This window comes from Lutimonas saemankumensis (genome assembly GCF_020171465.1).
Taxonomy (GTDB): domain Bacteria; phylum Bacteroidota; class Bacteroidia; order Flavobacteriales; family Flavobacteriaceae; genus Lutimonas; species Lutimonas saemankumensis.
Map to the genome: position 1 here is coordinate 115,344 of NZ_JAIUZR010000001.1, position 57,671 is coordinate 173,014.

Annotated in this window: 54 protein-coding genes and 1 tRNA gene (2 of these 55 cut by a window edge); 17 read left to right on the forward strand and 38 right to left on the reverse strand. The window is 37.3% G+C overall.

The genetic code is table 11. The features are described from left to right. A protein-coding gene (locus tag LCM02_RS00465; RefSeq protein ID WP_224926483.1) for an ABC transporter permease crosses the window boundary here: on the reverse strand, positions 1 to 2,289 show its 5' portion. 210 nt of this gene lie to the left of the window's left edge; only the first 2,289 of its 2,499 coding nucleotides appear in the window; the start codon lies at positions 2,287 to 2,289; the stop codon falls past the left edge of the window. A gap of 44 nt (positions 2,290 to 2,333) precedes the next feature. After that, complete coding sequence (locus LCM02_RS00470; RefSeq protein WP_224926343.1) at positions 2,334 to 3,017, reverse strand: ABC transporter ATP-binding protein; 684 nt, start codon at positions 3,015 to 3,017, stop codon at positions 2,334 to 2,336. A gap of 66 nt (positions 3,018 to 3,083) precedes the next feature. Between LCM02_RS00470 and LCM02_RS00475 the strand changes: the two genes are divergently transcribed. Further along, positions 3,084 to 3,764 carry an arylesterase gene (locus LCM02_RS00475; RefSeq protein ID WP_394369924.1) on the forward strand — a complete coding sequence of 227 codons (681 nt, stop codon included), beginning with the start codon at positions 3,084 to 3,086 and terminating at the stop codon, positions 3,762 to 3,764. Positions 3,765 to 3,811: 47 nt separating this feature from the next. On the opposite strand, the gene LCM02_RS00480 is transcribed toward LCM02_RS00475, so the two are convergent. Together LCM02_RS00480 and LCM02_RS00485 are read right to left on the reverse strand one after the other, a co-directional pair. After that, positions 3,812 to 4,111: a hypothetical protein gene (locus tag LCM02_RS00480; RefSeq protein ID WP_224926345.1), complete on the reverse strand. Its 300-nt coding sequence runs from the start codon at positions 4,109 to 4,111 to the stop codon at positions 3,812 to 3,814. Beyond that, a complete protein-coding gene (locus LCM02_RS00485) occupies positions 4,057 to 4,569 on the reverse strand; it encodes a hypothetical protein (RefSeq protein WP_224926346.1) in 513 nt (170 codons plus the stop codon). Before LCM02_RS00485 ends, LCM02_RS00480 begins: the two co-directional genes overlap by 55 nt. 212 nt (positions 4,570 to 4,781) lie before the next feature. On the opposite strand from LCM02_RS00485, the gene LCM02_RS00490 reads away from it, so the two are divergent. Both LCM02_RS00490 and LCM02_RS00495 read left to right on the forward strand, forming a co-directional pair. Further along, positions 4,782 to 5,543: a hypothetical protein gene (locus LCM02_RS00490; RefSeq protein WP_224926347.1), complete on the forward strand. Its 762-nt coding sequence runs from the start codon at positions 4,782 to 4,784 to the stop codon at positions 5,541 to 5,543. 97 nt (positions 5,544 to 5,640) lie between these two features. Continuing rightward, positions 5,641 to 7,962 (forward strand): patatin-like phospholipase family protein, encoded by a 2,322-nt coding sequence (locus LCM02_RS00495; RefSeq protein WP_224926348.1) that lies wholly within the window; start codon positions 5,641 to 5,643, stop codon positions 7,960 to 7,962. 94 nt (positions 7,963 to 8,056) lie between these two features. On the opposite strand, the gene LCM02_RS00500 is transcribed toward LCM02_RS00495, so the two are convergent. Continuing rightward, positions 8,057 to 8,575: a YSC84-related protein gene (locus LCM02_RS00500; protein WP_224926349.1), complete on the reverse strand. Its 519-nt coding sequence runs from the start codon at positions 8,573 to 8,575 to the stop codon at positions 8,057 to 8,059. 243 nt (positions 8,576 to 8,818) lie between these two features. On the opposite strand from LCM02_RS00500, the gene LCM02_RS00505 reads away from it, so the two are divergent. Both LCM02_RS00505 and LCM02_RS00510 read left to right on the forward strand, forming a co-directional pair. Continuing rightward, positions 8,819 to 10,210, forward strand: a complete 1,392-nt coding sequence (locus tag LCM02_RS00505; protein WP_224926350.1) for a porin family protein — start codon at positions 8,819 to 8,821, stop codon at positions 10,208 to 10,210. A 91-nt stretch (positions 10,211 to 10,301) separates the two neighbouring features. Next, entirely contained in the window at positions 10,302 to 10,655 is a 354-nt protein-coding gene (locus tag LCM02_RS00510) for a hypothetical protein (protein ID WP_224926351.1), read from the forward strand. 98 nt (positions 10,656 to 10,753) lie between these two features. On the opposite strand, the gene LCM02_RS00515 is transcribed toward LCM02_RS00510, so the two are convergent. The 5 genes from LCM02_RS00515 to LCM02_RS00530 form a co-directional block, all read right to left on the reverse strand. Further along, positions 10,754 to 11,059 carry a hypothetical protein gene (locus LCM02_RS00515; RefSeq protein WP_224926352.1) on the reverse strand — a complete coding sequence of 102 codons (306 nt, stop codon included), beginning with the start codon at positions 11,057 to 11,059 and terminating at the stop codon, positions 10,754 to 10,756. Between the two features lie 11 nt (positions 11,060 to 11,070). Beyond that, positions 11,071 to 11,490 (reverse strand): hypothetical protein, encoded by a 420-nt coding sequence (locus LCM02_RS00520; RefSeq protein WP_224926353.1) that lies wholly within the window; start codon positions 11,488 to 11,490, stop codon positions 11,071 to 11,073. A 231-nt stretch (positions 11,491 to 11,721) separates the two neighbouring features. Then, on the reverse strand, positions 11,722 to 11,850 hold the full coding sequence (locus tag LCM02_RS15910) for a hypothetical protein (protein WP_262902470.1): 129 nt from the start codon (positions 11,848 to 11,850) through the stop codon (positions 11,722 to 11,724). A gap of 157 nt (positions 11,851 to 12,007) precedes the next feature. Further along, on the reverse strand, positions 12,008 to 12,349 hold the full coding sequence (locus LCM02_RS00525) for a hypothetical protein (RefSeq protein ID WP_224926354.1): 342 nt from the start codon (positions 12,347 to 12,349) through the stop codon (positions 12,008 to 12,010). Between the two features lie 174 nt (positions 12,350 to 12,523). Further along, positions 12,524 to 13,255 (reverse strand): energy transducer TonB, encoded by a 732-nt coding sequence (locus LCM02_RS00530; protein WP_224926355.1) that lies wholly within the window; start codon positions 13,253 to 13,255, stop codon positions 12,524 to 12,526. Positions 13,256 to 13,663: 408 nt separating this feature from the next. Here LCM02_RS00530 and LCM02_RS00535 point away from each other — a divergent pair, with 408 nt between their 5' ends. Genes LCM02_RS00535 through LCM02_RS00545 form a run of 3 tightly spaced genes read left to right on the forward strand, consistent with a single transcriptional unit; the run spans position 13,664 to position 17,304 of the window. Beyond that, positions 13,664 to 14,914 carry an ABC transporter permease gene (locus tag LCM02_RS00535; protein WP_224926356.1) on the forward strand — a complete coding sequence of 417 codons (1,251 nt, stop codon included), beginning with the start codon at positions 13,664 to 13,666 and terminating at the stop codon, positions 14,912 to 14,914. Positions 14,915 to 14,924: 10 nt separating this feature from the next. After that, positions 14,925 to 16,184: an ABC transporter permease gene (locus tag LCM02_RS00540; protein WP_224926357.1), complete on the forward strand. Its 1,260-nt coding sequence runs from the start codon at positions 14,925 to 14,927 to the stop codon at positions 16,182 to 16,184. A 19-nt stretch (positions 16,185 to 16,203) separates the two neighbouring features. Then, on the forward strand, positions 16,204 to 17,304 hold the full coding sequence (locus LCM02_RS00545; protein ID WP_224926358.1) for an efflux RND transporter periplasmic adaptor subunit: 1,101 nt from the start codon (positions 16,204 to 16,206) through the stop codon (positions 17,302 to 17,304). 60 nt (positions 17,305 to 17,364) lie between these two features. On the opposite strand, the gene LCM02_RS00550 is transcribed toward LCM02_RS00545, so the two are convergent. Further along, positions 17,365 to 18,138, reverse strand: a complete 774-nt coding sequence (locus LCM02_RS00550) for a hypothetical protein (RefSeq protein ID WP_224926359.1) — start codon at positions 18,136 to 18,138, stop codon at positions 17,365 to 17,367. 752 nt (positions 18,139 to 18,890) lie between these two features. On the opposite strand from LCM02_RS00550, the gene LCM02_RS00555 reads away from it, so the two are divergent. Together LCM02_RS00555 and odhB are read left to right on the forward strand one after the other, a co-directional pair. Next, complete coding sequence (locus LCM02_RS00555) at positions 18,891 to 21,623, forward strand: 2-oxoglutarate dehydrogenase E1 component (protein ID WP_224926360.1); 2,733 nt, start codon at positions 18,891 to 18,893, stop codon at positions 21,621 to 21,623. A 33-nt stretch (positions 21,624 to 21,656) separates the two neighbouring features. Continuing rightward, positions 21,657 to 22,871, forward strand: coding sequence for a 2-oxoglutarate dehydrogenase complex dihydrolipoyllysine-residue succinyltransferase (gene odhB, locus LCM02_RS00560; RefSeq protein WP_224926361.1), 1,215 nt, complete (start codon positions 21,657 to 21,659; stop codon positions 22,869 to 22,871). A gap of 11 nt (positions 22,872 to 22,882) precedes the next feature. On the opposite strand, the gene LCM02_RS00565 is transcribed toward odhB, so the two are convergent. The 16 genes from LCM02_RS00565 to LCM02_RS00640 all read right to left on the reverse strand — a co-directional run bounded on the left by LCM02_RS00565 (position 22,883) and on the right by LCM02_RS00640 (position 41,646). Further along, positions 22,883 to 24,055: an ABC transporter permease gene (locus tag LCM02_RS00565; RefSeq protein ID WP_224926362.1), complete on the reverse strand. Its 1,173-nt coding sequence runs from the start codon at positions 24,053 to 24,055 to the stop codon at positions 22,883 to 22,885. Next, positions 24,052 to 25,212 carry an ABC transporter permease gene (locus tag LCM02_RS00570; RefSeq protein WP_224926363.1) on the reverse strand — a complete coding sequence of 387 codons (1,161 nt, stop codon included), beginning with the start codon at positions 25,210 to 25,212 and terminating at the stop codon, positions 24,052 to 24,054. The genes LCM02_RS00565 and LCM02_RS00570 overlap by 4 nt, the downstream gene beginning before the upstream one ends. Then, the gene (locus LCM02_RS00575) at positions 25,209 to 26,192 is read right to left on the reverse strand and encodes an HlyD family secretion protein (protein WP_224926364.1); all 984 of its coding nucleotides are present in this window, start codon (positions 26,190 to 26,192) and stop codon (positions 25,209 to 25,211) included. The genes LCM02_RS00570 and LCM02_RS00575 overlap by 4 nt, the downstream gene beginning before the upstream one ends. A 6-nt stretch (positions 26,193 to 26,198) precedes the next feature. Further along, positions 26,199 to 27,584 carry a TolC family protein gene (locus LCM02_RS00580; protein ID WP_224926365.1) on the reverse strand — a complete coding sequence of 462 codons (1,386 nt, stop codon included), beginning with the start codon at positions 27,582 to 27,584 and terminating at the stop codon, positions 26,199 to 26,201. Between the two features lie 86 nt (positions 27,585 to 27,670). Further along, the gene (locus LCM02_RS00585; RefSeq protein ID WP_224926366.1) at positions 27,671 to 28,330 is read right to left on the reverse strand and encodes a hypothetical protein; all 660 of its coding nucleotides are present in this window, start codon (positions 28,328 to 28,330) and stop codon (positions 27,671 to 27,673) included. 235 nt (positions 28,331 to 28,565) lie between these two features. Then, a complete protein-coding gene (locus tag LCM02_RS00590; protein ID WP_224926367.1) occupies positions 28,566 to 29,222 on the reverse strand; it encodes a uracil-DNA glycosylase family protein in 657 nt (218 codons plus the stop codon). 18 nt (positions 29,223 to 29,240) lie between these two features. After that, entirely contained in the window at positions 29,241 to 30,671 is a 1,431-nt protein-coding gene (locus LCM02_RS00595) for a sugar transferase (RefSeq protein WP_224926368.1), read from the reverse strand. A 43-nt stretch (positions 30,672 to 30,714) separates the two neighbouring features. Further along, positions 30,715 to 31,527, reverse strand: coding sequence for a glycosyltransferase (locus LCM02_RS00600; protein WP_224926369.1), 813 nt, complete (start codon positions 31,525 to 31,527; stop codon positions 30,715 to 30,717). Further along, complete coding sequence (locus tag LCM02_RS00605; protein ID WP_224926370.1) at positions 31,524 to 32,774, reverse strand: hypothetical protein; 1,251 nt, start codon at positions 32,772 to 32,774, stop codon at positions 31,524 to 31,526. The genes LCM02_RS00600 and LCM02_RS00605 overlap by 4 nt, the downstream gene beginning before the upstream one ends. Further along, complete coding sequence (locus LCM02_RS00610; protein ID WP_224926371.1) at positions 32,753 to 33,868, reverse strand: glycosyltransferase family 4 protein; 1,116 nt, start codon at positions 33,866 to 33,868, stop codon at positions 32,753 to 32,755. Before LCM02_RS00610 ends, LCM02_RS00605 begins: the two co-directional genes overlap by 22 nt. 74 nt (positions 33,869 to 33,942) lie before the next feature. Next, positions 33,943 to 35,178, reverse strand: coding sequence for an O-antigen ligase family protein (locus LCM02_RS00615; RefSeq protein WP_224926372.1), 1,236 nt, complete (start codon positions 35,176 to 35,178; stop codon positions 33,943 to 33,945). Further along, entirely contained in the window at positions 35,175 to 36,401 is a 1,227-nt protein-coding gene (locus tag LCM02_RS00620; protein WP_224926373.1) for an EpsG family protein, read from the reverse strand. Before LCM02_RS00620 ends, LCM02_RS00615 begins: the two co-directional genes overlap by 4 nt. After that, the gene (locus LCM02_RS00625) at positions 36,398 to 37,663 is read right to left on the reverse strand and encodes an oligosaccharide flippase family protein (RefSeq protein WP_224926374.1); all 1,266 of its coding nucleotides are present in this window, start codon (positions 37,661 to 37,663) and stop codon (positions 36,398 to 36,400) included. The genes LCM02_RS00620 and LCM02_RS00625 overlap by 4 nt, the downstream gene beginning before the upstream one ends. Positions 37,664 to 37,725: 62 nt before the next feature. Further along, the gene (locus tag LCM02_RS00630; protein ID WP_224926375.1) at positions 37,726 to 38,796 is read right to left on the reverse strand and encodes a hypothetical protein; all 1,071 of its coding nucleotides are present in this window, start codon (positions 38,794 to 38,796) and stop codon (positions 37,726 to 37,728) included. A gap of 150 nt (positions 38,797 to 38,946) precedes the next feature. Continuing rightward, entirely contained in the window at positions 38,947 to 40,308 is a 1,362-nt protein-coding gene (locus LCM02_RS00635; protein WP_224926376.1) for an OmpP1/FadL family transporter, read from the reverse strand. Positions 40,309 to 40,329: 21 nt separating this feature from the next. Next, on the reverse strand, positions 40,330 to 41,646 hold the full coding sequence (locus LCM02_RS00640; RefSeq protein ID WP_224926377.1) for a hypothetical protein: 1,317 nt from the start codon (positions 41,644 to 41,646) through the stop codon (positions 40,330 to 40,332). A gap of 104 nt (positions 41,647 to 41,750) precedes the next feature. Here LCM02_RS00640 and proS point away from each other — a divergent pair, with 104 nt between their 5' ends. The 3 genes from proS to rpsT all read left to right on the forward strand — a co-directional run bounded on the left by proS (position 41,751) and on the right by rpsT (position 43,671). Further along, positions 41,751 to 43,226 carry a proline--tRNA ligase gene (proS, locus tag LCM02_RS00645; RefSeq protein WP_224926378.1) on the forward strand — a complete coding sequence of 492 codons (1,476 nt, stop codon included), beginning with the start codon at positions 41,751 to 41,753 and terminating at the stop codon, positions 43,224 to 43,226. 87 nt (positions 43,227 to 43,313) lie between these two features. Next, positions 43,314 to 43,385 (forward strand) — tRNA-Glu (locus LCM02_RS00650). A 34-nt stretch (positions 43,386 to 43,419) separates the two neighbouring features. Continuing rightward, entirely contained in the window at positions 43,420 to 43,671 is a 252-nt protein-coding gene (gene rpsT / locus LCM02_RS00655; protein WP_224926379.1) for a 30S ribosomal protein S20, read from the forward strand. Positions 43,672 to 43,800: 129 nt separating this feature from the next. Here the strand turns inward: rpsT and rodA are convergent, their stop codons facing one another. The 6 genes from rodA to purH all read right to left on the reverse strand — a co-directional run bounded on the left by rodA (position 43,801) and on the right by purH (position 51,023). Beyond that, positions 43,801 to 45,078, reverse strand: a complete 1,278-nt coding sequence (rodA, locus tag LCM02_RS00660; protein WP_224926380.1) for a rod shape-determining protein RodA — start codon at positions 45,076 to 45,078, stop codon at positions 43,801 to 43,803. After that, positions 45,059 to 46,939, reverse strand: coding sequence for a penicillin-binding protein 2 (gene mrdA, locus LCM02_RS00665; protein WP_224926381.1), 1,881 nt, complete (start codon positions 46,937 to 46,939; stop codon positions 45,059 to 45,061). Before mrdA ends, rodA begins: the two co-directional genes overlap by 20 nt. 3 nt (positions 46,940 to 46,942) lie before the next feature. Beyond that, positions 46,943 to 47,449, reverse strand: a complete 507-nt coding sequence (gene mreD / locus LCM02_RS00670) for a rod shape-determining protein MreD (protein WP_224926382.1) — start codon at positions 47,447 to 47,449, stop codon at positions 46,943 to 46,945. After that, a complete protein-coding gene (mreC, locus tag LCM02_RS00675) occupies positions 47,442 to 48,272 on the reverse strand; it encodes a rod shape-determining protein MreC (protein WP_224926383.1) in 831 nt (276 codons plus the stop codon). Before mreC ends, mreD begins: the two co-directional genes overlap by 8 nt. 18 nt (positions 48,273 to 48,290) lie before the next feature. Then, the gene (locus LCM02_RS00680; RefSeq protein WP_224926384.1) at positions 48,291 to 49,319 is read right to left on the reverse strand and encodes a rod shape-determining protein; all 1,029 of its coding nucleotides are present in this window, start codon (positions 49,317 to 49,319) and stop codon (positions 48,291 to 48,293) included. A 171-nt stretch (positions 49,320 to 49,490) separates the two neighbouring features. Beyond that, a complete protein-coding gene (purH, locus tag LCM02_RS00685) occupies positions 49,491 to 51,023 on the reverse strand; it encodes a bifunctional phosphoribosylaminoimidazolecarboxamide formyltransferase/IMP cyclohydrolase (protein WP_224926385.1) in 1,533 nt (510 codons plus the stop codon). A gap of 193 nt (positions 51,024 to 51,216) precedes the next feature. Between purH and LCM02_RS00690 the strand changes: the two genes are divergently transcribed. After that, entirely contained in the window at positions 51,217 to 52,422 is a 1,206-nt protein-coding gene (locus tag LCM02_RS00690) for an MFS transporter (protein WP_224926386.1), read from the forward strand. On the opposite strand, the gene LCM02_RS00695 is transcribed toward LCM02_RS00690, so the two are convergent. Then, positions 52,403 to 52,876 (reverse strand): GAF domain-containing protein, encoded by a 474-nt coding sequence (locus LCM02_RS00695; RefSeq protein WP_224926387.1) that lies wholly within the window; start codon positions 52,874 to 52,876, stop codon positions 52,403 to 52,405. The genes LCM02_RS00690 and LCM02_RS00695 overlap by 20 nt on opposite strands. A 46-nt stretch (positions 52,877 to 52,922) precedes the next feature. Between LCM02_RS00695 and xrtF the strand changes: the two genes are divergently transcribed. The 3 genes from xrtF (at position 52,923) to LCM02_RS00710 (ending at position 54,478) form a co-directional block, all read left to right on the forward strand. Continuing rightward, positions 52,923 to 53,468: an exosortase family protein XrtF gene (xrtF, locus tag LCM02_RS00700; protein ID WP_224926388.1), complete on the forward strand. Its 546-nt coding sequence runs from the start codon at positions 52,923 to 52,925 to the stop codon at positions 53,466 to 53,468. After that, positions 53,465 to 53,905 carry an exosortase F system-associated membrane protein gene (locus tag LCM02_RS00705; protein ID WP_224926389.1) on the forward strand — a complete coding sequence of 147 codons (441 nt, stop codon included), beginning with the start codon at positions 53,465 to 53,467 and terminating at the stop codon, positions 53,903 to 53,905. Before xrtF ends, LCM02_RS00705 begins: the two co-directional genes overlap by 4 nt. A gap of 246 nt (positions 53,906 to 54,151) precedes the next feature. Further along, positions 54,152 to 54,478, forward strand: coding sequence for a heavy metal-binding domain-containing protein (locus LCM02_RS00710; protein WP_224926390.1), 327 nt, complete (start codon positions 54,152 to 54,154; stop codon positions 54,476 to 54,478). Between the two features lie 35 nt (positions 54,479 to 54,513). Here LCM02_RS00710 and LCM02_RS00715 read toward each other — a convergent pair whose 3' ends face one another. From LCM02_RS00715 to LCM02_RS00730, 4 genes are all read right to left on the reverse strand, one after another. Further along, positions 54,514 to 56,118: a CTP synthase gene (locus LCM02_RS00715; RefSeq protein WP_224926391.1), complete on the reverse strand. Its 1,605-nt coding sequence runs from the start codon at positions 56,116 to 56,118 to the stop codon at positions 54,514 to 54,516. 126 nt (positions 56,119 to 56,244) lie between these two features. Then, a complete protein-coding gene (locus LCM02_RS00720) occupies positions 56,245 to 56,424 on the reverse strand; it encodes a hypothetical protein (RefSeq protein ID WP_224926392.1) in 180 nt (59 codons plus the stop codon). Positions 56,425 to 56,513: 89 nt separating this feature from the next. Then, complete coding sequence (locus LCM02_RS00725; protein ID WP_224926393.1) at positions 56,514 to 57,386, reverse strand: nucleoside phosphorylase; 873 nt, start codon at positions 57,384 to 57,386, stop codon at positions 56,514 to 56,516. Between the two features lie 42 nt (positions 57,387 to 57,428). Next, positions 57,429 to 57,671 carry the 3' portion of a translation initiation factor gene (locus LCM02_RS00730; protein ID WP_224926394.1) on the reverse strand. Its footprint extends 114 nt past the window's final position, so only the last 243 of its 357 coding nucleotides appear in the window; its start codon lies beyond the right edge, outside the window — the gene reads right to left on this strand; its stop codon occupies positions 57,429 to 57,431.

Consider the following 57,671-nt stretch of genomic DNA (forward strand, 5'->3'; position numbering starts at 1 on the left):
TAGAACCCCTAGATAGAGGTATTCCAATGCCGTTATTTTTAAAATTTGTTTTCCGGTTCCACCCAGGGTCCTGAGCAAAACATTTTCTTTAATTCTTTGAAATTTACTCGTCCTTACCGCACCGATAAGAACTATTATACCTGTGAAAATACTGAAAATAGCCATAAAATTGATAACCCAGGAAATCTTGTCAAGCACATTTTGAATCAATATCAAAACTTGTCTGAAATCTATAATGGAGATATTTGGAAACTTCTGAATCAGGGTGCTTTGCAGTTTTGCAGACTCAGCTTCATTGGGTGCATGCGTGCTAAGTACATTGAACTGCGGGGCATTCTCAAGAATTCCTTTTGGAAATACAATGGAAAAATTCAATTGCATTCTTCCCCAGTCAACCTTTCTTATGCTTGCTACTTTTGTTTCCATAACCACACCCTGAACGTTAAAAGACATGGTATCTCCCACACTGATAAATGCGTCTCTTGAAATACTTTCGGCAATAGATATAGGAACAGGTTTTGAAGGATCATAAGTTTCTTCTTCGATCCATTCTCCCTCGGAAACTGACTCGGAGTCGATCAGTGAATCTCTGTAGGTTACCCTGAATTCATGATTAAGGATCCATGGATTTATCCTGCTGTTGGTATCTTTTTTTATGTCATTTACTGTTCTCCCTTTTATGCTGTTCACTCTCATGGTCACAATAGGTATGTTGTCAATGACCTTGTCCAAAGTTGCAGCTACTTCTTCGCGTTGGTCATTTTGAACATCCATAAGGATGATATTAGGGGTGTTTCCACTGCTATCGAAAGTGAGTTTAGCCAGCAGCATATCCTTTGTAAAATATAAAGTACTGATCAAAAAAGTTCCTACTCCAATAGCCAATATCAGGGTCATGGTCTGATTTTGTGGTCGGAACAAATTTAACAGGCTCTGCCTTGAAATAAAGCCCCAGGAAGAAGGAAAGAATTTTTTAATTAGGGTCATAAACAATCGGGTGACGCCAATAAGTATTAAAAAAGTGATGATGATACCGAGAATAAAATACAAGGCATACTTCCAGCTCTGCATCAGCCAGAAAGAGAACAAATACAGGAACAATAAAATAATGAGGCTTACAACGATATTGGCTCTTCTTGATTTCAGGTTTTCTGTATCTTCGATCCTCAATACTCTCAACGGTGAGACATACCAGGTTGTCAAAAGGGGTGATAAGGCAAACAATAAGGACATGAAGAAACCTAATACCACACCCAGTACCATGGAAAGCGGACTAACCGTTGTGACAATGTCAAAAGGCAGCATGTCCCGAAAAATATAAGGGAAAAGTTCCTGAAGCCCTATTCCAAGAATCGACCCTGTAAAACCTCCGAGGAAACCCATTGCAGAGATCTGAATAAGAAAGATCAGAAAGGTTTGCCTTCGCGTGGCTCCCAGGCACTTTAAAACGGCGACATCCTTTAATTTCTCCTTTATATAAATGTTTACCGAACTTGCAATTCCCACGCACCCGAGCAAGAGAGCAATAAATGCCACAAGATTCAGGAAGACACTGAAATTTTCATAGCGTCGACCTAATTGCCGGCTCGAACTCAGATGTGTGTCAATATCGGCATCCTCCCGGTCCAAGATAGGATCAAGCTTTTTGTTGAGCATAACCAGGTCTGTTTCCGGATCAGAAATGAAATAGAATTGGTATTCAAGCCGAGACCCCGTTTGAATCAAACCGGTTGCTTCAATAAATCTGTAAGGTACATAAACTGTTGGGGCAATTCCGCTTGAGAATCCTCCACTTCCCGGTGAAGTCGCCATAGACCCTGTTATTGGCAGGGTGACTTTTCCAATTTTTATACTGTCTCCCGGGTTAATATCGTATTGAAGCATTAATGTGGCATCAACAAGAGCTCCACCCTTTTTTTGATATTCTTTTGCCGCACTCGAAGGAGAAGTTTCCAAACTTCCATAGAAAGGAAAATCACCTTCAATTCCTTTTACCTGAATAAGTTTAGTCCCCCCATTTTTTGGAAACAGACCCATTGAAGAAAAATTGATCTCGCGAGCGTCTGCTCCTCCCAGGGAATCTATAATCTGCTGTACTTTTTCATTAGGTGGATAACGACTGTCGATTAGGAAATCCGCTCCCATCAAAGACTTGGACTGGAGGTCAATATTTGTTTTCAGCGTTTCGCTGAAGGATTGAATGGATACCACTGCGGCAATTCCAAGAACAATAGACCCCATGAACAAGGACAGTTTTTTAAAGCTTGCCTTGGCATCTCTCCATGCCATTTTAAAAAGCCAGGAACTCTTTGTTTTAACTTTTCCTTTCACTTTTATAATACACTTTGTTCGTCCATAATTTTTCCACTCTGAAGCCGAAGGATTCTTTGGTTCATTTTGGCGAGATCCATATCGTGCGTTACAATGACCAGGGTGGTACCGGCTTCTTTGTTCAATCTAAACAGCAGATCTACTACTTTTTCACTTGTCTCAGCATCCAGATTGCCTGTGGGCTCGTCTGCAAACAGAATACTGGGTTTATTTGAAAATGCTCTCGCCAGGGCAACTCTTTGCTGCTCTCCTCCGGAAAGCTGAGAAGGGTAATGATCGAGCCTGTCTGATAGCCCAACTTTTTCAAGTAGCTCCTTTGCAATGCCTTCAGGCTTTTTAATGCCTTGTAATTCTAATGGAACAGTAACATTTTCAAGGGCAGTCAAGGTGGGAAGTAACTGAAAATTTTGAAATATGAACCCAACATGCTTGTTGCGGAGTAAGGCTCGCTCATCCTCGTTCAAATCACTGAGATTGGTTCCGCAGAGTTCAATTTCACCTTGGTCGGATTGATCAAGGCCGGCACAAAGGCCTAAAAGTGTCGTTTTTCCACTTCCAGAAGGACCCACAATGGCAAAAGTCTCTCCCGCCTCAATAGAAAAGGAAATATTATCCAGTACTTTCAACTGTTTTTCACCACTCGAATAGGTCTTCTCAAGATGCTTTACATTTAATATATTTGTCATTGGGAATTTTCTGAATTAAAGGATCAGAAAGATAAGGAAAATGAACAAAAGTATTTTTTTTGAATTATGAGCTATATGTTAAAGTTTTGTTATTTGTGTTTAGTGGTTTTCTTTATCTCCTGTGCAAATGAAACAAAGAAAAAAGAGGAGTCAAATCATGAGAACGCGGTTGAATCTGTAACAGAGGTTGAAAACAGGCAAAAAACAATTTTGTTTTTTGGGAATAGCCTGACAGCGGGTATGGGCCTGGAAATTGAAGAGGCTTTTCCGGCACTGATTCAGAAAAAACTTGATTCAATGTCCGTTGATTTCAAAGTTATAAATGCCGGACTTAGCGGGGAAACAACTGCCAGTGGCAAGAACAGGCTATCCTGGGTTCTCAAGCAGAAAGTGGATATTTTTGTACTTGAACTTGGGGCCAATGATGGTCTTCGCGGAATAGAATTAAACGAAACAAGAAATAACTTACAAACGATAATCGACAAGGTCCGCGAACATAATCCCGAGGTCAAAATATTGTTAACGGGTATGCAGATTCCTCCCAACATGGGACAGGACTATACCCATGATTTTAAAATGATATTTCCTGATCTAGCTAAAAAAAATGAGATTCGGCTCGTTCCTTTTTTACTGGAGGATGTAGCGGGCATACCAGAAATGAATCAAGCTGATGGTATTCATCCAACCGCTGAGGGTCAAGCTATTCTTGCTGATAATGTGTGGGAAGTTCTTCAAACTATGATCTGATTTTCATTACATTATAAAACACGTTCAGTAGGCAGCAAATAGCCGATTCAGTTTTTCGCTCCAAAATAATATGCCAGCCCAAAATTAAGCGAGAGTAGATCCAGTTTAAAGTCTACGTTGTGTGAATCGGTAATTAATTCATTTCCTTCGTCGTCAATTGTTACAGACCGCTCGTACTCATAACCAAGAACATCAAGTTGGATCTCAAATGCAAAATTTTCTATCGCGAAAAAGTTGATTCCTGGACTGATACCTATTCCAAACATAAATTCATCGGTGTTTTCCTGTTCTGTTAGCTCCTGGTTATTATATCTTTTAACTTCAGTGTCTCCGAAACCGAAATCCATTTTAATCTCATTAAAAAAGCTGAGTCTTTGATTTTTTGACAAAGGGTAGTAGGTACGTAAATAAGGAGAGATAATATTTTATTCGTTACGGATTCGCTGTTAAGGGTATCCAATAAAATGATTCCCTTTCCTTCAGATTTATCTCTTCCATGTGTTATGCCAAGTCCTACAAAACTGTAGTTACCTATAGAGTATCCCCCTTTGAGCTTCACTTCATAATTAAATGATTGTCCCTCAATTATTTTATCGAATCCAATCAATTTGTTACCACTCTGGAGATTTTCATCTTCAATATTGAAGGTTAGAGCAGTGAACCATTTTCCCTTATTAAAGGGTTTGAACTCATCGTTGTAATATTCAAACATTAATTCTACCGGGGACAATTTTTCTTTTTCCTGTGCAGAAACAAAACTTAAGGAAATCAATGTCATAATTACCGAGAGTAAAATTTTTTTCATGGGATAGGGTGATTGGTTATATTCCTTGTAAATATATAATATTTAAACAGTTCATCTAATTTTCTTAATTTTTGAATTCTGGTAATTTTATGTTAATAATTGAGAAGCTTTCTCTTTAATGTCAATCGTTTTTTTTATTATTGTTTTTTGATTGAATGGTGAAGAATATGATTCGTTATCAATTGAAATGAAAGAAATGATAATTGACCTGAATGAAAAGAATTCTCCCCGTTTTACTATTACTATCATTGGCTTTTAGTGGTGACCTTTTGGCACAAGAAAGGATAATGCTAAAAGGTGTGATTCAAAGTGATTCTGTCCTTTTGCCCGATATTCATATACTTAATTTAAGCAGTCGTCAGGGAACAATCAGTAGTTTTGACGGAGAATTTAGGATCTCGGCTGCCGTCAATGATACCTTGATATTTTCCGGAATTCAATTCCATACCCTGGGATTGATCGTGGATGAAGAAATCATAGAGAGGAAATATTTAAAAATTGAGCTAAGGCCCAAAATCGAGGAATTGAGTGAAATTGAATTAAAGGGGCATGATCTTGACGGTCTTTTTTATATTGACACCAAACGAATGAGAGATTCACTTCCGCTGGTCACTGATGAAGCCGTGGATTTTTCAAATCAGGGGTATGACGATCCAACAAGCGGCAATTATGTGGTTCCTTCTGCCAATATTTTAAACTTGGTCTCGATGATTGGGAAAAAGAAACGCAAAGAAAACGCGGAAAAGAATAATTTGATCCAACAAAAAAGACAGGCTCCGGCAAATCTCCGTAAGGAACTGGGAGATGATGTTTTTGTTTCGCAAATGGGTATACCCAAAACACATATAGAACCATTCATTCGATATTGCCAGAAAAAGAAAATCATCGATTTATATGTGGAGGGCAGGCTGATGGAAGTAATTGATATACTCATTAAGGAGAAAGACAATTATATCAGGGAGAGGTTAAATTAATTAGCTGAAATAAAATTATATATCTGAATAAGTTTATTTAATACCCGTATCTATTGAAACCTTATCTTTGGTCCGATGTAATTTTCAAAGAACTTTCATGAAAAATCGTATTTATCTAATTCTATTACTGATGTTTCTGGGAATTCCATTTCAGGTCTTTTCTCAGGAAGAAAAACCCAAAGTTGCCCTTGTGTTAAGTGGAGGTGGAGCTAAAGGAATCGCCCATATTCCTTTGTTGCAAACTCTCGATTCCCTTGGCATTGTTCCCGATATGGTTATTGGGACCAGTATGGGAAGCGTTGTTGGAGGGTTTTATGCCGCGGGATTTTCGGGTGATAGTATATCCTATATTGCTCATACGGCTAACTGGTCCGAATTACTGGGAGGTGATATTTCTCTGGATGATGTGAGTATGGAGGAAAAAAGTGAATTTAAGAGGCATCTTGTTGATTTTGATATTATTGAAGGAAAGCCAAAGGTTAATTCAGGATTGTTAAAGGATCAAAAGTTAAGAGAATTTCTGTCGGCATATACCTATCCTGTATTTAATATTGATGATTTTGATGATCTCCCGATTCCTTATAGGGCAATGACGACGGATATCGTGAATGGAAAAGAGGTTTTGTTTGAAGAAGGATCATTGAATTTGGCCATGAGGGCCAGTATGTCAATTCCCGGGGTTTTTGAGCCGGTTCCCTACGAAGGAACCCTGCTTGTTGATGGAGGTGTTTTGAATAATTTTCCTGTTGATATAGCGAAAGAATTGGGGTATGACATCATCATTGGAAGTGATGTTGGTGGAGGAATGCAAAAGAAGGAAGCCTTAAACAGTATTCCCTCTTTATTGTTTCAGGCTGGGATGCTTACAAGTAATTTGAAAAATCCTGCGAACAGAGAGGCCTGTGACATACTGATTGACCATATGCCTTACTTAACTTATTCTACTGGTGATTTTACCAAGGCCTCGGAAATTTACAAACAAGGTAAGGAGGCTACAAAGGAGAAATTGGAGAGTTTGGTTGAACTTTCTGAGCAGCTAAAAGGATTTGAGCAAAGAGAACACAAGATACCTGAGGTTAAAAATGCATTTATTCTCGATAGTGTATTTTATCATGGTGTTAGCGAGGCAAACCTTGAACTGGTTAAGGCCAGGGCAAACATTCAATCAGGGACTACCTATTCTACTGAAGAATTGATTGCCGGTATTGACAGGGCGATGGGGACAAATCTTTTTAATCAAATAACCTATGATGGTGGTCTCGAAGATGGAAAACTGGAGCTGCATTTAAATGGATTTGAACGATCTCAGAATGTGATAAAGGGCTCCTTGCATTATGATTCTTACAGAAGTGTTGGGGTTATGGTGAATTATACAGGTCGTAATATTATAGGAAAGGCGTCCCGATTTCTGGTTACAGCTGATATTGCTGTTCAGCCAAGATTTCGAGTTCAGTATCAAAAGTTATTTGGCCCGGAAAAAACCTGGTGGTGGCGATCAGAGGTATTTGGTGAGTTCCTCGATCAAAAGTTTTTCTTAAAGGGAGAAGTGGCTGATAACTGGCAATCGAATTATTTTCAATTCGATAATCAGTTCAACAAGAATTTAAATTCACTTCATAGTTACGCTGGTATTGGCCTAAGTTATGAGTACTCGAGATTAAAGCCTAAAATTGATCCGGATATCAATGACAATATTCTGAGCCTTGAAAAGTATGCCTTCAGTAATTTTGAAGTGGATCTTCACTATTTGTTCAGTAAAATGGACCAGGTATATTTTCCAACAAAGGGAACTTTCTTCCGGGGAGGAGTAGCGCGTTCTTTTATCCACGATGTTGTAGTAGATTATTCAGAAGAGGATTTTCAGGATATCAGTGGACCTACAAATGGGTTTAGTAAATTGACTCTGGATTTTGAAAAAAGGTGGCGATTAAATGATAAATTAACCGGTATCGTTGGTTCAAATGTTGCCTTTATTTTTGAAGATGATCTGAAATCGGATGACAACTGGTTCAGCGATTATGGTTTTGCAGCGAAATATTCATTGGGGGGAACTTTACTTGGACCGAGAAAGGGAACTTATATTTTCCCTGGCCTTCATGAGGATGAATTGATAGTGAGTCAAATGATGCGGGTTAATTTGGCCATGCAATTGAATCCTTTCTCGAAGTTCTTCCTTACTCCTCATGTTAATTTGGCAACTGTCGGATTCAGAGGGTTTGAGGAATATATTGAAAATGCCTTTTCACCCAAAGGAAGCTGGTCGGATAGTTTTGAGACCAGCAGTATTGTTTCCACAGGTGTAAATGTTGGGTATAACTCATTTTTGGGGCCTTTGAACTTTGATATTTCCTATGTGAATGACATCAATAAAGTAAGGCTCTTCTTTAGTATTGGGATCTTGTTCAACAGATCAAACTAATGAACCATTTTTTTTCGATAAAAATCATAAAAAAAACCTGCCTTGTAAGCTTCAAGGCAGGTTTTTTAACTTTAATTAGTATCCAAAATAAAAATTATCTCATTTCCGTTTTAAATTTTTGGCCACCTACGGAAGCTTCGTACATCAGTCCGCCTTTTGCATGCGTAAAGATCAGGATTCCATCTCGATAATCCACATCAAAAGAAGCTCCGGCGGTTACTGCAACAGCCGTAGCCTGTGCAGCAAATTCAAACTTATCTCCTGTAAATCGATCAAATGCCGCTTTGTCTTTAAAGAAAATCACTTCAGAATAGGCCTGGCCCCCGGCTTGGAATCCTACGGTAACCTGAGACATTCTGCAATCTCCAACCACCGCTCCTCCACGGTAAATAGTTCCGTTTCCAGTAGCTCCTCCAACTCCAAGACCTCCTTTTCCAATTGAAGGAAACACAGCATATCCATATGCAGAATTGAAATACTTTGTTATTTTGTCATTGGTGTGTTTGAATTCCTTGATGGCTTCAGCAGATTTGTCAGATACATCTTTTTGAGCATAAGATCCAAAAGAGAATGCCAAGAGGAACAATGTGATAATAGTAAATTTCGTTTTCATCATTTGTTGTTTTTAGGTTTAGATATTCAATTTTTTAATGAATTAATCCGAATTTTTTTCAGAAGCTTAAAGATAAGAATTTTATTTCGACTTTTTATGCATATTAATTGGATGTGAAAAGGAAACCTAAGTAAGATTTTTTCAAGGCTAAAATGATTTTGATGAAATTTAAAAGTTTGATAACTATCGATAAAAATATTTTCAAAGAATTGTATATCTTTATTATAACCAAATCTTCCATTGATGTCAACCAGATACAGCATTATTATATTTTTGGCCTTTTGTTTACCGTTACTTGTTTATGGTCAGGGATATTACAATCAGGAAAATTTTGGTAACCGTTCACTCTTATTAAGCGGGAATGTAACAGGAAGTGTTGATGATCTTGGGCTCACCTATTATAATCCATCACGTATTGCGCTCATCGAAGATCCGGTTTTTACGATAAATGCAAAGGCTTATCAGATAAGTTCCTTGGATCTATCCAATGTTTTTGGCCGTGACAGCAAGCTTTCAGATTCGAGATTTGAAGGTGTTCCTAGTTTAATAGCCGGAACCTTTAATATAGAAAAGTGGGATAAACATAAATTTGCGTATTCCTTCCTGTCCAAACAACGATTCCGTTTAAATTTTAATGTCTCACAAGAAGTTGATCCTGAAAGGATAGATAATGAGGATATTGAAAGACTTGTAGGGAATTTCCACTTAGATAATAAGGAGACTGATGAATGGTTTGGCCTGACATGGGGAATGAAGATTAAGGATAATTTCAGTGTTGGAATCTCGACATTTGTATCTGTCTATAATGTTTCCGGTCTATATGATGTTCGTTTTTCGAGTTTGTCGGGATTATCCGACGTAGATATTTTTAATAATGAAATATCATATAGCCAATTGTCCTATGGAATTTTTTGGAAACTCGGACTGGCCTGGACCCTGAATAAGTTTGACCTGGGAGTTAATGTTGATTTACCCTATCTTGAAGTGATTTCCGGAGGGAAATTCAGATACCAAAATTATCTTTCCGGGATTGGAGAAAATGAAGATGAGTTTGCATTTTATGATTTCAGGGATCTTGATGCCAAAAGGAAGGAGCCCTTGGGTATTTCGTTTGGGGTCGGTGTTCCACTTGGGAAAAACAAACTTCATTTTAAAGCTGATTGGCATGGCGGATTATCGGAATATGACAGGCTGGTTATACCTCCTGCAGAGGATGGGGGAACCGGATTTTCATTCAGTGAAGAGTTACGATCCGTCATCAATTTTGGATTGGGTGGAGAATTCTATTTGAACGAAAAATTAAATATCTACGGAAGTTTTTCAACTGATTTTTCACCCGTAAAATCAAGATCCAACGCATTTGATATAATAGATGAGGAAGAAAGGGACGCTACCTTTGATGAAGACTTTTTCCATTATGGACTCGGGGTGGATATTAAATTAAAGAAAATGAAAGTGGTTTTGGGATCAACCTATTCCAGGGCTTCCGGAGATTTTTCTGATCCGGTCGAATTGCCCACTAGTGAATTACAAGATGAGGGTAATGGTGATTCATCCAGAATAGCAGTATCGCGCTGGAGGTTTATAGTTGGATTGGAAATACCGATTTTTGGTTATGATTTAGAATTCAAATAATTTATGATCAGTTGATATGTCACGTGTATAATGACGATTGTCATTTTCTATTCCTGATTTTGTGATTAATTTTACGCGATAACATGTAAATATGAAATCAAAGGCACTTCTTTTCATTGGAATAGCAATGTTGATTACAGGAATTCTTTTCCGCAAGATTTTTTCTTTTGAGATAACGGGACTAATTTTGATCTTAACGGGTGTTTTGATGAAGACAGTCTATATCATTATGAAGGCAAGAAGTGGCGAGTATATGCCAGGATCCGAACTCGTTTTTCTGTTCACTGGATTAGCGTTGTTTCTTTCCGGCCTTTATTTGAGATCAATTTCTTTCGATTATATAAATCCTGCACTTATGATAGTAACGGGAATAACTTTAAAAGTTATTTTCATCCTACTCTTTGTTAAAAAGGTCAGGCAGAATAGGGAAGGTCTTATAGAATAGATTCAACTTTTATAATCAGTCACATGCCCCTCAACATTCTCTAAATCTATAAGACCTGAATTAATTAAATAACTTTTTCTTTTAATTTTTTATATTCTTTAATCATCACTGGCCACAAGAAAAGATTTCATATTATCTCTTTCATCATCATATTCAGTTTCCCTGTCCAATGAGGTAATTCCGGTATTCAGGTATCTGTGTTCTTTTCCTGTGACAATCATATCAAAACTAGCTTCATTCAATGTAAAACTTCTTGTGCAAGCAAGATTGTGATGAAATGTTGTGATTTTCTTGAAGTTTGACTCCAGTCTCTCTTCATTTGCTTTTTTGTTTTGCTCAAAAACGGCGAGCGCATAGAAAAGACCCAGAGTGATGCAAATTGTTATTAAGCTGTAAAGTTTCATAAGCTCTGGTTTTAGATATAATGATCTTTGGTAAACAATACCTTGAGATTCAACATTTTTTTTATAAAATCCTTGTTATTTTTTAGGAAGCGATCGTTTCTGAAATGGAGAAACTCTCCTTGTCCGTGTATACTTAATCCGTTCGTGAGGTAGGTGTAAAGCTGATAGTAAGGAATGATCCAGGTGAAATTGTCAAGTCTACGGGTAATTCTGACTAAAATTCCTTTTGGTCTAAGTTCAATATTAGCATAATTTATGTCAGGGCCATTTAACAAGGCTCTTTCTAATCTTGGGCTGACATCAGTTATAATCATTCTTCCGGAACCGGTTCCGCTCATTTTTATTTTGTCCCATAGCCCGAATGGCTTTCCCACCATTTCATTGATGGTGGCATCATGATCTTTGTTCGTATATGTTGTATTAAGTATCATCCTCCGAATTACACGGTAAAGATACAAATTGTTTAACTTATTTCAAAAAAACTTGAACAAAAAATTTAATGATTCCAATCCTTCTTGATCTGGCTTTAACTTATGTTTCAGAATATCAGATAATTAATTATTTTTTTCAGTCTGTCAGAAACTGATTTCACTTCATATGAATTATCTATTTTTGACGTCAATTATTGAATGGTCGTCAGGAATCTTCTGACTTTTTAAGGCCTAGTTTTCTTCTGGTTCGGATCTGTTTGAACAATCCCTTAAATAACTCTCGGAACCTTTACTCAATACATCAATTTTCTTTAATTCTGCAAATCTTATCTGCTCGATTAATTCTAAAACTTTATTCATTTTAACTCCATTTTGAATTTTGAGGTAAAATTAAACCGTTAAGCAAGGATAGTTCCTGACAAGAGGTGTCGTTGGATGTTAAAACTTTGTTAATCAAATGAGAAGGATGTCAGAAAAAAGTTTGGATATCTTTTTTGTATTGACCAGAATATGAGGTCTAATAGAATTTATATAAGTCTTCGACAAGATCAGCTTCTTTTAGAATAGATAACCTGCTCCTGACAAGAATATCTTTTTCTGACTCAAGTCTTTCTTTGGTTTCCGGATTTGAAACGGTTTCCAATTTTTTATCAATATTCTGAATTTCGAGATCAATACTTTTGAGCGCCTGCTGATATTCTTTGGTGTAATAGCTATAATTTTTTTCATCAATCAGGTTTGATTGATTGTATACCGCAATATGACTTTCGCTCAAGTCTGGAAAAGGTATGATTTCCTGTCCTCTGACAGCATAAATGTAACCCAGACCAAAAACGCAAAAAAAGAAAATGTTTCTCATTTTATCTAAATAAGATGCAAATTTAAATCATTTCAATCAAATGAGTGCGACATGAAATGTCTGAAAGCTATAAATTTTCTTTTGCAGAAATGGCTGCACAAAAAAGGAGCTAACATAATGTTAACTCCTTAAATTACTAAATATTTAATTTAGCTTTATCAACAATAAATGGAATTAGATTTGAACGTGTAATGTAATTGGAAGTGTATAAGATACACCAACCGGCATACCCCTTTGTTTACCGGGTGTTAGCCTGGGAAGCATATTTACGACTCTTAAGGCTTCCTTTTCCAGTCTTTTGTGAGGACCTCTGGCTCTTGCTTCCGAAATTTTTCCTGTTTTGTCAATTTTAAAAACAACGTAAACCTTTTTCTTTCCGGGAGTCAATCCAAGGTCCTGTGATAATCCGGTATTATAGTTTTTACTGATATGCTGGGTAATTTTATCCTGAAGGCATTTTTTCTTTTGAGCCTTGGTTCCTTTACATCCAGGAAAAACCGGAGGATCTTCAATAATGGCAAAAGGTATATCCTGTTCAACTTGCTCTTCTTCAACCACTTCTTCTATGTCGTCCATTTCAATCACTTCCACGTATTCACTTTCATCAGTTTCAGTGGATTCCAGAATGGTTTCCTCGATATCTTTTTCATCAGCAACAATTTCAATAACCTCAGGAGCCGGTGGCGGTGGAGGAGGTGGCTTGACCTCTTGAATTCTCTCGGTAATAGGAATATCAATCACTTCCTCTTCCTGAATGTTCATTGCGGTTAATTCGCTTACGGTTCTGTCAAAAGTTTTCCATTCAATAGCAATATAAATGATCACTAAAGAAAGAAGTAAGCCTAGCTGAAAAAAGATTTTGCTGTAGGCTCCAATTTCTGCTTTTGGGGATTTTTTAGCTAACATGACGGTTAAATTTAAAGTTATAATAAAATTAAATCCAATTATCAATTCAGAACATGACAATTGTCACATTAATAAAAATTCTATAATATTTTTGAAGTATCCATATTCAATATCGTTTTCGTAATAAAAATTTCAATTATTTTACAAAATACAAGAGTTTGTAATGTATCTCTTCGAAATTCACAATAAGGATTTTTTCGGCTGGAATTACCTTTTTAAAAATTGAAATAAAAAGAGTTAAACGGCATTTTTTTAGGCTAAAAAAATGCCGGAAATTCAGTTTTTTCTATTCAAAAAAAATCGATTCTTAACATATTGAAAAACTTGAAAAATACTGTAACATTTCTTTGGTTTTCAGCGTCTATTAGTTACAATAAAACCAAGTTTATCAAAATTAGTTGAATCAGGATGTTTGATATTGACAGGTGGCAGGAAATCTTTGATACAATCAGAAAGAATAAGTTAAGAACTTTTTTGACGGGTCTTTCGGTTGCGTCCGGTATATTTATTCTTGTTATTCTCCTCGGGTTTGGGCGAGGTATGGAAAATGGTATTAGAAAAGAATTTGAAAGAGATGCTTCGAACAGGATAATGGTATGGACCCAGAGGACCACAAAGGAGTATAAAGGTTTAAATCCAGGTAGGAGAATTCAACTTAAAAATGAAAATTACAATCATATTTATGATACTTATTTTGACCAGCTTGAATTCAAATCGGCAATTTTCAGAGTTCCCTGGGGTACAACTTCAAATTATAAGAATGAATCGGTTTCTTACGCCATAAGAGGTATTCATCCTACCTATCAGCAAATCGAAAATCAGTTGATGGTAGAGGGCAGATACATCAATCAAATGGACATTGATGACCGGAACAAAGTGGTTATAATCAGCAACAAGATTAAATATGAATTGCTTAAGGATGTTGAAAACCCTCTGGATGAGTATTTACAGATTTCTGGAATTAATTTCAGGATTGTCGGCATTTACAGTGATTTAGGAGGTGACAGAGAGGAAAATAACCTGTTTATACCTTTTTCGACGGCACAGGCTGTCTTTAATGGATCTGACAGATTGAGCAATCTTACCTATACGCTTAAACCAGAAAAAACCTTTGAAAAGGCAGTTGAGGCTTCTGGATTATTTACAGCCGAAATTAAACAATATTTACAGGAGGTTCATAAAGTTTCTCCTGAGGATAACAGTGCCATCAATGTTCACAATATGCTGGATGAGGCAAAGCGATACTATACACTTACAGACAATATTGCTTTTTTCTTTTGGTTTGTAGGAATTTGTACCATAATTGCCGGTGTTGTAGGTGTAAGCAACATTATGTTGATTATTGTTAAAGAGAGGACAAGAGAGATTGGAATTCGCAAAGCACTAGGAGCAAAACCATGGTCCATAGTTGGAATGATCTTACAGGAATCGGTTTTTGTAACTGCTGTCTCAGGATTTGCAGGATTAATTTTAAGTATGGGATTGTTGGAAATCGTAGGGCCGAATGTTGAGGTGGATTATATTGTCAACCCTTCGGTTAATTTGACAATTGCCCTGTCTATGGTAACTGTCCTGATAGTTGCCGGAGCAATAGCGGGATTCTTTCCGGCATGGAGAGCTGCAAGTATTCAACCAATTGAGGCATTAAAAGACGAATAAATCTATAAGCATGTTCAGCAGAGATAAATGGAATGAAATACTGGAAGTCCTGACCACAAACTGGGGTAGGACCCTGCTAACTGCTTTTGGTGTGTTTTGGGGTATTTTTATTTTGATATTGCTTCTCGCTGCCGGAAAGGGATTGGAAAACGGAATTAAGGCAGATTTTGGAAATATAGCCACCAATACGATGTTCATGTGGACTCAGACAGTTACTAAATCCTATCAGGGAATGTCGAAAGGACGCAGTTATAGTTACGACCTTAAAGATGTTCGTGACATCAAAAATAATATAGACGAACTAAGGTTTGTCTCACCAAGAAACAGATTAGGAGGGTTTAACGGAGGTTCCAATGTTATAAGAGGCCTTAAGACTGGAGGATTCAATGTATATGGAGATTACCCTGAGATTATTAAGCAGGAACCCATGGATATTACCAGAGGCAGATTCCTAAACTATAATGATATTGATAACAAAACGAAAGTGGCCATAATTGGAGAAGGTGTAGTCAAAAGTCTTTATGACATGGGAGAAGAAGTGTTGGGAACCTACATAAAGATTAACGGGGTAAATTTTATGGTGATTGGAACTTATGCCAAGAAAACTTCAAATGGAGACAGCGAGGAACGGCAGAAAGAGATCTATGTACCCTTTACATCATTTTCTCAGGCCTTTAACAGAGGTGACAAAGTGGGATGGATGGCGATAACTGCGAATGACGGAACGCCTATAACGGATATTAAGGAGCAGATTTTTGATTTGGTTAAGAAGAATCACAAGATTCATCCCGAAGATAAGCGAGCCGTGGGTCACTTTGATATATATGAGCGCTTCCAACGAGTTGAGAACTTGTTTATGGCTTTAAAGATCATCGCTTATTTTGTGGGTACTCTTGTACTTCTTTCAGGAGTAATTGGTGTCAGTAATATAATGTTGATTGTCGTAAAGGAAAGAACAAGAGAAATAGGAATACGAAGAGCGGTTGGAGCAACTCCCGGGAAGATTCGCGGACAGATTTTAATAGAATCCGTGTTTCTGACGATTATCTCTGGCATGGCTGGCATTGCCTTTGGAGCACTTTTGATTTTCGGATTGAACTACGCTCTGGACATGTCTGAACCCATTGATATGTTTGCCAACCCCAGTGTGAATCTGGGGGTAATTACAATTGCTTTGACCATACTAATTGTTTCCGGTTTACTTGCGGGCTTGATTCCCGCTCAAAATGCCATTAAAGTGAAGCCAATTGAAGCATTAAGAACAGAATAAATTAATATTAAAAAGAACAATGAAGAAGTCAGTAACAATTTTTATTTTAGTATTTATCCTAGTTACCTTTGCAGGGGCTATGTATTATTTATATTCTAAAAACCAGGAGGACCCGGTTGTCTATCTTACCGAAAAGCCCACTAAGAAAACTATCGTCAATAAAACCGTTGCTACCGGTAGTATCATTCCATTGGAGGAGGTCTTGATTAAGCCAAATATATCGGGTGTAATTGAAGAAATCTATGTTGAAGGAGGAGATGTTTTAAAGGCAAATGATTTGATTGCAAAAATTAAGGTTATTCCTAATCTGGCCACTTTGAACCAGGCGAAAAATGCTATTCAGACTGCTGAGATAGCCTTGGCAGATGAGAAAAGAAGATTTGACAGACAACAAAGCCTTTTTCAAAAGGGAGTGATTTCCAAAGAAGAAATGGAACGTTCTGAAGTGACGTATAAACAGGCAGAACAATCTTATAATGCAGCTAAACAGAATTATGATATCGTAAAAACGGGATCTACAAAAGGATTGGGAAATTCAGCAAATACACTGATTCGATCCACGGTTTCTGGTATGGTATTGGAAATGCCTGTGGAAGTTGGAAATCAGGTTATACAGAGCAATAATTTTAATGAAGGAACGACGATTGCGGCTCTGGCTGATGTGAACAGGATGATTTTTGAAGGAAAAGTAGATGAGTCTGAGGTTGGAAAAATTAAAGAAGGATATCCTCTTGAAATAACAGTTGGAGCCATAGAAAACACAACATTTGATGCTGTTTTGGACTATATAGCACCTAAAGGAAAATTAGAAAATGGAGCTATTCAGTTTGAAATCAAAGGAACTTTGCACAAGGCGGACACTACTTTCATCAGAGCGGGTTTGAGTGCAAATGCATCAATTATTCTGGCACGTGCTGATAGTGTTTTATCCATAAAGGAAGCTTTGGTTCAATTTGATGAAAGTACAAAAAAGCCTTTCGTAGAGGTCAAAACTGGTGACAAGCAATTTGAAAAAAGAGATATTGTATTGGGTATCAGCGACGGTCTTAATGTTGAGGTCAAGGAAGGGATAGATGAAAGTGATGAGATTAAGGTCTGGAATAAGATTAAATCATTGTAAAATAAAAACCGGAACCTACAGAGGGATTGGTTCCGGTTAAAAGCTATTTTAAGATAGTTATTAGTTTCCGCTTAAAGTGGTATTGACTTCCCAGACCTCGTCCCAACTGTTCGAGAACGTATCATCCATTCCGTCAACAAAGTTCTGCCAGGAATTTTCACCATGTACTTTTTCAAAAGTGGCCTTAAAATCATTATCCTCATCATATTCGGCCCAGTTCTTCATGAATCCTACCGTAGCTATATGCCTTCCAATAGCATATCCCTGTCTGAATTCATTAATGTAAACGCCCCAGGGATTTTCACCTTCCATGGCTTTAACGGTTTCACCTATTTGTCCCATAAGATGTTTGACTTGGTGACCTTCGCCTTTCGCAACTTCATGGTATCTAATGTGAAGCACTTTAAATTCATAGCCACCTTCTGCCAGCATTTGGGTATTTGATACCTCATCATTTTGTTTCCAGTATTCCCCGGAAGATATTTTTTTGACATTAGGCATAACGTTGTCTCTCCAGTCTTCATCATGACCATTGGCAGAGGGTCTTCCGTCCAAATGAGAATAATTCAGCGGTCCCATTTGCCAGACCATTTTCCCTGTATTAGGGCCCGTCATCACATTGTAAACCGTGGCTCGATAAGGGCCGTCCTCATTATGGTATTTTTTGTTGTGATTGGCCATTGCTTCTCCCAGAGCTTTCAGTTTTGTGTTGTCCGGAGTGATATAAAAACTCTCCCACATGGCATAAGAATTTTCTTCTTGCGCCTGAATAAATCCAATTGAGCCTGTTAGTAAGAGTGTAAGTAAAATGTGGAGTGTAAATCTTTTAAACATTGTATTTATAAGTTTTTATGGTTAGTTCAATGAAAAGATACCTGGAAAAAGGTTTGGTTTGTTGATTCGCCAGTACTTTCCTATAAAATAGAAGACGAAATAAGTTAAGAAAAACCTTTTGAAAAAACGATTTAGGACGAATTGACCTATTTACATTTCAAAGGTATATAATTATTTATCGAAGGAATTGTTTGAGGAAGGTTGATATTCGAGAAGAATAATAGCTTAGTGTGGAGGGAGAGGCCAATGAGAATTTAAGAAAAATCTTAAAGAGAGGGGATTGGAAACCAAGGACAGTCTTAAAAAAATCAGATTTTTGGACAGTTGCTACAATTGAACTTGCCTTTTTTCTTATATTTTTTACAACACTTTGTTTTTTTCTTGGGTAAATCCATTTCGATACAGTCGTAATCGAATACCGTATAATAAGAAGTAGTTGTCATTTACAGTTCTTTATTTTTATTTAAACTAATTCTAAATAAGAAACAAAAGTAATTATTTTATTCTGTTCTGCAACTGATTTAAATCAATTTTTTAACGAATATCTTAATCTATTTCTGGATGGGTTTTCCGCGCTAAGGATTATTCCTTAAATCTTCTGTAAATCGTTCAAATGGACCTGGGTACAAGACTGTTTACTTATCTGATTTGGTGGTTTGTCAAAAAATGATATTTATCATATTTTTTACATCTTTTTATGCTAAAACATCTTATTTTTGTCAATCATTTCGTTAATATTGAAGAAATAGTTCATGGATAGGTTTTCCTTTTTAAATACTGTACATACCGGGTTTATAGAAGATTTGTATCAACAATACCTGAAAGATCCTGACGCCGTTGAACCGAGCTGGAGAAGTTTTTTTCAGGGCTATGATTTAGCTAACTCAGACTATAGCCTGGAGGAGGAAGAAATAGATGTAGAAATTCCGCAACAGGTTTATAAAGAATTTAAAGTTATTGAGCTGATCAATGGTTACCGGACACGGGGGCATCTGTTTACAAAAACGAATCCTGTGAGAAACAGGCGAACCTATAGCCCAACTCTTGATATTGAGAATTTTGGTTTATCTAAAGAGGACCTGAACTCCGTGTTTAATGCAGGTAGTATTCTGGGCCTTCAGCCTACATCCCTCTCGGAAATAATAAAGCATCTTGAAAGTATTTATTGTGATTCCATTGGGATTGAATATATGTTTATTCGAAATCCGGAGGAAATTCAGTGGTGGCAGAATAAGCTAAACGAAAATGATAACCATCCCGATTACGAGATCAGCACAAAAAAATACATATTATCCAAACTGACACAGGCGGTTACCTTTGAGCAGTTTCTGCAGACCAAATACGTTGGCCAAAAAAGATTTTCACTTGAGGGTGGAGAAACCCTGATCCCTGCTTTGGGTGGCCTTTTCAGAATAGCTGCAGAACGTTACGACGTGGATGAATTTGTTTTAGGTATGGCGCACAGAGGGAGGTTAAATACCCTTGTCAATATTTTCAGGAAACCCATCAGGGAGCTTTTTAATGAGTTTGACGGAAAAGATTATGACGAAGATGATTTTGACGGGGATGTGAAATACCATCTGGGATCTACCATTAAGAAAACATTAAAGAGCAACAAACAGATTACGATGAATCTGGTTCCTAATCCTTCTCACCTTGAAACTGTTGGAGCCGTTGCCGAAGGTATTGCCCGTGCAAAAATAGATGAGGATTATAACGGGGATTCCTCAAAACTATTACCTGTTGTCGTTCATGGTGATGCTGCTGTTGCCGGTCAGGGAATCGTTTATGAACTGATTCAAATGAGTAAGCTTAAGGGCTATTCAACGGGAGGGACGGTGCATATTGTTGTTAATAATCAGATTGGTTTTACTACAAATTATCTCGACGCGAGATCGAGTACCTATTGCACCGACGTGGCTAAAGTTACGCTTTCACCTGTACTGCATGTCAATGCTGATGATGTTGAAGCTGTGACTCATGCTGTTCTAATGGCACTTGATTTTAGAATGCGTTTTAAAAGAGATGTATTCATCGACCTTCTGGGATACAGAAAATACGGCCATAATGAAGGTGATGAGCCTAGGTTTACACAACCAATTCTGTACAAGGCTATTGCCAAACAACCCAATCCAAGAGATATTTACAATGAAAAACTGATTAAGGACGGTGTTATTGATGAGTCACACCTACCGGATCTTATAGAAGAATATAAAAAATTACTGGAAAAAGAATTCAACCGTTCCAAAGAGGATTCGGCATCTAAGGTGAATCCCTTTATGGATAATGTCTGGAGCGGTTTTATGCATCAGGATCTGGATGGACTTTTGCTTAGCGTGGGTACAAAGTATCCAAAGTCAAGGCTCGAGAATATTGCCAAGGTGGTTTCTACGGTTCCTGAAGGGGTTAAATTCCTCCGGAAGGCTGAACGAATTTTAAAAGACCGTGCCAAAATGGTTTTTGAGAGTAATAAATTAGACTGGAGCATGGGTGAGATTTTTGCCTTTGGAAGTTTAATGGAGGAAGGATATAATGTCAGGATTTCAGGACAAGATGTTGAAAGGGGGACTTTTTCCCATCGTCATGCAATTCTCAGAGATGAGATTTCATCCGAAAAATTCAATCTTTTGAATTCAAATCCAAAAAATAAGGGGGTGATGAGTATTTATAATTCATCACTTTCTGAATATGGTGTTCTTGGATTTGATTATGGTTATGCCATGGCTGCGCCGAATACGCTAACGATATGGGAGGCTCAGTTTGGTGATTTCAGCAATGGAGCTCAGATTATATTTGATCAGTATGTTTCTGCTGCAGAGGACAAATGGAAACAACAGAACGGAATTGTTGTGCTTCTTCCTCATGGTTATGAAGGACAGGGATCAGAGCATTCCTCGGCTCGTATAGAGCGCTATTTGCAACTTTGTGCGAATGATAACATGACCGTTGCGAATTGCACTACCCCGGCAAATTTCTTTCATCTGCTGAGAAGGCAAATGAAAAGAAATTTTAGAAAACCCCTGATCGTATTTACTCCAAAAAGTTTGTTGAGACATCCGCTGGCGGTTTCTGAAATGCAAGAATTTACCGACGGAGAATTTACAGAGGTAATTGATGACACTTTGGATCCGAACGGAGTGGATAGGATTGTTTTATGTTCTGGAAAATTTTATTACGACCTTCTTGATGAACGAGAAAAAAATAACAGACAGGATGTAGCATTGATCAGACTGGAACAATTATTTCCCTTACACGAAGAAAAAATTGAGAAAATTCTATCTCGATACCCAAATGTTAAAGACTATATTTGGGCTCAGGAAGAACCGAGAAACATGGGCGCATGGAGTTATATGCTTCAGCGATTTGAGTTAAGGGAACTAAAAGTGAGATCAAGAAAGTTCTATGCGGTTCCTGCAACAGGCTCATCTACAAGATCAAAACGGAGACAGAGAAGAGTCATAGAAAGTGTATTTGACAACAAATAAAACAGAAATAATATCATTATAAATTAAGGAGAAATGATTTTAGAAATGAAAGTTCCCTCTCCGGGGGAATCAATAACGGAAGTTGAGATTGCAAGCTGGTTGGTGGAAGACGGTGATTATGTGGAAAAGGACCAGGCAATAGCGGAAGTTGATTCAGACAAGGCAACATTGGAATTACCAGCTGAGGAAAGCGGAATTATTACCCTTAAAGCTGAAGAAGGTGATGCTGTGGATGTGGGTGCTGTTGTTTGCCTTATTGATATGAGTGCAGCTAAGAAAGAAGGGGCAAAGAAGAGAGAAACGACCAAGACAGAAGTTTCAGCTCCAGAAGAAAAGCCGGTTCAAAATGAGGAGGTTAAAGAAACCTATGCTACCGGATCAGCCTCCCCGGCTGCAAAAAAGATTCTTGCAGAAAAGAATATAGATCCCAAGTCTGTGAAAGGGACCGGAAAGGAAGGACGAATTACAAAACAGGATGCGCTTGATGCCAAACCTTCAATGGGTGAGGCATTGAATGATGAGAATAGAAAATCAGAGAGAAAGAAATTGTCAATGCTCAGACGTAAAGTGGCTGAGCGATTGGTTTCAGTAAAAAATGAAACCGCCATGCTAACTACTTTTAACGAAGTTGATATGCAACCCATTTTTGACTTGCGAAAGAAGTATAAAGAGGAATTTAAAGCAAAACACGAGGTTAGCCTTGGATTTATGAGTTTCTTTACTTTGGCAGTGGTAAGAGCGCTAAAAATGTTTCCCGATGTTAATTCTATGATCGATGGAGATTTTAAGGTTTCTTATGACTTTGCTGATATATCCATTGCTGTTTCAGGCCCGAAAGGATTAATGGTACCTGTGATCAGAAATGCTGAGAATCTGGGCTTCAAAGGTGTTGAAAGTGAAGTTAAGCGTCTTGCTCTTAGAGCAAGAGACGGACAGATTACCGTAGATGAGATGACTGGAGGAACCTTTACTATCACCAATGGTGGTGTGTTTGGTTCTATGCTGTCAACACCAATTTTGAATCCGCCTCAGAGCGCCATTCTTGGGATGCACAATATTGTTGAGAGGCCTGTGGCAATTGATGGAAAGGTTGAGATTAGGCCTGTCATGTATGTTGCCCTGTCTTACGATCATCGTATCATCGACGGTAAAGAATCGGTTGGATTTCTGGTTGCTGTTAAAGAGGCTTTGGAGAATCCAGTGGAGATTCTTATGAATGGAGATGAAAAAAAGGCCCTTGAACTTTAATTGACATACGATTATTGGGATTTTACCTGTATCACTCTTTTTTTATAAATGTATCGGAACCTGAGGTATAAACTCAGATATCCGAAAAGTAGTAAAAATAGTAATTGAGCCATTTCTGATTTAATATTGATGAGCGATGCTCCTTGCATTGACAGCTTGTTGAACATGGTGAAGTAAGGGGTAGAGGGAAGCAGATTCGCAAAAATTTGTAAAACTTTAGGCATTGCCTCTATGGGCCATGAATATCCTGAAACTAAAAACAGAGGATATGTGGAAAAAGCCATGATCTCTGTCCATCCAATAGCAGTCTTAAAAAAGGTACTTAGAAAAATGGTATAAACCATTACTGATAAGATAAATGCGAGACTCATAGAAAAATGAAGGAACTCTGATCCCTTAAAGTCAAGATGGTAGTATGGGAATATCACTTTGTAGAAGAGGAAGAAAAGTGATGCGTAAAGCACTACATAATAGCTTGACTTAGCCAACATGATCTTCATGAAACCAAAAAAGTTGATTTTCGAATCTGAAAGCGTTTTATAATGAACAAGTTCATGAAGGACACTTTGCCCAAATCCTATGATCAGAGTTTGCTGAATAATCAGAACAAGGAGGATCGGAAGCAGGTAATCGCCATAATTATTCGTGGCGTTGAAAACTGATTTGATAACCGGCATGATAGGTTGAGCCTGTTCGAGGGCCATTTCTGTTGGAATTCTACTGCTAATCAGATAATTAAGTCGCACTCCGCCAGCTACTGTAAGCATGACTTGTTGAACCCCTTTATTGATGTCATTTGAGGTCAGGAACTTTGTGTTATTGAGAATGAGCTCTACAGTTGAACCTTCAAGATTCATGGTTTTTTTCTCAAATTCTCTTGGAATAATCAGGATTCCCTGAACCTGCAGACCATTAAACAGAAACAGCGCTTCTTCCATATTTGAATAGGACCCCATAACCTTGATCTTCTGGTTGGAATCAACTAGTTCTCCAATTTTTTTAGAAAGAGAACTGTGATCGAGGTCTACCATTGCCACCGGAATATCACTTACATCTTTATCTTTATAAATAGAACCAACAAAAAAGGCATAAAAGATGGGAGCCAAAAGGCAGGTAAGCAGAATACTTTTATCCTCTAAAATAAGAGAGAGTTCATCCTTTATGATCTGTAGAAAACTTCTCATTGAACCGTTTTTTTATAATGAAACTGAAGCCCAATGACGCTAACAATGTAAGCCACTAGAATAAAAACAAGCATCGCGATGACCTGCGGGATCAAATATGAAAAGGAAGTTTCCATTTCCATTCCCTTGATATAGGCCTTAAGAAAATGGGTATAGGGTATGAGGTTGGCATACCAGCTGTTAAAAGCAGGCATGGCAATTATGGGAAATGTAAATCCACTAAATACAAATGCCGGGGAATTGTATACAAATGCCATATCCATAGCGATTGCCTGATCCTTGAATAGAATCGAGATCATGATACCAAGTGAACAGTTTGTAACGACGAATAATAGAATAATCCATAAAAAAGGTATTGTATTCGCGCTACTCGGTATTCCTAGGATGGGATGGATCAATGCAAAGATTAGAATGGCAATCACCATTCCAATCACTATGTAAGCCAGCATTTTACCAAACAATAGTTTTAAAGTACTTCCACCTGAAATCTGATAAAGTTCCTTGAATGAATTTGATGCATATTCAGAATTGATCGACCTCGTGGCAAGAAAAAAAACGATCATCTGAAGAAGAACCGTTGTTAGACCTGGTACCAAATAATATAGATAGTTATAGTGCGGATTGTAAAGAGGTCTTGTCTGGGTTTTAACCGGCATAACCATTTTTACTGCCTTTTCATAGGGAATTCCTTTGACCGTCAATGCGTTAAGAATAATTTTGGCAGACAGGGTGTTTATAAAGGTAGCCGCCTCCTTATACAATAGGTTTCCATAAATAATATTTGAGGAGTTGGTATAAACTACTATTTTTTCCTGTTTACCACGAAAAATATTTTTAGAAAAGTTTTTTGGGATATAGTAGACACCCTTGATGTCAGGATGAGAAACAAAATAGGTTTGGAGTTCATTTTGAGAATCTAATATTTCCTTGACTTCCAGTTTTGGGGACGCTTCTATATTATCAATTACCTGCTGACTAAAGGGGGATTTGTCGTCATCGAGAATGGCAACAGGAACATGCTGGACTGAACCTTCCTCGTAAATGGATCCCAGATATAAAAAGATAAACAGGGGGATAAATAGAATCAATACCCAGGCAGAGGACCTCATTCCAAGTCTCTCAAATTCTCTGATAGATATGTTTAATACTTTTTTCAAAGACGAATATTGATACTCATTCCAGGTCTTAGGTCTGAATTTTCCTCTACAGGGTAGAGATGTATCTCAAAGGTTTTCATATCCATTCTTCCCTTATCTGCTGTAGGTATCCAATCTGCAAAATCAGCCATGGGAGAAATGTAACTAACACGAAAACTTCTCTTTTCATCATCGAATGCAGGAAGGGTACCTTCAATCTCTGTACCTAATTGAAAGCTTGAAAGCATATCTTCCCGAATATGTAAAACAGCGTGAACATCTTCCAATTTCTGGATGGTAAAAATTGGGTACCCTGCCGGCATTATTTCGCTTTCCTGGGCAAGTTTGGCCGAGATTTCACCAGATACGGGAGCATAGATTTTTAGTTCCTCATAAAAGGCTTTGGCTTCATTGACCTTTCCTTCAACAGCACTCAATTGACCTCTGGCAGCTTTTTTGTCTTCTTCACGTGCCCCCTTTCGGACCATTTCATAAAGTGATTCAGCCGCATTCATCTGTTCTTCGGCAGCATTTCTTTTGAAAGTCATTTCGTCCATCTGTTGCGAAGAAATAAGGCTGTCCTTATACATGTTGTGAAGCCGTTGATAGGATTTTTCTGCAAACTCATATTGGCCCCTGGCCATTTCATATTTGTTTTTTAAAGCCATTATTTCTTCTTCCCTCGCTCCTTTGGTTGCTTTTTCATTCAAAGATTCTGCCGCAGAATATGCGCCTTCAGCCTGTTGCATCTTGGCATCAAGAATATCGCTTTTGATAGAAGCGAGAAGCTGACCTTTTTCTACTTCATCTCCAAGTTTGACAAAGATGCTGTCAATTCTTCCCGGTACCTCTGAACCAACTCGAATCTGAGTTGTTTCAAAAAGCCCCACATAGACTCTGTTCTTATTTTCATCAGGCTTGAGGATCATTAAAATTACGATACCGGTCAGTATGATTAGAACCGGAACGATAAGCACGATTAATTGGATCTTTTTTTTCATTTCAAATCAATTATTGAGGTTATTTACTTGCAGGCTACCTGAGGCTATAAGCAATTCGAGTGCAGCCTGTCTTTGTAGGGCAATCATTTTATAATAGTCGAGAACGGCTTGTTGGTATTCAGTTTCAGCCTGCAATCTTTCTGTGATATTGATCAGTCCCTCCCTGTAACTCGCAATGGCCAGCTTCAGACTGTTTGAGGCAACATCTTTTTCTTTTTCTTTTAATAAGACCTGTTCTGATTTAACATCAAATTCAATTTTCACCTTTTGTTCAAACAGTTTTAGTTTCTCCTCCGCATCTGATTTTTTATTTTCAGCCATATTCTTTTCAATGGAAGTTTTTTGAATTTCATTATCATTTTTTAAGCCGGTAAAAATGTCCCACTCAAAACCGACACCAACCAGATAAGCAGGAAATCCTTCAAAATAATTGAGATCAAGATTTATAGGTTGTTCAGAAATTGGAGTATCATAAGGGGTTTGGATTCTTGTGTCGAATAAATTAAAATAACTTAATGTAGCAAAGGCCTGAACTTTTGGCAGAAAGTTGTTTTTATTCATTTTTAATTTGTATTCATAAGCCTGAATCGAAGATCTTAAGGCATTTAATTCCGGTCGGTCCTCGTAGGACTGGCTCTGTTCAGTGAATAACCAGGGTTTAAGGTCAAATTCATATTTTTCTATTTGTGACAATTCCTTTCCTGTGAGCATCGAGAGTTTTAATCTGAGAAGTCTGAGATTTCCCTCCAGTTCCATTTTTTTTGACGCTAAGTTCAATTCGGCAGCAGCGATTTTTTCTCTTTCAAAAGGAGTAGCTAATCCATTTTCTATGGCAACGTTGACTTTAAGACGTTCCTTGACTAGTCGTTTTTCACTTTCTGTAATAACTGACTTTGATTGTTCCAGTAATTCAATTTTATCAAACGTATCGATGACCTCTTTGATTATTTTAGCTCTTTCACTTTCGACCATGAAATTCTTTGCCTTTATTTTTTCTTTACTGGCCTTGGATCCGTAATTGACCTGAAGCCCTGAAAAAAGTAACATTTTTGCTGTTAGGTTAGTGTAAAAGAAATGCCCATCAGCATCAAATTGCGAAGATCCGTTAAAGATTTCTGTTCCCGATATAGGAAGATCAAAAGTGGGAATATCCACATTGAGGTTTGCAGAGCCATATGCATATCCGCCATTCATAGTTAAAGTAGGAATAAAGTTCTGCCTGATCGCTTTACTTTCAATACTATCAATCATGAGATCATTGTTAGCATTTTTTAATTCGTAACTTTTTTGCAAACTGAGCTGGATCATTTCAAGCTCTGTTTCTGTTAGATTATTCTGCCCTATGACTAAGGTGCATGGTATCAGGAAGAGCATTAGAAATAATTTTTTCATTTTGTAATGATTTGTTGAGAACAGAAATAGTTTAGGGTGAAACATAGCATTTAAATGATCAGGACAGAATTATCCGGGACAAAGTTTCAAGGCTCAATATTCAGGCGCCATGAGGCCTCTCCGGGAACAAGTTTATATCTCAGGATTTTTTCACCTCCCGTCGGACAGCAGTTGGCATCTCCATCCTTATAAATCGGAAATTTTCTTAAGAGCCTATTATTCTCGAAATAAATGGAATCATGCCCCATGTATCCGTAATAATTTCCTTCTGTAGATAAATCATCCTCTGAGATTTCAGGGAAATAAACAGGGGATAGGCTCAGATCATTATTAGATGCAAAGCCATAAATAGTAGCATATGACCCAGAACCAGACGAAACAGTAACAATGTATAGTTCGTCAAAACCGTTGTTGTCAAGATCATCAAGTTTGAGTTTTTGAACGGGGTCAGCATCTGCTAAGCTAAATGTATCAGAGGTATTCTCGAAATCGACGGGAACTATATTTATGTTTGTCAAACCGTCTGAGGTTGCAGCGTATTGGACTTTTATTTTTTTACCAGACGACGTGACTAGAATCTTTTCATTCTTTAAATCTTTTTTTGATGAACTTTTTTCTGATTTGGCCTGACTAGAATCAATTTCATTAACTTGTGTGTTGTCATTTGAATTAACACGTTCTGATTTTTCACTCTTACAGGAGCATAAAATAAATAAGCAAAGGAATAGGGGGGCTAGTTTTTGCATTTTTAGGGTTTGGGTTTAAAAAGCTGATAAAAAGAAAAATGAATAATGATAGAAAAAGAAGGATAAATATCAGATCAACTCTGAAGACTGTATCGTAAGTCGGTAAATTTTTTTTGACCCGTACAATATTTCCGCTTCCCAAAAATAATATTCGATCAGTAGGGACATTCTTATTTTTGAAGGCTACTGATGTTTTTCATCTTTTCAATCTGTGATCTAATTTACAAAAAATTGACTAGACAAAATGTTTCTTGTACTGTTCTATTCTAAAGTTTAGTGTTGAGTATTTAGTGTCAAGGGATTTTTTAAGCTTATAATCAGGATATGAACCTATGGATCGGTTGGCAGCACTGGATGGAGATATAAGGGAAACCGTCTTAATCTTTCGGCCTTCGATTGAAAACTCGTGTATCCTTGGCCTGTCATCCGATATTTTGATCAGCCTCATATTTTGATCTCGAAGATGATTTCTGAACAGATACTCAGGCCCGTTTTTACTGTTCCCACCCATGAAAAGTATTTTCTCAACCTTAGGATTTAATTTCAAAATTGAAATCAGGTCGCGATTTATTATTCGTTTCATGCCTAAGTCTGAGGCATCGATTTTATCTCTATAGCATTCCTCTACCATATCACATATTCCTATTTTAAAATCGATTAAGAGTTCTTTTCTTTCTGTTATGGCACGGTCTGAATTTTCGTAACTGATTTGACGGTTAAAAATTTTTTCCAAAATAGGCCAGAGCAAACCGTATTTACTGCCGTAACAAAAATTTACGTCGTCTTCAAACAATTGTCCTGTTGAAAATCGGGGAGGAGGAATAGTTCCAACAATTAATTTGCTGGCACCATCCGGGATAAAAGGTGAATAGGGATGTTGATGAGTAAACATCGATGGGTTCAATTTGTTTTACTGGCCTTTATAAAAGGCAATAGTATTAATCGTCTTGAAAATAATTCTGAAATCCAAGGTTACGGATCTGTTTTTTATATAGTACAGGTCATATTCAAGTTTCTTGCAGGAATCCTCAATATTCTCTCCATAGTTGTATTTGACCTGAGCCCAGCCGGTAATACCGGGACTGATAAGATGACGCGAATCATAAAGTGGAATACTTTTTACAAGTTCATCTATAAATACTTTTCTTTCCGGCCTTGGCCCTATCAGACTCATTTCACCTTTTATAACAGATAAAAACTGAGGCAGTTCATCAATACGAAGTTTCCTCAGGATTTTTCCAAAACTTGTTATCCTGTTGTCCCCTTTTACAGACATTTTTGCACCGTCCTTTTCGGCTTCTACAACCATAGATCTGAATTTTGTAATCAAAATCTCTTTTCCTCCTTTTCCAACTCGGTACTGTCTATAAAATAGGGGCCCTCTGTTAAAAAATAAATTTAGAAACAAGATCACTGGGCTAAGTAAAAACATCAGGCTAAGCCCCAATAAAGATGAAAACAGATCGAGTAATTTATGCCACAATAAGTAAAAATAGTGATGGTTGTATTTAGAAACCGGTAAGATGGAATAAAATTGATTACCGGTAAACTGTATTGGAAGGGCCTCCTTTACTTCTTCGTATAACTTCATATAGGTGGTTATGTTCCCTCCGTTTTCACGAATTTTCAATAGAGAAGTATTCATTGAATTGGAGATCATTTCCTGATCCTGATCCAATATTATAATTGTATCAATGAGCTTTCTGGATGTCATCCTCATCAGGGCTCTTGAAAGGCTGTTGATCTCCTTAGGGTCATTAGTAACATTATAGATACCAAGAACTTTTAATCCGTGTTGATACTCCGATCCTTCAATAGATTGTTTTATATGATGAATCAATTTTCTATTGTCGATCTGAGTGGTCAGCAACACACAATTCTTAATAAAAACATTCTTGTGTATTACGGATGCATAAAATACTCTCCAGAAGATCAGGGACAGGGTAAAACCAAAAATAAAATACACCAATTCAAATCCAGGGAATTCTGCATGGTAGGAAAAAAGGGTAACGAAACCATAACCGACCGAAAAGAAAATTCCAATGGAAAAAGCCAGGGGCATGACTTTTCGGGTCTTATTTACATAGTCGAGGTCGTAAAAATTAAATATGATTGTAAAAATCCAGAAAACTCCTGTTGCAAAAAATATATTAAGGCTGTTAAGCAGGAAAAAATTATCCAGATTGATCTGATGATCTATGGATTTGTGAAAATAAAAGAGAGATGAAATAATCAGGATCAGGTCTACGGCACCTAAAAGAAGTTTTTTGTGCCAGTGCCCGAAAACAGGTGTCTTCATTTTCGAGGCACTATGATGACCGATCTGTGATACCGTATTCAATACTTTTAATTTTAGGCAAATATAGGCTTAATTTTATGGCTTTTCAACCTATGGATTTTACCCTTGGATCTAATTTTTTCACTGAATCGTAAACTTTTTCAGGAAGCAGGCCCAAAATGATAGGAATCAAGGCGTAGTAGTATTTGTATTTTGGAATTCCCAGGTATTTGAATGATTCCAATCTCAGTTTACAATCATACAGACGGTACCTGATGGATTTTCTGCGATGATAATTATTGTCCATTCTGTAGAGCAATAAAATCTCGGACAAATTGCAAAATATCATTCCGTTTCCAGCGGCTCTGAACCACATTTCATAATCCTGGGTAGTACGGTAAGATTCATTATAAAACTCAATTTTCTCCAAGCTTTTTCGCCTGAAAACAACTGTTGAATGAATCATTGGATTCGCTTTTGGTAGTAGTTTAATGATCTCTTGATGAGATTCCGGAGCCTGTCTTTTCTGAAGCTGATTCCCGTTTTCATCAATATCAATCGCAGAACTTCCAACAATATCTATGTGAGTATTTTTATCTAGATATTCCACCTGGCGGCTAAGCCTATTTGGCAATGCAATATCATCGGCATCCATTCTGGCAATATAAACTGCCTTAGACATGGCTATTCCCTTATTCAGGTTTTTGGTGAGTCCCTGGTTTTCAGTATTGAAAATTGCGATGACTCTGTCGTCAGCTTCGGCGTAGGATTTAATGATCTTTCCACTTCCGTCGGTTGACGCATCATCAAAGATGATAAACTCAAAATCTGCAAAAGATTGTTGCAAAATACTTTCAATGGCAGTTGTGAGAAATTTTTCACAGTTGAATACGGACATGATAACTGAAACCTTTTTCATAGTGCCTGTGTGATATCTAATTCATACAACTGACGAAATCCCTTATGAACACTATCAATTGTGACTTTGTTATTCGAAGTAAACCTGGGGTGAAGATCACATCTGTACTCATTGACAAATTTCAAAGGAGCGTAAAAAGACCCTAATACAGTGAGTTTCTGGTCCGGAATGCAAAACAGAAGAAGATGCGACATTCTTGATCGGTCCGGATAAGTATCCGTTAACATGTATTTTCCGCAAGGACTAAAGCTGGGATGGCCATCTTCATTTAAAAATTCAGGATAGAATTTTTCGAATTTTTCAGTTTGATCTTTTAACAGATAATAAGCGTTATTTTCATTCTTCATTTTCATCCATCCCACGATTTCATCATCATTTTTCCAGTTACAATGCGAAACCATGCCTTCGTCAGCAAGAAGGTAAAGTTCGTTCCCGTTCAAATCTGAACTCATTAGCCTGCTAAACTTTCTTCCGTCAGGAAGGTACCATCTGTGAATAAAAATAAACCTTTTACCCCCAGGTGAAATTTGCAGATGATTTACGCTGTGTCCCGCTTTGTCCATTGAACTTTTCTTGTGAAATCTTTTGAGCTGATCAAAGGAAATAATAAGCTTGCTGCGATTATTTTGAATATCGATATGAAATATGCCATCTTCCTTATCATTAAAAACAATTTCCTGAAACTCGGACTGATTGGGATAGCCATAAGCCGGGTCAAAATATCCTAATCTCTCAAAATTGATTCCAAGAGCCTTCTGGGATGGATGATGATATGCATAAACAGAAGAGTCAATCAATCGAAACTTTCCGGTTCTGATATTTAAAAGTTTAGTCCTGACCGAATTTCTGTCAAGTATATTGTGCAAAATATGCTGATCATCAAACCAGAAAAGCCGTGAGCCCTGTTGCCAGTTCCAGGAATTTGATTCAGAAATTTTTTTATCGCTGAACATAATATCAATAACTTGATTTTCCTTGTATTTGCCCGGGTTCATTTTTTTTAAGGAATGGAATAAATACCCTTTTTTGCCGAAAGGAGATGAATCATAGTAGCCCCAAAAACTTTCTTTTTTATTGAGCCCGGAAATCTGTTTCATGGAGATTCCTTTCGCAAGTTGCAGGTCATAGGGCCTTTTAAACAAGTAATGATTTAAATGCTGATAGCATAGTTTCGCCATGGGTTTGATTCCAGGGAAACGGTTTGCCACCATGGCCAAGCGTTTTTCTATATTTCCGTAAGCTGACATTGTTCCAGATATTTTGTTTGGTACTGACCAGCCATTCGGTCCGAATCGAATTTTTGAAATAATTGTTCCTTGTTCCTTAAAAGAGAATGTGAAAATTGATCTGATAATAGAATTTTCATTTTCTGCGCCAGGTCCAAGGGGTCACCGGGCCTGAACAGCAAAGGGTAATTTTTGCCAACAATTTCTGAATGAGAAGGAATATCCGAAAGTATCAGCGGCAGACCGGCTGAAAGTGCCTCAAGAACAGAATTAGGAAGTCCTTCTGAATAGGATGCGGAAATAAAATTGTCTGATGCGTCAAGATAATCCTTAACATCATGAACTATACCCTTAAATTCTATACGCGAATCTTGAAAATTTCTCTTTAATTCATCCTCCATGTTGCCCGATCCTATGAATATTAACATGATGTCCTCAACTTGTGATAAACGAAAGGCCTTTAGGATCGTAACCGGGTCCTTTCGTTTTATTAAAGACCCACTGACTAGGAATATTTTTTTTTCAATTGGAAGAGAGAGGTTTTTCCTTAAGCTTTCAACTGAATGGATCGATTTATTTGAAAATGTATTAATATTCACCCCATTCTGAATGCAATAGGTATTAAGACCATAATCCTCATAAAACTTTTCTTTGATATAGTGAGAACAGGAAATACGTGTTTCAATCTTAGAAATTGCCTTTCTGTGTTTTAAGGAAATTATCCTGCCCTTTACTTTTCCATATTTCAAAATATAATCCTCATCCGGGAAATTATGGATCGTGGTCATTCGAGCTACACCGGTCAGTGAACCGTTGATCATATCTGCTCTGAGCCCATGAGAATGTACAAGGTCTATATTTCTGTTGCGTACCACTGACATTACTTTTTCCTTGTTTTTGAATACGCCTTTTAGACGAGAATTTTTTAGTTCAATAATTTCACATTTTATTCCTTCAAAGTCAGTATACATAGATTCTGATTTCGCTCTGGACAAACTGAGAATTATTATATTGAAGCGTTCTTTATCAAGACCACTGGCAATACCAAAAATAATATTCAGGGGTCCGCTTTTTTTCAGCGTGGATACCAGATAAAGTAAATTGATCTTATTCATTTCTATTCAGCCCTCCTCTTGTAAAATGTTCCTTTTCAGGGTAAATCAGATTACAACTTTAACAAAAATACTTGTTAAACCAGTCTTTTGGTGGAATTATTTCTTTTTTTCAACAAATTTTGATCTCCGAATATGAATAAGCTGTAAAAGAAGGAGATCAGCATTATTCCCCAGATTCGATCCATCATATTCTCCAGGGATAAATAGATGCATAATATTGAAACAAACAGATAGGTAAAAAAATGCCTGCTGTAAACAAAGGGAAGGGAAATAAAACAAATGAGCAGTATCAAGCCCAAAATTCCAGAACTGACCAATGCCTGAAGAAACTGGTTATGCATATTCTTGTCTTCGCCGGTAAGCTCCATAACCCTGTTCCTGGCAGTATTTGTCCCTATACCGGTAAGCAATTCGAGTTTACTGTAGTCCCCAATTGTATTCCAAAGAATTAATCTTCCTCGATTATTCCCCTTATCTTTAATTATGGAAGGAGATGCGATTTCATTATAGACCTTTTCAATTCTTAAACGTGTCGAAGGGATATTGATACTAATCAGACCCAGTAAGATCATTGCCAAAATCCCTAAAGCAATATTTCTAAAACTTTTTTGCCTGAAGAACAAACCTCCAGTTATAATAAACAAGGAAATGATCCCGGCTTTGGAACTGATCAGTAGAATCATTGCAGCGTGAAGGACCAATAATGCATAGTACCTCCATTTTCTGATCCTGACAAGATTCGTAAATAAAAGAATCAACAAAACTGTAGCTGAAAAAAATGCATAGTAGGAGGGATGCATATCGATAAATACAAATAATCTTTTATAGCTTAATTCACCCCAGTTCAAAAACATTTCCTGGCTATAAAATTCTTCGGTTGTCTTGCTGTCCCAGTTACCATAAATTACCTCGCCTTTATTCAGCCAGGCCCTTATGAAACCTGCAACCAACAATATAATACTAAAAGTGCTAAGAAAATATACCAGAACTTTTAAAGCCAGTGCCTGATGACTTTTCCTTGAATAAACAAATACTACCGGCATTAAGATAAACGCTAATCTTTTTGATATTTCTCTGAGCTGAAAACCCTGTCCATTGTACACATCAAGACATGTTGAAATTAAAATGCTCATGACAAAGGTGGAAAACCAGATATATTTCCTGGAGAAATTTTCAGGATATTTATTACCGAGTTGAATCAGCGCGATTAATGAAACGGAGATAAAAAGTATGGAATTTACCGCAAATGAAACAAGTACCGAGGGCAAAACCAGGATAAACAGATATTTAAACAAAATCACAGGTTTCATAAGGACTGAATGTTTTTGGGTCTGGCTGTTTCTTTATCAATATTCTTTTCGATCCATTGTCTGTCATATTCCTTCAAAATTAAAGAAATTGAATTTCGATACATGATTTCAGGAATGTATCCTGCTCTAATATTCTTTTGCTGTGCAATCAAACGAATAGAAAAAACCAACGGAATTATAAGTATCAGGCTCACTTTTAAAAATTTTGATATACTTGTTTTTCGATGCTCAGTAAAGATAGTTAAGAGCCCGAAGAAAATAGCCAAAACGGAATAACGACTGAACAGGTTTGGAAACGAAAAAAATACGTTAATTAATATGAGGAAAGGGATCGCCTGATGCCTGAATTTACTTTTATTCTTTGTCAGAATGAAATACAGCAGCACCACAATATAAAGCACTCTTTCAAAGTAGAATTGCATCAATGCCTTCCAGGTGCGCTCCTCAAAAAATTCAAGCGCCCAATAACCCAGAAAATAACTTTCGATTTTCAGTTTCAGGGGGATGTCTGGAAACAGTTCTAAAAAATGAGTAGTGAGAAAAATAAAGATATAGCTTCCGAAAGGCATTATGAACAATGAGTAAATCAGATACTTCTGAAGTTTATGCTCCCTTATTCTTGTCATAAAATACAAGGGTATAGTAATTAATGCAGCAAAATGAACCATTGAAGCAATAACGAGCCAGAACAGGACCCAACTTTTTCCTTCTATTTTTCTTACAAATGCATATATGACGATCAGCATGGAAAGAGGAAAACGTAAAAAAAGACCATGAAGCAGGAAGTCAAACTGCATGATAAACAAGAGTATAACAGATATTCTTAAAGAAGGGTTTTGACTTTGAAGAAGCCTGAAGGAAAGCTGAAAATAGCCAAAAACTACTCCGAATATCAGGATTCTTATGGATAAACCGATTTTTGCAAATATGAAAAGGAGTACATAGAAGAGGGAATCAGGCTTAAGCGAAATAAAAGATATCAGGCCTTCCAGGTTTGTATTTTGAAAGTCAAAATAAGTAATGTAAAGGCGATATAAATCTCCTGTAGGCGCTAACAAGGAAGCTGTCAATCCAAAAAAAGCGGATATCAAAAAAGTATAATACGCTCTCTTTGTTTTGAACAGTTGAAAAATTGTAATTGGAACCGACCAAAGAGGTGTAAGAATGAACAATACCCCAACAATCAGGTCCGAAGCGTACAATTTTGAGGTTGATAATTTCATGTTTTGCTAAAAATCAGTTTATATTTTATTGCAAACCCGATCCTCAAGCTCATAATAAGCAGATCTACAAGGATTCTTGCATAAACAACTGTAATCACCGTAAAGTGATCCGTTTGCCAAAGGATTAATAATATGAATATATACAATATTGAGGGAATGATAATACTTAGATTATATTCTTTATGGTATCCGAAAGCGACTAAGGTATTAGTCCCAAGAAAATATGTGATAACCACAACGGGAATCAATATACTTAACGACTTTAAAAGAAAACTATAGGCAATGAGTTCCCGGCCTCCAAGAATAGAAAGAAAAAAATCAGCTTTCCAATAGGCTATTATTCCTAAAATAATGGCAGCGGCAGAAGCAATTTGTATCAACTTTTGATTCATCTTTTTATCCCTTGTGCGGGCTATTGTGGGAAATAAAGCAATCGAGAGTGTCTCAAAAGGAAGGTGAAATGCAGCAATGATTTTAAAGGAGACATCAAAACCGGTCACATCCTTCATTGTAAAATAAACTCCTGCAACTAGAATAACAAGCAGATTAATGGATTTTGTGCATAAGCCACTTATAAAAAAACCAGACCCTTCCCTCAGGGCTTTTTTTACAGAAGAAGTTTTAATTTTTATGATCCTGGCATTAAATTTTTGTAAAGCTTTATAAAAGGCGAAGGTTCCGATTAATAATTGGCTCATGCTCAAAAGGAGTGCATAAGTGATCAAATCGTCCGAGTCTGATACCAAGACCAAGGTTAGTATCACCAATATAAATTTAAATATGAACACAATTTTGGATGGAATATCCAGTTTTTCCTTTCCCTGAAAAAACCAAATAGGGAATAGGGCTTCCCCCAGAACAAATCCCAATAAAACCACCATTATTTCTTTATTTGCATTGAGAACAGGGGAGATATGGATAAAAATTAGAAAAATGCAGGATGTTACCAAAAAAAGAATCGCCTTACTAATAAAAATTGCCGAAAAGAACCGATTGGTTTTTTCAGGATCATTTCTGTATTCCGTTATATATCTTCCGGCATAGGTGTTAAAACCGAAATTAACCGTAATGACCAGGTATTGAATAATTGAAAAGGCCCAAACAAAGATGCCATAAGTTTGGCTACCCAGAGTTCTCACCAGATAAGAAAGGAGAATGTATTGGCTTAGTACATTGAAAAACCTCAGAAGTGACAGAAAAGAAAAATTTTTAAATACAATTTTTCTGTCAGGATCAATGTTTTTGAGGTTTGTTAATTTCACTTATTTCTTAAAAAGAACGGGATTCAGCAAGGGCATTCAAGTCAATCCTGTTTATCTTTGATCTATACAGACTTCTTATAAGCCATCAATTCTTTGTCCAGCCTCCTAAATCCAATCAATAGAAACATCAAAGAAAACCCTGCTATAAAACCGATAACAGCAAAATTCCTGTACCAGTAATTGACTTTCATTCCAACCGAATTAAAGCCTGAAACCACGTTGACTACTTCTTTTTCAGAGGTTAGTTTGATATTTACGTCTATTAATTCCTCATTCATGACCATGTATTTGTCAAAAACATCAACTTCTTTTGTAGTGTTGCCCGTTTCAGACATAAATATGTTTGTGCCAGAATTTTCTTTACTGCTTTCGGCCAACAAGACTTTTTTGTATAAATTCCTTAAGGAATCAAGTTCATTCATGGAATTTTCCAGGGCCACTTTTTTACTGATTAAATTGTCATACGTTGTCGATTTTACCTTGGCATAATATTCATTGGTATTGACGGAACTGATAATTGGTTTTTCGAGTTTTTGAAAGATAAATTTATCTTTGGCGGTAATAGTGATAATGTGATACTTAAATGATTCAACCGGTTGTTTTTTAGAGAACGATTTGAAATCAACAAGTTTGACAGAGTTTGAGTCTAATTCTGAGACGAAGTTTTTATAAGAAAGGATAACGTCGTTCTCGTTCATATAAGGTTCTACTTCTATCCAAGAGATACTTTTAGCTCCTTCCTCGCTAATTCCGAGAGCTGAAGCCAAACGGCTAAAATCTTCCTGTTTTATAAGGTTTAGATAGAATTCAGCATTTTTATACAGTTGTACTGAAGATCCGAAATTTGGTTCTACCGTCATCGAAGATTCATATTGGACATCTTTTAATCCATATTGATAAATCGCACCAAGACTTCCTCCGATTAATGCAGCCAGAATCATTTTTTTGAGGTTGAGCCTAATATATAGCAAAAATGTCAAGATCCAGTGAAAAATGGTCCTGACCATATGAATAAGAGCATTTACCAACTGGCTGATACCCTTGCCTATGACCAGGAATAGTTGAGAGATGTCAACATCTTCTTCCTTGTTATTAACCTGATTGCTGCCATTGCTTCCTTGATTTGGATCCATGAAATCAATATTTGTTTAAAGGGTAAAAATAATTAAACAAACCTAAGTTACATAACTATTTTAGATGTTGTTTAAGATTCAGGGAATTTTAAATAAAAAGAACCCAATATGAATGGCTCATATTGGGGTTAAAATAAACGTATTTATGATTTAAAAAGTTACCACTACAGATGAGGTAAACCTTTTATTGGTAACATCGAGTTGTGCAGGATTCGCTCCTTCAGCACTCATGAATCGATATTGTTCCCGGTAATCGGAATTGTCATAGGCAAAGTCCAGCCCAAAACGTTTTGAAAACCTGACACCCAGGCCTAAAGAATATCCCTTAACATCATATTCATCAGAAGAACTGACATAAGGAGATTGAATTATTTTGTAGCCGCCCCTGAAGCTAAGAATGTTATATTTCCATTCTGTTCCTATTCTGAAGGAATTCGTATTTCTTAAGCCTGTATTGAGTTCAATATTTTCATCTATAAAATTGCTTGAAGGCTGAAGTTTGGTATTCTTATATCCCTGATAAGTATAATCGAAACTAATCAAACCATTTTTCCCAAAAACATAGGCAATACTTCCAATGAATTTACCCGGGGTTTTAAGTTTGTAGTCATAGTAATTTGGAAGTGGATATTCCGGATCAGGATCAAGTTCATCGTTAAAAACATAGGTCCTTCTGTATTCGAATCGCTCCGTAAGGTTGTACCAAATAGGTGACTGGTATGCGGCACCTAATCTCAGTCCGTTCAAGGGGGTGAGAATCAGGCCTAAACCAAAATTAAAGCCATTTCCATAGGTTGACAAGTATTCCACATTTCTTACATCCATGGAGTTGCCCTGACCGTCGTTACTGCTTTCTTCAAATATGGTATTCTGATAAAAATTAATATGATGAAAAGCCATTGATCCTCCCATATAGAGTACATCCTTATACAATGTGGCGAAACTAAAACTGAATTTGTCATTCAATCCGGAAGTATAGTTGTAAAAATATTGATCCTCGACATTGACATAGTTAATGTCATTATCTGGATCATTGTCAAAATTAAAATCGGGATCGTCCGGATATTCAGGTATTCCACTGTTTCCTCGAACAACGTAATTATTATTGTAATGATTTACGACACTGTAATTGAAGCCAAAGGCAAACTTGTAAATATCGGGATTTCCAAAACTGTCCCAGCTGTTTAATCCGCCAATTTGGGCAAACCGGAAATAGTCGTCGTTATTATAGATGGTATTTCCATAAAACGTAGAATTGATATCTGTATCCCTGTAAGTGAGTGTAGTAGAGAACTCTCCATTATTGTAAACCGCCAATCCTGCGGGATTAACATCTACGGCAGTCATATCATTCCCCAAGGCTCCGAATGCCCCGCTTAATCCCATATATCTGGCGGTACCCAAGGTGTTTTCGGTTGAGAAAAGGACGGCCTGATCCGTATAGCTCAGTGATTGTGCTGAGATGGTAAAACTACATAGCAATAATATTACCAAAGGTATTTTTTGATTCATAATGAATGTTTTTGTTATCCGTTATCTGGTTCTTGAACTGCTTGATGAAGATGGTCTGGAACTCACAGACGATCGGGAATAATTACCGCCAGAAGATGATCTGGAAACGCCTGATGATCTCTTTATAGATGTTGATTTGGCAACCCGGCTACTGGAACTGCTTCTCGAGCTGGAGGTTGAGCCACTTGATCGAGCCGTATTTGATGCCCTGTTAGCATATTGATATGAGGTCTGAGTCCTTGATGACGGGACATATTTTTCATACCGCTTGATATTTCCATTCTGCCTTGCATTGGCATAGGATACACGACTCTGACTCAATTTCTTTTGTTGACTCTGTCCTCTTTTGATGAAGGTTCTGTTGCTGGACTCTACTCGGTTCCCAGACTCCATTCTGTTAATAGCTCTGTTGTCAATTTGGTTGTAGGACATCTGCCTTCTGCCGGAGCTGCTTCTCATACCTGATGAACCTCCCCTGTATCCCGAAGAACTACCTCGGTAACCTGAAGAACTGCCCCTGTAACTAGGTGTATAAGATCTGGTGCTTCTACCCATTGATTTATTACCGGATCCGCTGTTGTAACTCCGTGAGTTGCTTCTGTAACCGGCCCTGTTATCTCGTGTATTGCTGTAACTTGATCGGTTGTAATAAGATCTGCTGTTTCTCGATGAGGCACTGCTGTTTCTTCTTGACGAATAATTTGAAGCCACACTTCTTCTACTACTGTTCCTGTTGTATCTGGAGTTAAAGGAGTCTGACCGGTTTATCCTTCCTGTATTCAATCTGCTTGTATTATGAGCATATCTTTTGCCATAAGTGGCATACTCATAATATCCGGGGTAATAGGGAGGATAGTAAGGTGGATAATAAGGTGGGTAATAACCCCATCCGGGATATCCCCAACCCCAGCCGTAGCCATAACAGGGGTACCCCCATCCATAATATCCACCCCATCCGTAACATGGACCTCCCCATCCGTAATAGCCTCCAAATCCGAAGCTAACATTTACACTGACAGAAGAGGTTCCTTCCCATGGTGGATTTGAATAATATCTGTTTTCCACGTAAACCGTATCATTTTCATAGTTTCCCTGATAAGCTTCAACATCGGTAAATATTTCCTCATTATTGGCATATTCACCTCCAAAATAATTACTGTAGTAATCACTTCTTGCATTTTCTACAACAACAACTTTCTGAGTTTCTGATGCACCATAGATTCCATCACCATCGTTATAGGCATGTTGCGACGAGCCACATGACGAAAAAATTACTGCCAGCAATCCCAGCATCATACTGTAAAAGAGAATGTTTTTGATCGGAGTAATGTTTTTCATAGTGACTTATTTTTATGGTTGTAAGGCAAAAAAAAACTAAGTTTGCAACTTATTTTTCAAGTGCATTAGGAATATTACAATATTTATGCCAAAAATTATTTTTTATGGGAAGCAAATTGACGAAAAGAGCTGAGGATTATTCAAAATGGTATAATGAATTGGTCTTAAAAGCAGACCTTGCAGAGAATTCAGGAGTAAGAGGAATGATGGTCATAAAACCCTATGGTTACGCTATCTGGGAAAAGATGCAAGCTGAACTGGACAGGATGTTTAAGGAGACCGGACATGAGAATGCATATTTCCCGTTACTGATTCCAAAATCTTATTTCAGTAAAGAGGCAAGTCATGTTGATGGTTTCGCAAAGGAGTGCGCTGTTGTAACTCATTACAGACTAAAAAATGATGAAGAGGGCAAGGGTATAGTAGTGGATGAAAAGGCAAAACTCGAAGAGGAGTTGATTATCAGGCCAACTTCAGAGACCATTATTTGGGATTCCTATAGAAAATGGATACAATCTTATCGTGATTTACCCTTATTGATCAATCAATGGGCCAATGTTATGCGTTGGGAAATGAGAACAAGATTATTTCTGAGGACTGCGGAATTTTTGTGGCAGGAAGGTCATACGGCTCATGAAACCAAAAATGAAGCTATCGAGGAAACCAGAAAAATGCAGGAAGTTTATGCCGATTTTGCTGAGAATTTTATGGCTATGCCCGTAATAAAAGGAACCAAAACAGAAAGTGAAAGATTTGCAGGGGCACTTGATACCTATACGATTGAAGCCATGATGCAGGATGGTAAGGCACTTCAGGCAGGGACTTCTCATTTTTTAGGACAGAATTTTGCGAAAGCATTTGATGTAAAATATACCACAAGGGAAGGTCGACAGGATTATGTATGGGCTACCTCCTGGGGGGTCTCAACAAGACTGATGGGTGCATTGGTAATGTCCCACAGTGACGATTTTGGATTGGTTCTTCCTCCTAAACTTGCTCCGATACAAGTGGCCATAGTACCCATTTATAAAAGTGAGGAGCAACTTCAAAAGATTAACGAAAGGGTTGAAGTTCTTACGAGGGAATTGCGTTCAAAAGGAATTACCGTGAAGTATGATAACCGCACAACGCACAAGCCTGGTTGGAAATTTGCCGAATATGAATTAAAAGGAGTGCCATTGAGAATAGCAATGGGCCCAAGGGATCTTGAGAATAATACGGCTGAACTGGCAAGGAGGGATACGCTTAAAAAAGAGGTTTTAAGCCAGGATAATTTAATTGGCAGGGTTGAGGAATTATTGGAGGAAATTCAGAAATCTCTTTTTCAAAAGGCTCTGGATTTCAGAAACGATTTAATTACCGAAGTGGATACTTTTGATGAATTCAAGAAGGTATTGGAAACCAAAGGAGGTTTTGTATCGGCTCATTGGGACGGAACCTCTGAAACCGAGGAAAAGATCAAGGGACTTACAAAGGCGACAATTAGGTGCATACCAAATGATGCCAAGAAAGAAGAAGGAGTATGCGTTTTGACAGGAAATAAATCGGACAAAAGAGTTTTATTTGCGAAGGCCTATTAAAAAAATGAAAAAAAATTAAAAAGTACTTGCAGAGTTTAAAATTTGTATTAATTTTGCACTCGCTTTAATAAATAAAAGCAAGGTCTAGGCCCGTTCGTCTATCGGCTAGGACGCCAGGTTTTCATCCTGGTAAGAGGGGTTCGATTCCCCTACGGGCTACAAATTTGTTTAAATAACAATTTAATTAAAAGAGATGGCAAATCATAAGTCGGCACTGAAGAGAATCAGAAGTAATGAGGCAAAGCATTTAAGAAACAAGTATCAGCATAAAACAACCCGTAATGCGATCAAGAACTTGCGTTCACTTGAGGAGAAGAAGGAAGCTGAGGCTTTGTTGCCAAAAGTAGTTTCTATGGTTGATAAACTGGCTAAGAAAAATATAATTCACAAAAACAAAGCCGCCAATATCAAATCAAACTTGAATGCACACGTCGCTTCTTTATAAAAAAGGAACGAACTATAAAATATAAAAGCAATCCTTGAAGGGTTGCTTTTTTGTTTTTAAGAGAATCTGTTTTACGAATAAAGGGATCAGTTCCTCCTAAGGCTCGGTATGTATAACTCCCCGTCATCACTACCATTCATAGATACGGTCCGCATCCAATCGTATCATAATAAATAGCAGTACCGTAAATCCCCATAGGGAAGAACCTCCATAACTGAAAAATGGAAGCGGAATTCCAATTGTAGGCAGCAATCCTATTACCATTCCAATGTTAATCGTGAAATGGAAAAAGAAAATTGCCACCGTTGCATAGGAAAATACTTTGCTGAACATAGACTTCTGTCTGTCAGCTATAAATAATAATCTGATCAGGAAGGCTACAAATAGTAATATCACAAAACTACTTCCCAAAAACCCCCATTCTTCTCCTATGGTACTGAAAATATAATCGGTTTGTTGTTCCGGTACAAAATCACCCTGAGTTCTGTCACCCTGCAGAAATCCTTTACCAGTTATCCCACCTGATCCAATTGTAATGACCGATTGGGCGGTATTGTATCCGATTCCCTGATCATCCACATCTTTTCCCAGAAGAATATTAAACCTGTCTCTGTGTCTTTGTTCAAATACGTTATTAAAAACATAATCAACACTTACAGTAAAAAAACCGGTAAAAAGATAGATGGCGATAAAACGAAGCCAGTTGTGCCTCAGGTATTTTTTGTTTTTATAGACCAAATAGATAAGCATACCCGAAATAATTCCTGAAGCTATCAGTAAAGTGTTTAAGACCCCAAAGTAGAGGGTAATTACAAACAATAACAATGCGAGAAAGCCAATAACCAAATAATACAGGGGTAAACCAAATTGATACAGCACCAGAATTAATGAACCGTAGACCAATGCAGACCCCGGGTCCGGTTGCAATGTGATCAGCAAGGCGGGTAAGAAGATGATCCCAAACGCCTTAAGCTGATTATTGAGTTTTTTAAGGTCCTGATTTCTTTCATTTAAATAATTCGCCACTGCCAATGCAGTTGCGCCTTTGGCAAATTCAGAAGGTTGGATCCCGAAGGAACCAAAACTATACCAGGAAGTTGCCCCGTTAATATTTGTTCCGAATACGAAAAGTCCGGCAAGTGTGAGTATGGAGGCCAGATAAAAAATGCCGGAAAACTGTTCGTAAAACTTTTTGTCAATGGCAAGAATGATAATTATGATCAGGAAGCTCAAAAGAATCCAGATCATCTGTTTGCCGTATTTCGTGGAAAAATCGAAAATTTCGAATTCGGTTTCTGAAAAAGTCGCCTCGTAAATACTGAGCCAACCCAAAAACACAAACAGCAGGTACATAATGACAAGGACCCAGTCCACACCTTTAAAAATATTACTCTTCCTTTTGCGCAACGTAATTTTCTATTTCCAGTTGTTTATTATATTCTTCCTCCAGACTTCCTTCGAGCATTCTTTTTTCCAGCCAGTCTCTTTTTACTTCCCCTTTGATGTATTTTTCAATCATCAGGCTGGCAATCGGGGCGGCCCACCTTGAACCCCAGTATCCGTTTTCCACGAATACGGCGATGGCAATTTTTGGATCATCTTTTGGGGCAAAGGCAATAAAGGTGGAATGATCAGTAAATTGAATTCTTTCTCCGTTTATTCTTGCGAAATTTTCTGCAGTTCCAGTCTTACCGCAGATTTGAATGTCCTCAATTTTGGACCCTCTGGCGGTTCCAATTTCAAAAACATTGAGCATTCCGTCAATTACTGGTTCAAAATGTCTTGCATCAATAGACGTGTATTTGGGTTTCGTGAATTTTTCATTTTGGTTAACACTGTCACCTACCTTTTTAAGGATATGAGGCGTATAGTAATAGCCCCTGTTAGCTATGGCAGCGGTCATATTCGCAAGCTGAATCGGCGTAGTCAAAACCTCTCCCTGACCGATAGCATTTGAAATTGTGGTGATGGCCTTCCATTTGTGGTTTGGATAATATCTGTTGTATAGCTTTGAGTCCGGGATAAGGCCTCTTTGACCGGAAGGCATATCGTATCCAAGATAATTTCCAAGGCCAAAGCTTTTTGCATGATTGCTCCACACATCCATTCCCTTCTGTGCATCGTCATATTTTTCAATAGTTCTTCTGTATACGTTAGAGAAATAGGCATTGCAGGATCTGTAGATTCCTGTATTCATTGCAATGGGAGTTCCTACAATACCGCAATGGCATTTCATAAATCCACCTCGGCCATATTTGAAACCATGATAGCAATTAAACGCGGTTTCCGGAGTAACGACATCTTCCTGCAAGGCTATCAGGGCATTGATAATTTTGAAAGGTGATCCCGGAGGATATTGAGCCTGAAGTCCTCTGTCCAGCATTGGTTTTTTGATCGTATCATTAAAAAGAAGTACCGAATTTCTGGACCGTTTCCTTCCCACAAGCATATTGGGGTTGTAGCTTGGGGTAGATACAAGTGACAATATTTCACCAGATGATGGTTCAATGGCAACGATTCCTCCTCGTTTATTTATCATAAGGCTCTCAGCATACATCTGCAGTTCCATATCCAAGGTAAGCGAGATGTCTTTTCCCGGGACAGGCAAAGTGTCGAAAATACCCTCTTTATAAGGTCCGATTTCTTTATTAAAACGATTTTTCTGAATGAAGCGAACCCCTTTTCTGCCTCTGAGTACATCTTCATACTGTTTTTCAATACCCTGATACCCCACGAGTTCTCCAAGTTGATAATAATTATTCTTTTTAAGCAGCCTTTCATTTACTTCACTAATGTATCCTAAGACATTGGCACTTGTATTTTCAGGATACTGTCGCAAAAATCTTTTTTGAATGTAGAACCCTTTATATTTATACATCTTCTCCTGTAAAAAAGCATAATCTTCCTTTGAGACCTGCCCTACGAAAATGGATGGAATCCTCGGAGAGTAATTTTTTGCTTTTGTATATCTTTTGATGAAGTCTTCCTTTTCAATTTTAAGTAAATCGCAAAACTCCAGGGTATCCAATGGCTCTACGTCCTTTGGAATGATCATGATATCGTATGAAACCTGGTTGGCCACCATGAGTTTACCGTTTCTGTCATAGATAAAGCCCCTGTCCGGATACGCAAATTTTATGGTAACCGCGGAATTATTCAATGGATTCTGCCTGTATTTGGAATCTATAACCTGTAAAAAGAAAAGCCGGCCGATAAATATGGCTCCCACCGATAATATTAAAAAGTATAATAAGGACTTTCTTGGCATCTTCTATCTTTTTCTCATTACAAAAGTAAAACTTATCATGGTCAAAATTATTGTAAAAATACTTGTTAGGAGGGTGTTTACAAAAATGATCCCAAATTTGCTCCACTTAAAATACTCCAGCCCAAATACAACAAAGTGATGCACAAATGTCAGAATCATCACGTATAGAAACATTTTAGGGAAGGGGAGCTTAAAAATGGAGAGTGTTCCATAATCCAGGTCTCTTTTACCAAGAACGCTCTGGAGAACAGGAATTCTAATGAATGCAATAAAAAGGGTTGCCGCTGCATTGATCCCTCCTGAATCTGAAAAAACATCTATGAACAGCCCCAGAAAGAAACTAAGTATTAAAACAGAGGCATCATCCTTTCTGATTGGATATAAAAAGATAAAAAATATGTAAAAATAAGGATTGATATAACCCAGAAAATTAATGTTATTCATGACAATGATCTGTAAAAGTATCAGACCGATAAAGAGCAGGGCGTTATTTATATTCTCTCTATTCATTAGCAGATTTCTCTTCCAGCGTTTTTATCTCAATTTTATCAAAATTTTTAATAACCTGAACAAAACCAATGGAACTCATATCGTTAAAGAGTTGAACGTTGATAAATTCATAGTTGTTGTTGACAGTTTTAAATTCTTTGATCGTCCCAATGGGAATCCCCTCCGGAAATATGGTCGACTTTCCTCCTGTGACCACTGTATCTCCTTTATAAATAGCTGCCTGGATGGGGAGGTCCAGCAACTGAACCACATTGTAATCATTGTTGTCCCAGCTTAAACTACCGTAATGATCACTGTTCAAAAGTTTGGCATTGATCCTGGAATTAACATTTAAAATTGAAAGGACCGTGGCGTAATTGCCCGAAATACTTTTTGTAATTCCAATGATTCCTTTACTGTTAATTACTCCAAGATCAGAATTAATTCCCTGGTTTGATCCTTTATCTATGGTCAGGTAGTTGTTGTTTTTCCTAAAATTGTTGTTTATGACCTTGGCACCCGTATAACTGTATTTTCTCTTGAATTTAAGTGAATCAATTGAGGTCAGGTCATGTTGAATGATTTCCTTTTCCTGAAGATTCAACAGGTTTTTTAAATAAACATTCTCTTCATTGAGTCTTTCATTTTCCTTTTTAAGTAACAAAAACTCCTTGAAATTATTTATTCGGTTATAAATTCCACCTGACAGAAAGTTCGCCGAATTGACAAATTTACTTTTGTGGTAGGAATGAGTCTGAATGGTAAAAGTGATCGCTAAAATCTCAAGCAACAAAAAAAGTATAAATAATTTATTCTTGTAAAGGAATGAAATAATTTGTTGCATAATATTTTACAGCTTCTTCTACTTCATTAAAACACTTTTGTATTTCTCAATATCCTTTAACGCTATTCCGGTACCTCTTACAACCGCTCTTAAAGGATCCTCAGCCACGTAAACAGGAAGATCGGTCTTACGCGATAACCTTCTGTCCAGCCCTCTCAGCATCGACCCGCCTCCGGCAAGATAAATACCTGTATTATAGATGTCAGCCGCTAATTCAGGAGGGGTTTGTGACAGGGTTTCCATCACGGCATCTTCAATTCGCAAAATTGATTTTTCAAGTGCTTTTGCTATTTCACGGTAAGATAACTCGATTTGTTTTGGCTTGCCGCTCAACAGGTCACGGCCCTGAATGGAAATGTCGTCAGGCGGAGTATCTAATTCCTCTGTTGCCGCTCCAATTTGAATTTTAATTTTTTCTGCCGTGGTCTCTCCAATATACAGATTGTGCTGTGTTCTGAGATACATGGCTATATCACTTGTAAACACATCTCCGGCAACTTTTACAGATTTGTCACAAACGATACCACTCAGCGCAATAACAGCAATTTCAGTAGTTCCGCCTCCTATATCTATAATCATATTTCCTTTTGGCATCATGATATCAATACCAATACCAATTGCCGCAGCCATGGGTTCGTAAATGAGGTAAATATCCTTGGCATTCATTTGTTCTGCTGAATCTCTTACTGCCCTTTTTTCAACTTCGGTTATTCCTGAAGGAATGCAGATAACCATCCTAAGGGAAGGCCTGAAAAAACGTTTTTTTATCGTGGGAATATTTTTGATGAACTCCCGGATCATTTGTTCGGAAGCTTCAAAATCAGCTATAACTCCGTCCTTCAGAGGTCGGATAGTTTTAATATTTTCATGAGTTTTCCCCTGCATTAAATTAGCTCTCTTTCCGATCGCGATAATCTTATTGCTCGTTCTGTCCATAGCGACTATCGAAGGACTGTCTACAACAACTTTTCCTTTGTGTATGATTAAAGTATTTGCCGTGCCCAGATCAATGGCAATGTCTTCCGTCATAAAGTCAAAAAAACCCATAAAATGTTACTGTGTTAACTTGTTTGTATTGTGAATGTCACAAATGTAATAAATTTAGCGAATTGAAAAAGCTAAAGCCTAAAATAGTTAGAACTATTTTAAGGCTTTTTTTCAACCGTTAAAAATCAAAAAACAAAGGTGAATTTTGAAGGTTCTGATGCTTAATTCACCCTAGTGTTTAAAATGCCTGGTGCCCGTGGTAACCATGGACATATTGTTTTCGTTACAGTAATCAATGGAAAGCTGATCCTTAATAGACCCTCCTGGTTGAATCACAGCTTTGATTCCTGCTTTATCAGCTATTTCAACACAGTCTGGGAATGGAAAGAACGCATCACTGGCCATAACAGATCCATGCAGATCAAAATTAAAATGATTTGCTTTGGCAATGGCCTGATTTAAGGCATCAACCCTTGAAGTCTGACCTGTCCCGCTCGCATAAAGCTGCTTATTCTTGACCAGAACTATTGTATTGGATTTTGTGTGTTTACAGATTTTTGATGCAAACAGCAAATCACTTGTTTCTGACTCCGATGGTTTTGAGAGGGTTACATTGGTTAGATCGGCCACCATATCCGTCTTGTTGTCTTTTTCCTGAGAAAGCACTCCATTAAGGGCAGTTCGGTAATTCATTGAAGGGAGCTCAAGTTCCTTTTGCTTCAAAAGAATCCTGTTCTTTTTGCCCTTCAAAATTGCTAAGGCTTCATCTTCAAAAGATGGAGCTATAACAACCTCGCAAAATAACTTGTGAATTTCTTCGGCAGTAGCTGCATTTATTTTTGTATTTGAGATCAAAATTCCACCAAATGCGGAAACAGGGTCCCCTGCCAAGGCATCTTTATAGGCTTCTTCAATAGATTCTCTTTGCGCCAGTCCACAGGCATTATTGTGCTTTAAAATAGCGAAGGTCGGGGATTCTCCCTGAAACTCATTCATGAGGTTCACAGCAGCATCAACATCCAGCAAATTATTGTAAGACAGTTCTTTACCATGCAACTTGTCAAAAAGGCTTTCAAGGTCTCCAAAGAAATACCCTTTTTGATGCGGATTTTCCCCATACCTCAAAGCAGTTGAAAGGTTAAAGCTTTCACGAAATTCAATTTCACCACCTTCTGAATTGAGGTATTTGAAAATTGCTGTATCATAGTGGCTGGAAACAGCAAATGCTTTTGAAGCAAATTTCTTGCGATCGTTCAGGCTAATTCTTCCCTGGTCCTGTGAGATCAGGGCAAGGAATTCATCATACTGATTCATATTGGAAACGCAGATAACATCTTTAAAATTTTTGGCAGCTGCCCGTATCAAAGAAATTCCACCTATGTCAATTTTTTCTATTATATCCTGTTCGGAGGCCCCGCTGGAAACGGTTTTTTCAAAAGGATAAAGATCAACAATCACAATGTCAATTTCCGGAATATCATAAGACTCAAGTTGTGAAAGATCTCCTTCGTTTTCTCTTCTGCCTAAAATTCCACCAAAAACTTTTGGATGCAATGTTTTTACTCTCCCACCTAAAATTGAAGGATAACTGGTAAGATCTTCAACGGCTATCACTTCAACTCCCAGGTCCTTAATGAATTTTTCAGTACCACCTGTCGAATAGATAGTAACTCCCAAAGAATTCAATTGTTTTACTATAGGTTCCAGTCCGTCTTTGTGGAAAACAGAAATTAGTGCCGATTTTACTTTTTTTATGTCGCTCATGATTGTTGCTGAAAATTTTTCGCAAAAGTAATAAATAGTTATTGATCAGCAACGAATCTTAGTTGGATAATTAGAATATTCAAAATGAGTATAAGTCAAATGAACATTAAAAGTATATCTTTGGAATCATTTAACTGAAAACCTGATAGTTTTATCTCCTAAATCCTATGAGCTTTCCAAATTGATTAAAATAGTGGCAAGAGACGTAACACTTGGGTTAAGATCGAACTGGAGACAATTCTTTTTACTTGTCGTTGTGACTGCTTTCGTGGGAGGAATGGTAGGACTGGAGCGGACTATTTTACCGCAAATAGCGGAAGAAAAGTTTAATTTACAGGTCAATACAGCCATACTTTCGTTCATCGTTATATTTGGTATTTCAAAAGCGATAACCAATTATTTTACCGGAGCAATGGCCAACAAAATTGGCCGAAGAAATCTATTGATACTTGGGTGGCTCATCGCTCTTCCAATTCCCTTTATTTTAATATATGCTTCGAACTGGACTTTTGTCGTCTTTGCAAATTTATTACTTGGGATTAACCAGGGTCTTACCTGGTCAAGTGCTGTAGTGATGAAAATTGATCTGGTAGGTCAAAATAACAGGGGCCTCGCCATGGGGCTAAATGAAGCAGCAGGATACATTTCTGTTGGAATAGTTGCTTTTTTAACCGGATGGATTGCCTCTAATTACGGGTTGATTCCTTATCCTTTTTATTTGGGAATCATTTTATCTGTTCTTGGGCTGTCTTTTTCACTTTTTTTTATAAAGGATACCAAACATCATGTGCTGAAGGAATCTGTTGACAGTTCAAAGCTCTTACTCAGAAACATATTTTGGGAAACCACCTGGACCGACAAAAACTTAGGGTCCATATCACAGGCAGGTTTGGTAAATAACCTGAATGACGGAATGGTCTGGGGTATTTTTCCAATTCTTCTCGCCTCTCTCGATTTTGATTTGGAGCAAATCGGGATCATTGTATCTGTTTATCCTGCCGTTTGGGGAATGGGACAGTTAGTTACCGGAAAACTTGCTGACATTCTTCCCAAAAGGGAAATGATGTTTTGGGGAATGTTAATACAGGGAATATCACTTCTTTTTATGCTGTTTTCGACTGAATTCTATCAGTTTATCCTTTTGTCTTCAGTTTTGGGGGTAGGAACTGCCTTGGTCTATCCAACTTTTTTAGTAGGAATCGCAGTTTATACAAATCCTGTTCAAAGAGCCGAGAGTATTGGAGTTTTTCGACTCTGGAGAGATCTGGGTTATGCTATTGGAGCGATTTTAACAGGGGTAATTGCGGATGCATTCGGAATCAGTTATTCGATATTTTTTATCGCTTTCTTGACCGTAGTTTCATCTATGATCATACGTTTTAGGATGGATCCGGGTTGATCATATGATCAAGGTCCAGCCTGGCAACTTCGTTACAGACATATTCAAGTATTCGTTCATCCTCTTCCGAAAAGGGGGATAAATCGTGCGAATCTATATCGATTTGACCAATATTCCTGCCCTCCTGAAAAATGGGAACAACAATTTCGGATTTAACTTCGATTCCACATGAAATATAATTCTCCTGTTCCTGTACATCCTGAACCACAAAATTTTTATTGCTCAAGGCTACCTGGCCACAGATTCCTTTACCGAACGGGATATGGGTGTGCTCCGTGGGTTTTCCTGCAAATTCTGAAAGTTTTAACTCCTCTTTTGAACCGTTAATAAAATAGAAGCCTACCCAATGGAAGTGATCAAAACTCTTTTGTAACAGTAGGCAGATCTCTTTGAGTTTTTCTTCTACAGCCAAGTTATTTCCGATTATTTCCGTTATTTTTTCCCGTAAAGTCATTTTTATAAATCTTTCTTCTAAATTTGGGGTTAAAATTATTTAATCTTTGAATAAGAATAAAGCCATAATTGTTTTTTTAGTAAAATTTTTTACCACGTATTTTATCCTTTTCGGAGTTTATTCTTTATACCTCAACCAAACTCAGCAAAAAAGTAACGGATTTGTATGCTCCCCCATTACGGGAAAAGTTGCGAAACATGTTCTTAAAGTATCAGAAATGCTGGGTTACAATGCAGAAATAGAGCAAAACACCAGGGAGCTTTCGATTAAGTTTATTTTGGATGGAGTTTATGTTTCACGAATTGTGGAAGGATGCACCTCCATTAGCGTTATTATACTTTTTTTGTCATTTATTATTGCTTTTTCAGGTAGTTTAAGAAACACCTTATGGTTTGGAATTTTTGGAAGTATTCTTATTTATATCGTCAATGTTTTGAGAATCATCGCCTTAAGTGTTTTGTATCACAAATTTCCTGAATATCAACGGGTTTTACATGACTTACTGTTCCCGGCTATCATCTATGGTTTGACCTTTATATTATGGATAACATGGGTCAAGTTTTATTCAAATCTAAATAAACCGATTAAATGAATAAAATAGTTAAAATAGCCTTTATCATTCTGTTGTTTTTAGCACTTGTTCTGGTACGGGCATTTGAAAATGTATTGTTTTACGACCCTTTTATTGCTTATTTCAAAGATGGTTATCTCTCGGACCCGATTCCTGTTTTTAGTGGATCAAAATTATTACTGTCATTGTGTTTTCGTTACGGTCTGAATATGCTTATTTCTCTTGTGATCATCTATGTTGCGTTTCAAAACAAAGGATTCTTAATTTTCTCATTAAAATTCTATCTCATTGCCTTTTTTGTTTTGACCATCACTTTTCTGATTATTTTAAAAGGTGAACTCGCTCATGGTTATTTATTTGCATTTTATGTCAGAAGATTCTTAATCCACCCCTTATTCGTCTTACTGCTATTGCCTGCATTTTATTATAAGCAGTTAACAGTAAAAGAGATTATTTAACAAATATTTAAATTTAGGGAGTCAAATTATGCCTTACATTTGGTCTTGGTTAATAAGATCAGTTATGTTACAAATTTTAGATAAGGTAGTCGCTTTTATTATTGCAATCGCAATTCTTATTTCTTCAGTATTAGTATGATTGTTTTATGTAAGAATTTCTTTTTCTAAGCATCAGGAAGCATTCAGTGGCTTTTTCAATTGTTTATTTTTATAAATTTGCTGCTAACAAAAAATTCTTTGATTATTATGAATATAACAGGAAAGTTAGGATTTGCCATAATGGTCCTTGGTATAAGTTTGATTTCATGCGCTGACACGAAAAAGAAGGATCACCCCAAAGGTTCAGAAGTTTCTGAAGAGAAAATTGAACACAAAGAGGATGCTGAGGTTAAGGATCATGGGTATGAAACGGCTATGGCCACATATCAGTGCCCTATGAAATGTGAGGGAGATAAATCTTATAAAGAAGAAGGGCCCTGTCCTGTATGCAAGATGGATTTGAAAATAATTGAAGCGGAACACGCAGAAGACGAGGAGGAAGAATCTGAAACCAAGGAAGAAAGTTCTGAATAATATTTTAATAAAAGACAGCTTGGCGGCTGTCTTTTTTAGTTATTAGAACAGGCTTTGACAAAGGCTACAAACAAAGGATGGGGATTTAAAACTGTACTCTTGTATTCAGGATGATACTGAACCCCAATAAACCACTTGTGTTCAGGAATTTCCACTACTTCTACTAAACCTGTTTTCGGATTCAATCCTGTTGGAATGAGTCCAGCGGCAGTCAGTTTTTCCAGATAATCGTTATTGTATTCATACCTGTGTCTGTGTCTTTCGCTGATTAATTCCTTTTGATAGATTTTATAAGTTTTTGAATCTTTTTTCAACTTGCAATCCCAAGCCCCCAAACGCATGGTTCCACCTTTTTCTGTAACCATCTTTTGGTCTTCCATGATGTCTATGACAGGATGGGGAGTGCTCAGGCTCATCTCAGTAGAATTTGCATTTTTCAGCTTGAGTACATTTCGTGCGTATTCGATAACGGCCATCTGCATTCCCAAACAAATACCCAGAAATGGAATATTATTTTCCCTTACGTATTGAACAGCGGCTATTTTTCCTTCAATTCCCCGGTCTCCAAAACCGGGAGCAACCACCAATCCCTGAAGACCCTTTAATTTCTCTGATGCATTTTTTGAAGTAATGTTTTCAGAGTGAATCGGTACGATATTTACCTTTAATTTGTTGTTGGCTCCCGCATGATCCAGTGCCTCTAAAATGGATTTATAGGCATCCTGTAATTCAATATATTTTCCAACTAGGCCTATATTGACAGTTCCTTCAGGATATTTATAGTTCTTTAGGAATTCATTCCATCGCGTCAAAACAGGTTTTTTGGAGGCCTCCATATCCAGTTTTTTCAACACAACTTCATGCAGCCCCTCACTTAGCATTAAATTTGGAACGTCATAAATAGTATCCGCGTCAATCGATTCAATAATCGCCTCTTCATCCACATTGCAGAATAATGCTAACTTCCTTTTTATATCCTTACTTATATGATGCTCTGTTCTGCAAACCAAGACATCGGGACTCACACCGCTTTGCATCAGCTCTTTTACCGAATGCTGTGTGGGTTTCGTTTTTAATTCCTTAGCGGCCGCTAAATAAGGGATCAGTGTAAGGTGAATTACAATAGCGTTGTGTTTACCCAGATCCCATTTAAGTTGTCTTACCGCTTCAACATAAGGTAGTGACTCAATATCACCAACTGTACCACCTATTTCAGTAATCACGATATCATACTCCCCTGTTTGCCCCAGGATCTTAACTCTTCGCTTTATTTCATTGGTAATATGAGGAATGATTTGAACCGTTTTACCCAGATAGTCACCTTTTCTTTCCTTATTAATAACCGTTTGATATATCCTTCCTGTAGTAACATTATTTGCCTGGGAAGTAGGTATGTTTAGAAATCTTTCATAATGCCCCAGATCAAGATCAGTTTCAGCTCCATCATTCGTCACAAAACACTCACCATGCTCATAGGGATTTAAAGTTCCCGGATCTACATTGATGTAGGGGTCCAGTTTTTGGATCGTTACTGAAAATCCGCTTGATTGTAATAGTTTTGCTAAAGAGGCAGCGATTATTCCTTTACCGAGTGAAGAACTAACTCCTCCAGTAACAAAAATATACTTGGTATTTGGCATGGTGTTTAGGTTTGTGCAAAATTACAAAGTCTACCAATTTTGACAAGAGTTTTCGTTTTTATTTTTAGGACAAAAAAAAACCATCAAGAGAATTGATGGATTTTTTTAAATAGTATTTAATTCAAACTAGTTGATGATTTCATCATTTGTTTTGAATTTTTTGGACAGAACCATTTCCTGGTTCTCAAATTTCATATTTTTAATTATGTACTTGTCTGATTCTACACAGCTTGCACTTGATCCTCCGCACGATACTAAACTCGCCGAAGCGAAAACAAAAATTAATAAATAGGCTAACTTTTTCATAGGGTTTAATTTTAAGTTAATAATCATCAAGGGAGATCAATATTTTAAACGTAGAAAAAGGTTGATTATTATATGAGCCCGTAAAAAAATTATTCTGACAATTTTTGTAACGAATATTTGATCATTTTTTCAATGGCCTTGTAGGGATCTTTGCTAAAGGTTAGATTGGCCCTGTTTGCGATGATGGCATTCATGGATACCGCTTTATGGCCCAGTAATTTCGATAGTCCGTAAATGACGGAAGTCTCCATTTCTAAGTTGGTTACCCGGAGATCTTTATGTTTAAAGGACTGAATTTTTTCATTCAAATATTTGTCTTGAACCTCAAGCCTTAAAACTCTTCCCTGGGGCCCGTAAAAACCGCCTGCTGTAGCTGTTATTCCTGCAAATATTTCTTCTGAATTCAGGGTTTTTTCCAATATTTCACTATTTTTTATGATATAGGGACGGGATTTTAATTCCGAATAAGAGGTATGTTCAATAAAAGCATTTTCCAGCTCCGTCTCAAATAGATTGTTTGTCTTATACGAATGCATTACTCCATCAAATCCGAGTCCGTATTTGCCCAAAACAATTGAATCTACTGGGATATCATCCTGAAACGACCCTGAAGTGCCCATTCTAACAATATTCAGGCTGGTTAATCTGGATTTGACTGTTCGGCTCTCCAGATCAATATTAACAAGGGCATCGATTTCATTAAGGACAATATCTATATTATCCGGTCCGATCCCGGTAGAGATAACTGTGAACCTTTTATTGTTCAAGGATCCAACCACGGATTTAAACTCTCTTTTTTGTGTTGTGAATTCAATATGGTCAAAATGCTTGCTGACTTTTTCCACCCGATTCTGATCTCCTACAAAAATAATGTTGGGAGCTATATGTTCGGGTTTTAAATTAATGTGATAGATACTGCCATCCGGGTTTAGGATAAGTTCAGAAGGGCCAATGATTCGCATGAAAATGTGATGTTAATAAGTTATAGTCTAATACATTTAAATTCAGCCTCCTACGCGTTTCACCTTATAGCCTTCTTTTTTCAGAATAGCCATAATTTTATCACGATGATTTCCCTGTATTATAATTTCTCCATCCTTAACACTGCCTCCTACGCTGCATTTGGTTTTTAGCAGTTTGGCAAGCCCTTTCAACTCAGTTTCTGAACCTATGAAACCTGTAATTATGGTTACCGTTTTACCACCCCTGCCTTTATTCGAAAAATGAGCTTCCAGATTTTGATCTTC

Excerpts from the sequence above, each read along its gene's own strand:
- LCM02_RS00470 (WP_224926343.1), bottom strand. The coding sequence starts at position 3,017 with ATGACAAATATATTAAATGTAAAGCATCTTGAGAAGACCTATTCGAGT.
- LCM02_RS00475 (WP_394369924.1), top strand. The coding sequence starts at position 3,084 with ATGAGCTATATGTTAAAGTTTTGTTATTTGTGTTTAGTGGTTTTCTTT.
- LCM02_RS00480 (WP_224926345.1), bottom strand. The coding sequence starts at position 4,111 with ATGGATTTCGGTTTCGGAGACACTGAAGTTAAAAGATATAATAACCAG.
- LCM02_RS00485 (WP_224926346.1), bottom strand. The coding sequence starts at position 4,569 with ATGAAAAAAATTTTACTCTCGGTAATTATGACATTGATTTCCTTAAGT.
- LCM02_RS00490 (WP_224926347.1), top strand. The coding sequence starts at position 4,782 with ATGAAAAGAATTCTCCCCGTTTTACTATTACTATCATTGGCTTTTAGT.
- LCM02_RS00495 (WP_224926348.1), top strand. The coding sequence starts at position 5,641 with ATGAAAAATCGTATTTATCTAATTCTATTACTGATGTTTCTGGGAATT.
- LCM02_RS00500 (WP_224926349.1), bottom strand. The coding sequence starts at position 8,575 with ATGAAAACGAAATTTACTATTATCACATTGTTCCTCTTGGCATTCTCT.
- LCM02_RS00505 (WP_224926350.1), top strand. The coding sequence starts at position 8,819 with ATGTCAACCAGATACAGCATTATTATATTTTTGGCCTTTTGTTTACCG.
- LCM02_RS00510 (WP_224926351.1), top strand. The coding sequence starts at position 10,302 with ATGAAATCAAAGGCACTTCTTTTCATTGGAATAGCAATGTTGATTACA.
- LCM02_RS00515 (WP_224926352.1), bottom strand. The coding sequence starts at position 11,059 with ATGAAACTTTACAGCTTAATAACAATTTGCATCACTCTGGGTCTTTTC.
- LCM02_RS00520 (WP_224926353.1), bottom strand. The coding sequence starts at position 11,490 with ATGATACTTAATACAACATATACGAACAAAGATCATGATGCCACCATC.
- LCM02_RS15910 (WP_262902470.1), bottom strand. The coding sequence starts at position 11,850 with ATGAATAAAGTTTTAGAATTAATCGAGCAGATAAGATTTGCAGAATTA.
- LCM02_RS00525 (WP_224926354.1), bottom strand. The coding sequence starts at position 12,349 with ATGAGAAACATTTTCTTTTTTTGCGTTTTTGGTCTGGGTTACATTTAT.
- LCM02_RS00530 (WP_224926355.1), bottom strand. The coding sequence starts at position 13,255 with ATGTTAGCTAAAAAATCCCCAAAAGCAGAAATTGGAGCCTACAGCAAA.
- LCM02_RS00535 (WP_224926356.1), top strand. The coding sequence starts at position 13,664 with ATGTTTGATATTGACAGGTGGCAGGAAATCTTTGATACAATCAGAAAG.
- LCM02_RS00540 (WP_224926357.1), top strand. The coding sequence starts at position 14,925 with ATGTTCAGCAGAGATAAATGGAATGAAATACTGGAAGTCCTGACCACA.
- LCM02_RS00545 (WP_224926358.1), top strand. The coding sequence starts at position 16,204 with ATGAAGAAGTCAGTAACAATTTTTATTTTAGTATTTATCCTAGTTACC.
- LCM02_RS00550 (WP_224926359.1), bottom strand. The coding sequence starts at position 18,138 with ATGTTTAAAAGATTTACACTCCACATTTTACTTACACTCTTACTAACA.
- LCM02_RS00555 (WP_224926360.1), top strand. The coding sequence starts at position 18,891 with ATGGATAGGTTTTCCTTTTTAAATACTGTACATACCGGGTTTATAGAA.
- odhB (WP_224926361.1), top strand. The coding sequence starts at position 21,657 with ATGATTTTAGAAATGAAAGTTCCCTCTCCGGGGGAATCAATAACGGAA.
- LCM02_RS00565 (WP_224926362.1), bottom strand. The coding sequence starts at position 24,055 with ATGAGAAGTTTTCTACAGATCATAAAGGATGAACTCTCTCTTATTTTA.
- LCM02_RS00575 (WP_224926364.1), bottom strand. The coding sequence starts at position 26,192 with ATGAAAAAAAAGATCCAATTAATCGTGCTTATCGTTCCGGTTCTAATC.
- LCM02_RS00580 (WP_224926365.1), bottom strand. The coding sequence starts at position 27,584 with ATGAAAAAATTATTTCTAATGCTCTTCCTGATACCATGCACCTTAGTC.
- LCM02_RS00585 (WP_224926366.1), bottom strand. The coding sequence starts at position 28,330 with ATGCAAAAACTAGCCCCCCTATTCCTTTGCTTATTTATTTTATGCTCC.
- LCM02_RS00590 (WP_224926367.1), bottom strand. The coding sequence starts at position 29,222 with ATGTTTACTCATCAACATCCCTATTCACCTTTTATCCCGGATGGTGCC.
- LCM02_RS00600 (WP_224926369.1), bottom strand. The coding sequence starts at position 31,527 with ATGAAAAAGGTTTCAGTTATCATGTCCGTATTCAACTGTGAAAAATTT.
- LCM02_RS00605 (WP_224926370.1), bottom strand. The coding sequence starts at position 32,774 with ATGTCAGCTTACGGAAATATAGAAAAACGCTTGGCCATGGTGGCAAAC.
- LCM02_RS00610 (WP_224926371.1), bottom strand. The coding sequence starts at position 33,868 with ATGAATAAGATCAATTTACTTTATCTGGTATCCACGCTGAAAAAAAGC.
- LCM02_RS00615 (WP_224926372.1), bottom strand. The coding sequence starts at position 35,178 with ATGAAACCTGTGATTTTGTTTAAATATCTGTTTATCCTGGTTTTGCCC.
- LCM02_RS00620 (WP_224926373.1), bottom strand. The coding sequence starts at position 36,401 with ATGAAATTATCAACCTCAAAATTGTACGCTTCGGACCTGATTGTTGGG.
- LCM02_RS00630 (WP_224926375.1), bottom strand. The coding sequence starts at position 38,796 with ATGGATCCAAATCAAGGAAGCAATGGCAGCAATCAGGTTAATAACAAG.
- LCM02_RS00635 (WP_224926376.1), bottom strand. The coding sequence starts at position 40,308 with ATGAATCAAAAAATACCTTTGGTAATATTATTGCTATGTAGTTTTACC.
- LCM02_RS00640 (WP_224926377.1), bottom strand. The coding sequence starts at position 41,646 with ATGAAAAACATTACTCCGATCAAAAACATTCTCTTTTACAGTATGATG.
- proS (WP_224926378.1), top strand. The coding sequence starts at position 41,751 with ATGGGAAGCAAATTGACGAAAAGAGCTGAGGATTATTCAAAATGGTAT.
- rpsT (WP_224926379.1), top strand. The coding sequence starts at position 43,420 with ATGGCAAATCATAAGTCGGCACTGAAGAGAATCAGAAGTAATGAGGCA.
- mrdA (WP_224926381.1), bottom strand. The coding sequence starts at position 46,939 with ATGCCAAGAAAGTCCTTATTATACTTTTTAATATTATCGGTGGGAGCC.
- mreD (WP_224926382.1), bottom strand. The coding sequence starts at position 47,449 with ATGAATAGAGAGAATATAAATAACGCCCTGCTCTTTATCGGTCTGATA.
- mreC (WP_224926383.1), bottom strand. The coding sequence starts at position 48,272 with ATGCAACAAATTATTTCATTCCTTTACAAGAATAAATTATTTATACTT.
- LCM02_RS00680 (WP_224926384.1), bottom strand. The coding sequence starts at position 49,319 with ATGGGTTTTTTTGACTTTATGACGGAAGACATTGCCATTGATCTGGGC.
- purH (WP_224926385.1), bottom strand. The coding sequence starts at position 51,023 with ATGAGCGACATAAAAAAAGTAAAATCGGCACTAATTTCTGTTTTCCAC.
- LCM02_RS00695 (WP_224926387.1), bottom strand. The coding sequence starts at position 52,876 with ATGACTTTACGGGAAAAAATAACGGAAATAATCGGAAATAACTTGGCT.
- LCM02_RS00705 (WP_224926389.1), top strand. The coding sequence starts at position 53,465 with ATGAATAAAATAGTTAAAATAGCCTTTATCATTCTGTTGTTTTTAGCA.
- LCM02_RS00710 (WP_224926390.1), top strand. The coding sequence starts at position 54,152 with ATGAATATAACAGGAAAGTTAGGATTTGCCATAATGGTCCTTGGTATA.
- LCM02_RS00715 (WP_224926391.1), bottom strand. The coding sequence starts at position 56,118 with ATGCCAAATACCAAGTATATTTTTGTTACTGGAGGAGTTAGTTCTTCA.
- LCM02_RS00720 (WP_224926392.1), bottom strand. The coding sequence starts at position 56,424 with ATGAAAAAGTTAGCCTATTTATTAATTTTTGTTTTCGCTTCGGCGAGT.
- LCM02_RS00725 (WP_224926393.1), bottom strand. The coding sequence starts at position 57,386 with ATGCGAATCATTGGCCCTTCTGAACTTATCCTAAACCCGGATGGCAGT.